This is a genomic window from Emticicia agri, assembly GCF_004168285.1.
In the GTDB taxonomy this organism is placed as follows: domain Bacteria; phylum Bacteroidota; class Bacteroidia; order Cytophagales; family Spirosomataceae; genus Emticicia; species Emticicia agri.
The window spans coordinates 1-57,671 of sequence record NZ_SEWF01000029.1 but is presented as its reverse complement, the minus strand read 5'-3'; the positions used below and the strand labels follow the sequence as shown (position 1 = coordinate 57,671).

General features: G+C 38.9%; 55 protein-coding genes (1 of these 55 running past the window's edge). 37 read left to right on the top strand and 18 right to left on the bottom strand.

Annotated features, from left to right (window positions below; translation table 11 throughout):
• Positions 1-842 carry the beginning of an arginine--tRNA ligase gene (gene argS, locus EWM59_RS18200; RefSeq protein WP_130022683.1) on the bottom strand. Its footprint begins 934 nt before the window's first position, so the window shows 842 of its 1,776 coding nt (coding positions 1-842); its start codon is at positions 840-842; its stop codon lies beyond the left edge, outside the window.
• A 319-nt stretch (positions 843-1,161) separates the two neighbouring features.
• On the opposite strand from argS, the gene EWM59_RS18195 reads away from it, so the two are divergent.
• The 5 genes from EWM59_RS18195 (at position 1,162) to EWM59_RS18175 (ending at position 6,573) form a co-directional block, all read left to right on the top strand.
• Positions 1,162-2,691, top strand: coding sequence for an SBBP repeat-containing protein (locus EWM59_RS18195; protein ID WP_130022682.1), 1,530 nt, complete (start codon positions 1,162-1,164; stop codon positions 2,689-2,691).
• Between the two features lie 110 nt (positions 2,692-2,801).
• Positions 2,802-3,503 carry an RDD family protein gene (locus EWM59_RS18190; RefSeq protein WP_130022681.1) on the top strand — a complete coding sequence of 234 codons (702 nt, stop codon included), beginning with the start codon at positions 2,802-2,804 and terminating at the stop codon, positions 3,501-3,503.
• A 103-nt stretch (positions 3,504-3,606) separates the two neighbouring features.
• Positions 3,607-4,968, top strand: a complete 1,362-nt coding sequence (locus EWM59_RS18185) for a DNA cytosine methyltransferase (protein WP_130022680.1) — start codon at positions 3,607-3,609, stop codon at positions 4,966-4,968.
• A 3-nt stretch (positions 4,969-4,971) separates the two neighbouring features.
• Entirely contained in the window at positions 4,972-5,979 is a 1,008-nt protein-coding gene (locus EWM59_RS18180; protein ID WP_229239386.1) for a hypothetical protein, read from the top strand.
• A 174-nt stretch (positions 5,980-6,153) separates the two neighbouring features.
• The gene (locus EWM59_RS18175) at positions 6,154-6,573 is read left to right on the top strand and encodes a DUF4348 domain-containing protein (protein WP_130022679.1); all 420 of its coding nucleotides are present in this window, start codon (positions 6,154-6,156) and stop codon (positions 6,571-6,573) included.
• A 78-nt stretch (positions 6,574-6,651) separates the two neighbouring features.
• Here the strand turns inward: EWM59_RS18175 and EWM59_RS18170 are convergent, their stop codons facing one another.
• Together EWM59_RS18170 and EWM59_RS18165 are read right to left on the bottom strand one after the other, a co-directional pair.
• Complete coding sequence (locus EWM59_RS18170; RefSeq protein WP_130022678.1) at positions 6,652-7,248, bottom strand: hypothetical protein; 597 nt, start codon at positions 7,246-7,248, stop codon at positions 6,652-6,654.
• On the bottom strand, positions 7,235-7,741 hold the full coding sequence (locus EWM59_RS18165; protein ID WP_130022677.1) for an RNA polymerase sigma factor: 507 nt from the start codon (positions 7,739-7,741) through the stop codon (positions 7,235-7,237). The genes EWM59_RS18170 and EWM59_RS18165 overlap by 14 nt, the downstream gene beginning before the upstream one ends.
• Positions 7,742-7,920: 179 nt before the next feature.
• Between EWM59_RS18165 and EWM59_RS18160 the strand changes: the two genes are divergently transcribed.
• The 9 genes from EWM59_RS18160 to EWM59_RS18125 all read left to right on the top strand — a co-directional run bounded on the left by EWM59_RS18160 (position 7,921) and on the right by EWM59_RS18125 (position 16,774).
• Entirely contained in the window at positions 7,921-8,526 is a 606-nt protein-coding gene (locus tag EWM59_RS18160) for an RNA polymerase sigma factor (protein WP_130022676.1), read from the top strand.
• Positions 8,523-8,966, top strand: coding sequence for an anti-sigma factor (locus tag EWM59_RS18155; RefSeq protein ID WP_130022675.1), 444 nt, complete (start codon positions 8,523-8,525; stop codon positions 8,964-8,966). The genes EWM59_RS18160 and EWM59_RS18155 overlap by 4 nt, the downstream gene beginning before the upstream one ends.
• 66 nt (positions 8,967-9,032) lie before the next feature.
• Positions 9,033-9,461 (top strand): hypothetical protein, encoded by a 429-nt coding sequence (locus EWM59_RS27685; RefSeq protein ID WP_165372216.1) that lies wholly within the window; start codon positions 9,033-9,035, stop codon positions 9,459-9,461.
• A gap of 2 nt (positions 9,462-9,463) precedes the next feature.
• Positions 9,464-11,083 carry a S41 family peptidase gene (locus EWM59_RS18150; protein ID WP_165372215.1) on the top strand — a complete coding sequence of 540 codons (1,620 nt, stop codon included), beginning with the start codon at positions 9,464-9,466 and terminating at the stop codon, positions 11,081-11,083.
• Between the two features lie 298 nt (positions 11,084-11,381).
• Positions 11,382-12,011 carry a Crp/Fnr family transcriptional regulator gene (locus EWM59_RS18145; protein ID WP_130022673.1) on the top strand — a complete coding sequence of 210 codons (630 nt, stop codon included), beginning with the start codon at positions 11,382-11,384 and terminating at the stop codon, positions 12,009-12,011.
• 83 nt (positions 12,012-12,094) lie between these two features.
• Positions 12,095-12,532 carry a DsrE family protein gene (locus tag EWM59_RS18140; RefSeq protein WP_229239385.1) on the top strand — a complete coding sequence of 146 codons (438 nt, stop codon included), beginning with the start codon at positions 12,095-12,097 and terminating at the stop codon, positions 12,530-12,532.
• Between the two features lie 45 nt (positions 12,533-12,577).
• Positions 12,578-12,751, top strand: coding sequence for a DUF1059 domain-containing protein (locus EWM59_RS18135; RefSeq protein ID WP_130022672.1), 174 nt, complete (start codon positions 12,578-12,580; stop codon positions 12,749-12,751).
• 581 nt (positions 12,752-13,332) lie between these two features.
• Positions 13,333-13,755: a response regulator gene (locus tag EWM59_RS18130; protein ID WP_130022671.1), complete on the top strand. Its 423-nt coding sequence runs from the start codon at positions 13,333-13,335 to the stop codon at positions 13,753-13,755.
• Between the two features lie 295 nt (positions 13,756-14,050).
• A complete protein-coding gene (locus EWM59_RS18125) occupies positions 14,051-16,774 on the top strand; it encodes a PAS domain S-box protein (RefSeq protein ID WP_130022670.1) in 2,724 nt (907 codons plus the stop codon).
• 157 nt (positions 16,775-16,931) lie between these two features.
• On the opposite strand, the gene EWM59_RS18120 is transcribed toward EWM59_RS18125, so the two are convergent.
• From EWM59_RS18120 to EWM59_RS18110, 3 genes are all read right to left on the bottom strand, one after another.
• Complete coding sequence (locus EWM59_RS18120; RefSeq protein ID WP_130022669.1) at positions 16,932-17,420, bottom strand: hypothetical protein; 489 nt, start codon at positions 17,418-17,420, stop codon at positions 16,932-16,934.
• Between the two features lie 379 nt (positions 17,421-17,799).
• A complete protein-coding gene (locus tag EWM59_RS18115; protein WP_130022668.1) occupies positions 17,800-18,168 on the bottom strand; it encodes a hypothetical protein in 369 nt (122 codons plus the stop codon).
• 79 nt (positions 18,169-18,247) lie between these two features.
• Complete coding sequence (locus EWM59_RS18110; RefSeq protein ID WP_374755954.1) at positions 18,248-21,724, bottom strand: ThuA domain-containing protein; 3,477 nt, start codon at positions 21,722-21,724, stop codon at positions 18,248-18,250.
• Positions 21,725-21,909: 185 nt separating this feature from the next.
• Between EWM59_RS18110 and EWM59_RS18105 the strand changes: the two genes are divergently transcribed.
• A complete protein-coding gene (locus EWM59_RS18105; protein WP_130022667.1) occupies positions 21,910-22,656 on the top strand; it encodes an NUDIX hydrolase in 747 nt (248 codons plus the stop codon).
• A 158-nt stretch (positions 22,657-22,814) separates the two neighbouring features.
• Here the strand turns inward: EWM59_RS18105 and EWM59_RS18100 are convergent, their stop codons facing one another.
• From EWM59_RS18100 to EWM59_RS18085, 4 genes are all read right to left on the bottom strand, one after another.
• The gene (locus EWM59_RS18100) at positions 22,815-23,111 is read right to left on the bottom strand and encodes a hypothetical protein (RefSeq protein WP_130022666.1); all 297 of its coding nucleotides are present in this window, start codon (positions 23,109-23,111) and stop codon (positions 22,815-22,817) included.
• A 424-nt stretch (positions 23,112-23,535) separates the two neighbouring features.
• Positions 23,536-23,955 carry a response regulator gene (locus EWM59_RS18095; protein ID WP_130022665.1) on the bottom strand — a complete coding sequence of 140 codons (420 nt, stop codon included), beginning with the start codon at positions 23,953-23,955 and terminating at the stop codon, positions 23,536-23,538.
• Positions 23,956-24,316: 361 nt separating this feature from the next.
• On the bottom strand, positions 24,317-25,159 hold the full coding sequence (locus tag EWM59_RS18090; protein ID WP_130022664.1) for an SDR family oxidoreductase: 843 nt from the start codon (positions 25,157-25,159) through the stop codon (positions 24,317-24,319).
• A 20-nt stretch (positions 25,160-25,179) separates the two neighbouring features.
• Positions 25,180-26,685 (bottom strand): alpha-amylase, encoded by a 1,506-nt coding sequence (locus EWM59_RS18085; RefSeq protein ID WP_207220016.1) that lies wholly within the window; start codon positions 26,683-26,685, stop codon positions 25,180-25,182.
• A gap of 400 nt (positions 26,686-27,085) precedes the next feature.
• Here EWM59_RS18085 and EWM59_RS18080 point away from each other — a divergent pair, with 400 nt between their 5' ends.
• Together EWM59_RS18080 and EWM59_RS18075 are read left to right on the top strand one after the other, a co-directional pair.
• The gene (locus tag EWM59_RS18080) at positions 27,086-27,736 is read left to right on the top strand and encodes a DUF6766 family protein (RefSeq protein ID WP_130022663.1); all 651 of its coding nucleotides are present in this window, start codon (positions 27,086-27,088) and stop codon (positions 27,734-27,736) included.
• Positions 27,737-27,963: 227 nt separating this feature from the next.
• Complete coding sequence (locus EWM59_RS18075; RefSeq protein ID WP_130022662.1) at positions 27,964-28,485, top strand: YciE/YciF ferroxidase family protein; 522 nt, start codon at positions 27,964-27,966, stop codon at positions 28,483-28,485.
• Positions 28,486-28,565: 80 nt separating this feature from the next.
• On the opposite strand, the gene EWM59_RS18070 is transcribed toward EWM59_RS18075, so the two are convergent.
• Positions 28,566-28,745, bottom strand: coding sequence for a hypothetical protein (locus EWM59_RS18070; protein WP_130022661.1), 180 nt, complete (start codon positions 28,743-28,745; stop codon positions 28,566-28,568).
• A gap of 317 nt (positions 28,746-29,062) precedes the next feature.
• Here EWM59_RS18070 and EWM59_RS18065 point away from each other — a divergent pair, with 317 nt between their 5' ends.
• From EWM59_RS18065 to EWM59_RS18030, 8 genes are all read left to right on the top strand, one after another.
• Positions 29,063-30,238: a glycosyltransferase family protein gene (locus EWM59_RS18065; protein WP_130022660.1), complete on the top strand. Its 1,176-nt coding sequence runs from the start codon at positions 29,063-29,065 to the stop codon at positions 30,236-30,238.
• Positions 30,239-30,673: 435 nt separating this feature from the next.
• Entirely contained in the window at positions 30,674-31,345 is a 672-nt protein-coding gene (locus EWM59_RS18060) for a response regulator transcription factor (protein ID WP_130022659.1), read from the top strand.
• Between the two features lie 273 nt (positions 31,346-31,618).
• On the top strand, positions 31,619-32,494 hold the full coding sequence (locus tag EWM59_RS18055) for a cation diffusion facilitator family transporter (RefSeq protein ID WP_130022658.1): 876 nt from the start codon (positions 31,619-31,621) through the stop codon (positions 32,492-32,494).
• Positions 32,495-32,551: 57 nt separating this feature from the next.
• A complete protein-coding gene (locus EWM59_RS18050; RefSeq protein ID WP_130022657.1) occupies positions 32,552-33,097 on the top strand; it encodes a Crp/Fnr family transcriptional regulator in 546 nt (181 codons plus the stop codon).
• 83 nt (positions 33,098-33,180) lie between these two features.
• Complete coding sequence (locus EWM59_RS18045) at positions 33,181-33,813, top strand: hypothetical protein (protein ID WP_130022656.1); 633 nt, start codon at positions 33,181-33,183, stop codon at positions 33,811-33,813.
• A gap of 107 nt (positions 33,814-33,920) precedes the next feature.
• Positions 33,921-34,316: a VOC family protein gene (locus EWM59_RS18040; protein ID WP_130022655.1), complete on the top strand. Its 396-nt coding sequence runs from the start codon at positions 33,921-33,923 to the stop codon at positions 34,314-34,316.
• Positions 34,286-35,572 carry a Na+/H+ antiporter NhaA gene (gene nhaA, locus EWM59_RS18035; protein ID WP_310587879.1) on the top strand — a complete coding sequence of 429 codons (1,287 nt, stop codon included), beginning with the start codon at positions 34,286-34,288 and terminating at the stop codon, positions 35,570-35,572. Before EWM59_RS18040 ends, nhaA begins: the two co-directional genes overlap by 31 nt.
• A gap of 158 nt (positions 35,573-35,730) precedes the next feature.
• Positions 35,731-36,783 carry an alpha-hydroxy acid oxidase gene (locus EWM59_RS18030; RefSeq protein WP_130022653.1) on the top strand — a complete coding sequence of 351 codons (1,053 nt, stop codon included), beginning with the start codon at positions 35,731-35,733 and terminating at the stop codon, positions 36,781-36,783.
• Positions 36,784-37,123: 340 nt separating this feature from the next.
• Here the strand turns inward: EWM59_RS18030 and EWM59_RS18025 are convergent, their stop codons facing one another.
• Positions 37,124-38,701 carry a DUF1593 domain-containing protein gene (locus tag EWM59_RS18025; protein WP_229239384.1) on the bottom strand — a complete coding sequence of 526 codons (1,578 nt, stop codon included), beginning with the start codon at positions 38,699-38,701 and terminating at the stop codon, positions 37,124-37,126.
• A 961-nt stretch (positions 38,702-39,662) separates the two neighbouring features.
• Between EWM59_RS18025 and EWM59_RS18020 the strand changes: the two genes are divergently transcribed.
• Both EWM59_RS18020 and EWM59_RS18015 read left to right on the top strand, forming a co-directional pair.
• Positions 39,663-39,980, top strand: coding sequence for a hypothetical protein (locus EWM59_RS18020; protein WP_130022652.1), 318 nt, complete (start codon positions 39,663-39,665; stop codon positions 39,978-39,980).
• 305 nt (positions 39,981-40,285) lie between these two features.
• Positions 40,286-40,579: a hypothetical protein gene (locus tag EWM59_RS18015; protein ID WP_130022651.1), complete on the top strand. Its 294-nt coding sequence runs from the start codon at positions 40,286-40,288 to the stop codon at positions 40,577-40,579.
• A gap of 89 nt (positions 40,580-40,668) precedes the next feature.
• On the opposite strand, the gene EWM59_RS18010 is transcribed toward EWM59_RS18015, so the two are convergent.
• The 3 genes from EWM59_RS18010 to EWM59_RS18000 form a co-directional block, all read right to left on the bottom strand.
• Positions 40,669-41,085, bottom strand: coding sequence for an SRPBCC family protein (locus EWM59_RS18010; RefSeq protein ID WP_130022650.1), 417 nt, complete (start codon positions 41,083-41,085; stop codon positions 40,669-40,671).
• Positions 41,086-41,137: 52 nt separating this feature from the next.
• Positions 41,138-41,464, bottom strand: a complete 327-nt coding sequence (locus tag EWM59_RS18005; protein ID WP_130022649.1) for a hypothetical protein — start codon at positions 41,462-41,464, stop codon at positions 41,138-41,140.
• A 150-nt stretch (positions 41,465-41,614) separates the two neighbouring features.
• Entirely contained in the window at positions 41,615-42,310 is a 696-nt protein-coding gene (locus EWM59_RS18000) for a helix-turn-helix domain-containing protein (protein WP_130022648.1), read from the bottom strand.
• A gap of 1,429 nt (positions 42,311-43,739) precedes the next feature.
• Between EWM59_RS18000 and EWM59_RS17995 the strand changes: the two genes are divergently transcribed.
• The 9 genes from EWM59_RS17995 (at position 43,740) to EWM59_RS17965 (ending at position 53,040) form a co-directional block, all read left to right on the top strand.
• The gene (locus EWM59_RS17995; RefSeq protein WP_130022647.1) at positions 43,740-44,630 is read left to right on the top strand and encodes a recombinase RecT; all 891 of its coding nucleotides are present in this window, start codon (positions 43,740-43,742) and stop codon (positions 44,628-44,630) included.
• Positions 44,631-44,821: 191 nt separating this feature from the next.
• A complete protein-coding gene (locus EWM59_RS17990; protein ID WP_130022646.1) occupies positions 44,822-45,085 on the top strand; it encodes a hypothetical protein in 264 nt (87 codons plus the stop codon).
• Between the two features lie 197 nt (positions 45,086-45,282).
• Positions 45,283-46,272: a hypothetical protein gene (locus EWM59_RS17985; RefSeq protein ID WP_165372214.1), complete on the top strand. Its 990-nt coding sequence runs from the start codon at positions 45,283-45,285 to the stop codon at positions 46,270-46,272.
• On the top strand, positions 46,205-47,131 hold the full coding sequence (locus EWM59_RS27680; protein WP_207220015.1) for a hypothetical protein: 927 nt from the start codon (positions 46,205-46,207) through the stop codon (positions 47,129-47,131). The genes EWM59_RS17985 and EWM59_RS27680 overlap by 68 nt, the downstream gene beginning before the upstream one ends.
• A gap of 166 nt (positions 47,132-47,297) precedes the next feature.
• Entirely contained in the window at positions 47,298-48,575 is a 1,278-nt protein-coding gene (locus EWM59_RS17980) for a DNA methyltransferase (protein WP_130022644.1), read from the top strand.
• A 7-nt stretch (positions 48,576-48,582) separates the two neighbouring features.
• A complete protein-coding gene (locus EWM59_RS17975; protein ID WP_130022643.1) occupies positions 48,583-50,796 on the top strand; it encodes an ATP-binding protein in 2,214 nt (737 codons plus the stop codon).
• A 16-nt stretch (positions 50,797-50,812) separates the two neighbouring features.
• On the top strand, positions 50,813-52,090 hold the full coding sequence (locus EWM59_RS17970; protein ID WP_130022642.1) for a hypothetical protein: 1,278 nt from the start codon (positions 50,813-50,815) through the stop codon (positions 52,088-52,090).
• Between the two features lie 477 nt (positions 52,091-52,567).
• Complete coding sequence (locus EWM59_RS27675; RefSeq protein ID WP_165372212.1) at positions 52,568-52,741, top strand: hypothetical protein; 174 nt, start codon at positions 52,568-52,570, stop codon at positions 52,739-52,741.
• Between the two features lie 8 nt (positions 52,742-52,749).
• Positions 52,750-53,040 (top strand): hypothetical protein, encoded by a 291-nt coding sequence (locus EWM59_RS17965; protein WP_130022641.1) that lies wholly within the window; start codon positions 52,750-52,752, stop codon positions 53,038-53,040.
• A 20-nt stretch (positions 53,041-53,060) separates the two neighbouring features.
• Here EWM59_RS17965 and EWM59_RS17960 read toward each other — a convergent pair whose 3' ends face one another.
• Entirely contained in the window at positions 53,061-54,428 is a 1,368-nt protein-coding gene (locus EWM59_RS17960) for a serine hydrolase domain-containing protein (protein WP_130022640.1), read from the bottom strand.
• Positions 54,429-54,695: 267 nt separating this feature from the next.
• Positions 54,696-55,553: a DUF2306 domain-containing protein gene (locus EWM59_RS17955; protein ID WP_130022639.1), complete on the bottom strand. Its 858-nt coding sequence runs from the start codon at positions 55,551-55,553 to the stop codon at positions 54,696-54,698.
• A gap of 197 nt (positions 55,554-55,750) precedes the next feature.
• Here EWM59_RS17955 and EWM59_RS17950 point away from each other — a divergent pair, with 197 nt between their 5' ends.
• Positions 55,751-57,124 (top strand): Fic family protein, encoded by a 1,374-nt coding sequence (locus tag EWM59_RS17950; protein WP_207220014.1) that lies wholly within the window; start codon positions 55,751-55,753, stop codon positions 57,122-57,124.
• 165 nt (positions 57,125-57,289) lie between these two features.
• Here EWM59_RS17950 and EWM59_RS17945 read toward each other — a convergent pair.
• Positions 57,290-57,671 (bottom strand): integrase core domain-containing protein (locus tag EWM59_RS17945; RefSeq protein WP_165372211.1); only part of this gene is annotated, 382 nt, incomplete at its 5' end.

Sequence of the window (57,671 nt, the reverse complement as noted above, 5' to 3'; positions counted from 1 at the left end):
AGCAGATAGGTGTTCGATTCATAATAGGTTTTATCAAAAGATACGCCTATTTTCTGATAAGTTTCGTTAAAACCTGCAAATACCCAGTCGTTCATTTTGCGCCACAGGGCTACGGTTTCTTCATCGCCTTGTTCCCATTTAATCAGCATTTCTTGTACGGCTTTTATGGCTGGCGCATTCTTTTTAGCCTCGTCTTCGCTCATGCCTCCCTGTATCAGGGTTGCCATTTCGCTCTTGTAATGCTTATCAAAAATCACGTAATATTTACCTGCCAGATGGTCGCCTTTCAGACCTGATGATTCAGGAGTTTCGCCATTGCCAAATTGCTGATAGGCCCACATAGACTTACAGATATGTACGCCACGGTCGTTTACCAGACAGGTTTTTACAACCTCATATCCGTTGGCTTCTACTATTTTAGCAACCGAAGAGCCTAAAAAGTTATTTCTTAAATGTCCTAAATGGAGAGGTTTGTTGGTATTGGGCGACGAATACTCTACCATTACCGATTGGTTATTTTTAGGCAGTACCCCAAAGTTTTTATCAGCTAAAATGCCATTCAGTACATCAAACCATACTTCATCGGCCAGCACCAGATTCAGAAAGCCCTGTACTACATTATAGCTTTTAATATAAGTTGTGTTGGTTTTCAGGTATTCTGCAATGGCATTGGCAATATCGACAGGGCTTTTTCGGAGTTGTTTTACCAAAGGGAAAACCACATAGGTATAATTCCCTTCAAAGTCACTCTTGGTGGGTTGTAAAACTACTTCTTCCTCAATCTGAAACAGGGCAGATAGTGCTTGCTTGATAGCAGATTTTAATGATAATTCGATATTCATAGATTGTGAACTGCGCTTCTGACAGAAGCCTGTTTTTTTTGCAAAAGTAAAGTTTTTTCCTCAATTAAATGGGTGTTTATGAAAAGTGTTGATGTCTGAATGGGATTTTTAATTTGAATCAGAGAAATTTTACCCGGTAGGGGTTCAAAATTTTGAACCCCTACAACCTTAATTACCAACCGATAAAATTTCTGAACTGGCCTGTTTCCAGCCATGTACCAACCGATAAAATAATGAAGCGATAATGCCACTGATTTGTAAAACGGATGAATTATGCCCGTAGTTTTGAACAGTTTTTTATAGAAGCATTACTAAAATTATGAAATCGTTATTAAGAATTTTTACCATTTCTTTATTGAGTATGGGTGCTTTTGCGCAGAGCGTAACCATTCTACCGTCGGGTATTACTCCGGCTACGGCGAGCACTATACCTACATTAACCAACGAACAGATTGAGGCTTTGCCATCGCCTGCTTTCGGCACATTGGTAAATGATATAACCTTTAAATGTTTCCGGTTTTATGATGGCAAATCGTGGGCAAAATTGCTGACTAATAAAGATGCCCATACTAACTCAATGAAGGCCTGGGAAGAAGGTGGGTCAAACATGGAAAAAGGCATGGATATAGGCGTGGATGCCAACGGAAATATCTTCGTAACAGGGGTGATTCATGGTTCATCTAAATTCGGGACTAAAGTGATATTAGGCCCCGATAATGATAATGTTTTTCTGGCCAAGTATGATAAAAATGGCACTTTTCTTTGGGCAAGAACCGGAGGAGGTAATGGCGATGATGAGGTAACGGCTTTGGCAATAGACAAAAATGGTAATGTTTATCTGACAGGTCGTTTTGAAGAAACTGCCACTTTTGGTAATTATACTGTAGAGAGTGGCGGAAATAAAGATATTTTTATAATCAAGTATAATACAAACGGGGATATTGAGTGGTTACAAAAAGCAGGTGGCACCGGAAACGAGCGGAGCAGGTGTATATTAACTAATGCTGTAGGAGATATATATGTAACAGGAAACTTTCAAGAGACTGCTTTCTTCAATGGGCAGTCGGCTGTAAGCGCAGGAGAGGATGATATTTTTCTGGCTAAATATAGCAGTGCAGGAGTTATTCAATGGGTAAAAAGAGTGGGTGGAATAGAGGACGATGATTCTAAGGGATTGGCTATTGATGGTCAGGGAAATTTATACATGACAGGTGGATTTCGTAATGTCATTAGTTTTGGTACTACATTCATGACCAGTGCAGGTCTGGCTGATGTTTTTGTCGCAAAATATGAGGTGGCAATCAATAAATGGGTCTGGGCGAAGAGAATGGGAGGCGAATTTTATGATGAAGGAACGGATGTTGCAGTGGGGAATGATGGGGGCGTGATTGTAACAGGTGCTTTTAGGGGTACGGCTAATATTCTTGGTAAAAGCAAAGGTGAAGAGGATATCTTTTTAGCCAGATTTGTTTCGACAGGAGAGATAACATGGCTAAAAAGAGAAGGAGGAGACAATAATGAAAGCGATCCAAAACTTGGTATAGATGCTAATAATAATATTTATCTCACTGGTGTTTTTTATGGTAATCATTTTACTACTATTAGCAATAGTATTTTTGCAGGCAAGCCAGCATACGATTTTTTTATTGCTAAATATAACTCAGACGGCGTGAATCAATGGGTACAACAGATAGGAGATGGGGAAGAGGAGTTTCCTGTTAATCTGAGCGTTGGTGCAAACAATAATGTTTATATAACCGGATGGTTTGAGAATGCCTTTCAAATGGGTAATAACTCACTAAAAAGTGCCGGAGATACCGATATTTTTATTACGAGAATAAAAGATTAAAAAGGGTTAATTATAGGATAAAAGTGAAACAAAGGTTTCGGAATTTCCGAAGCCTTTTTTATTGATATAAGGCACGATTGAATTATATTTGAGCAGATAGTCTCCAACTCATGCAACAAAAACGCTTATACGCCTTTCTGATAGATTTTCTGATTGCTACGGTCCCCGCAGCTTTGCTGATGGACGTAGAGATTTTTGCATGGAAACTTGATTTTGAGACAGCCATTTACCCTCCGTTGGGGTTAATCATGATTCTGCTCATTTTAAAAGATGTCAGAAAAGGACAGAGTCCGGGCAAGTATTTCATGGGCTTAGTTGTAGAGAACAAATCAGGTCAGTCAGCTAACTTTATTTTAAGAAATATCAGTCTGCTATTGTTGCCTGTTGAGGGTTTCATCTGGTTGGTTTTTGATAAACGCATGGGTGATATTTTATGCAGAACTGAGGTAATAGCCGCAGAACAGACAACCATTAAAAGAAGTACCGAATTGCTGGCAGGTATTTTTGTAATTCTGTTGGTACTATACCTATCGGTTACCAATTTATTAGGTTTATATATCCGCCAGAAACAGGAATATATCCTGACAGAAGCCTTTGTGTTTGGTAGTAAAGCCATACAGGAAAAAACAGGTGAGGTGATAAAAATGGGTAAAATACCACGCTACAATATCAGCAAACGGGACGGACAGACCCATGTGCGTATAGAAACAAAGGTCTATGGCAAAAAAGAAAACGCTGATTTGATTATATTTTTAACCAAAAAAGAAGGTGGAGAATGGGTAGTGCAGGATTATAAGTATGCTGAGAAGTAGGAAGGATTGTAATAGTTGATAAAACTGACTATCAAAATTTGTTCGATTTGGAATGATAGCTTATATTTGACAAGTGATGCCAAGCCAAGTAAAAAGCTGAATTATGTTGACAGAGACAATACAGATTTATAGTGAATTAAAAGCAAAGCTACCGTTGGAGGGATTATCTTATCATCAACTAACTGCAAAGCCAAGAAATAAAGATAAGGAAGGAGTTTTAAAGGTACTTTCATTATTTTCAGGTTGTGGAGGAATGGATTTAGGTTTTGAGGGAGGGTTTTCTGTTTTACAATCGTCAGTAAACGACATACTAACGCCACATTTTACAGATAAAAAACTGAAAGATGGTTTTGTAAAACTTAAGAAAACGCAATTTACTACTGTTTTTGCTAATGATATTTTACCAGATGCAAGAAATGCCTGGTTAAATTATTTTTCAAAAAGAGGGCATAAACCTGAAGATTTTCATAAAGAAAGTATAGTTGACTTAGTGAAAACGCATTATAGTAACATAAGTGTTTTTCCAGAAGAGGTAGATGTAGTTACGGGTGGTTTCCCTTGTCAGGACTTTAGCGTAGCGGGAAAAAGAAAGGGTTTTCATTCACATAAAAATCATAAAGGAGACTTCATTGACGACAAAACCGCATCGGTAGAAACCCGCGGACAGCTATATATGTGGATGAAGGAAGTAATTGAAATTACCCAACCTAAAATTTTTATTGCAGAAAATGTGAAGGGGCTGGTAAATCTTGATAATGTAAAAGAAATTATTCAGAACGACTTTTCTTCTACAAATGGCAACGGGTATATTGTATTAGAGCCTCAGGTTTTACACTCGGCAAACTATGGAGTTCCTCAATCAAGAGAAAGGGTGATTTTTATTGGTATCAGAAAATCAGCACTTAATGCAATAGCTCTTGCCGAACTTTCAAAAAAAGAATTGCCGGAAAAATTCAATCCTTATCCAAAACCAACGCATGCTTATACAATTAAAGGAAATGATTTAAAGGAGTTTGTTCCGCTAAAGGATGTGTTTGAGCATTTGGACGAGCCTGAAATTACAAATGATTTATCTCAGAAATTTTACTCAAAAGCAAAGTTTATGGGTAAACACTGTCAGGGTCAGACAGAAATAAAACTAACAGGAATTGCGCCAACCATTCGTTCAGAGCATCATGGAAATATTGAATTCAGAAGGCTTTCAAAAGAAAATGGAGGAAAAATAGATAACGAACTCAATCAAGGCTTAATAGAGAGAAGATTAACTCCAAGAGAATGTGCATTAATTCAGACATTTCCACCAGATTATGATTTTGTGCTTGAAAGTACCTCCGGAAAAAAAGGTTCTTTTTTGGTTAGCCCTTCACAAGCATATAAGATTATAGGTAATGCAGTTCCACCACTTTTGGCTTACCATTTGGCTAAAAGAATCGAAGATATCTGGGACTTATATTTTGCAAAATAAACAATGATAGTTTCATTAAACCCGGATATAAATAGAAGTGAATTTGATTTATTGCTTCAATTAACCATAACCGAACTCAATAACCAAGCAAAAAAAAAACCTGATGCTATTGCTACTCTTTCAGGTAGAAATCTTGAACCTTATGTAAAGGATATAATGACTTCGTTAGCGGTTGGAACTGTTTTTGAGGGTTCTATTGAGCTAATTGGAGGACAAAAATTTCCGGATATAGTAGTTAAAAAATATTATGGTGTAGAAGTAAAAACAACCACCCAAAACCATTGGAAAACAACTGGAAACAGCGTTTTAGAAACAACAAGAGTTGAGCATGTAGAACGGATTTATATGTTATTTGCAAAATTGGCAAGCCCTGTTGAATTTCGCTGTCGTCCATACGAAGAGGTTTTATCTGACGTTGTAGTAACACATTCGCCTCGTTATTTGATTGATATGAATTTGGCGAAAGGTAAGTCAATATTTGATAAAATGGCTCTCTCATATGATTCTTTACGCAAAAAAGAGAATCCTATCAGACAAATTGTTGACTACTACAAAAGCAAACTAAAACCGGGTGAAGAACTATGGTGGATTGATACAGAAAATATCAATAGACCAAGCAATATTATTATAAGAATCTGGAGTAATCTATCGGTAAAGGAAAAACAAGCGTTAAAAAATAAATCGATGGTGTATTTTCCTGAACTATTTGGAAATAGCAATGATAAGTTCGGACGGCTATCTATCTGGTTAGTTACTCGTGAAGCAGTGGTTTGTCCAAATGTTCGTGATTTATTTACTGCAGGTGGAAAAGGGGAGTGGTTTGTCAGAGAAAAGGTTTATAGAAATGTTCCAAGAATATTTCTGACATTGTTTGAAAACATGCCAGATATTGTCGAAACTATCACACAAACACCTGCTTCTGAACTTTCTGATTATTGGGAAATGAAAACAACAGACCAAAATAAACTTTTTGATTGGATAGATTTAGTAGCTTTACATGCAAAAAAATAACTGATGCAAAACACCTGGATTTTAAGCGAATATTGAATGAACTATTAATAGATTAGTCTTGTATCAGATTATTTCAGTAAATCAGTAATTGTTACGATTGGTCTAATTAAGCTATTGAAATTAAAGATAATCGAATTATTGTTTTATAGATTACCCAGCCCAAAAACTTAACGTATGAAATTGATAACCCTTTTGTTATTGCTAACTACATTTTTTGCACAGAGCCATCGTGTGAGAGAGATTGCTTTTGTCGGGAAGATTGAGAATAACGAAGAAAATTTTGACAAGTTTTTCAAGGAGTTTTGTAAAGACCCTAAATTTCAGCTTGATAGAATTAAATTTCCCCTGAAAGTAGTAGTAGTTGATGATGAGAAAAGAAACGAAAAAGTGATTCAGCAAAACGACTGGCGACATACCAATTTGCTGAAACTGAAAAAAGAACATTCAAAAAATAAACTGGAAACTGTTGATAAAACCAGTGACTCGAAAGATGTAGTTTTTACCAATAAAGACATGGGAGAAATTGTACATCATCTGTTTTCAAAAATCGATAATCAATGGTATCTGACAGGTATTGTTGATGAATCGGAATAATTGTTTAAAATGTAAGCAAAAAATAAATTATAAGCCAGAGCAAGTAATTGAGATTTTACCTGCTCTATTGCTCCTGACTCACACCTCCAACTCCTTCAATAATTCCTCTGCTTGTGTCAGGGATTTGCTATAGAAGCTGATAACCCATCTTGAGAAGAACGATAGTAAAATGTAACCTACGGCAATAGTACCCGCCCAGAAATACTTGTTTTCGTTCAGGCTTTTGCCTCCTGTAAATTGGGGCATCAGCAATATGACAAATACAATCAGAATATACGCAGCTACTACACTTAGCTGTTGAAACCGGATAAAACGCAGCTTTTGTGTGGCAAAGTTTCTTAAAGTTTCAGCATACGTGCGATTGACATCTCCGATTGAATTAAGTTGCCAGAGCAATAGAAGACTGATAATGGGAAGCACTACAAGCAGAGTGGCCGTGATAATAGCGATTGTCTGAAAAAATGGCGTAGTAAGTTTGCTGAAATGAGCAAAGATATAAGCTACAGCGCCAAAGGCAAAGAATGTACCGAGGGTTTCGTGGTAAATTACTTGGTTAAGTCTTGATTTGATTTTAATTTTTGTCATTTGTTCAATCATTTTAGGGTTTAAAACAGGTTGTTGGGTGAGGGGCTTACTGGCATCTTCCCATATATTTTTCAGTTCATCTAATTCCATGATTTTGTGCGTTTACGTGCTGTTTCTTTAATTTTTCTTTGATACGCTGTATTTTTGTGCCTACATTGCTGACAGATATACCTACTATTTCGGCAATTTCTTCATGGCTTTTCTGGTCTAAATAGAGCATAACAATGGCTTTATCGAGTAGGTTAAGGCTTTCTATCTGTTGCCGGAATAATTCCCATTTCTGTTCAATGGCGCTATGGTCTTCGTTTGCGTAATTCAGTATCTGTTCGTCTATTTCAACTGTTATCACTCTTCTTTTAGCAATTTTGAGTTGATAAATAGCTACATTTAAAGCCACCCGATAGAGCCAGGTACTTAAACCGGATTGCTGATTGAAGGAGTCGAAAGATTTCCAGAGCTGGTAAATGATTTCCTGAATCAGGTCAGCTTTATCGTCGGCGGTATTGGTATAAACCGACGCAATCTTTACAATCAGTCTTTCATTGTCTTTGATGGCTCTGATAAATGTTTCTTTTTTGTCCACGAACGATAACGCAATTTTTGTTTCTGTACTCTATTAGTGTACAGAATTTAATAAAAATCACACACAAGCGAAAAAATATTTCATTTTTTAGTCAGGTTCAGAGGCATAATGGACGAACTAAAAGATTTATCAGGTAAATTAACTGCAACATTTTTCCGGCTTATCTGTCTCATGTCTTAGTGAACACTATCAGAGAAAATAATGTGTCAGACCGTGCTTTGGTCGATAGAGTATTAGGCGGAGATACTAATGCTTTCAGGCTTATTATGAAAAATACCGAAGGACTGGTGGGGCAGATAGTTTATAAAATGATACGAAACCCCTCTGATAGAAAAGACATTGCCCAGGATATTTATCTGAAGACCTTTCAGAAACTGGATAGTTTTCAGTTTCAGGCTAAACTATCGACCTGGATAGGGCAGATAGCTTATCATACTTGTCTGGGGTATCTTGAAAAAAAGAAACTGGTTTTGCTTGATAGTGTAACTGATGAAGAAGAAAATGAAGTATTGGAGAAACTGAACCATACCGTTAACCCATTTGTGAATGACATTGAAAGCAGCCTCTTTAAACAGGAGCTATCTGCTATTTTAAAAACAGAAATAGAGAAACTTTCACCTATATTCAGAACACTTATTACGCTTTATCATCAGGAAGAAATGAGTTATGCAGAGATAACAGTGATTACCCAATTGCCGGAAGGAACCGTGAAAAGCTATTTGTCGAGGGCAAGGAAACTATTGAAAGACAATTTATTGCTCACTTATCAAAAGGAAGCATTATGAAAAACAAACATCTGACCGATGAGGAAATTCAGCTATATGCCTTAGATGCAGATGCCTGTGCCCCTGCATTGGTAGCACATATACAGCATTGTGCGCATTGCCAGCAAGAGGTGCTTACTTATCAGCTATTAGCTGAAGGCATTAAAACCCAGGAGAAGGCTGTATTTGATTTTGATTTAGCCGATTTGGTAATGGAACAATTACCACAACCCAAACCCACAAGCGACAGACCCATTTTGTATATGATTGGGGGTATAATGGCAGTGATGATTGTGGTAATGGGTGAGTTGTTCGGTAGTAGTTTTATAGGGTTGTTTGCTTATGCACAACCTATCCTGATTGGCTTAGTGTTGACCGCTACCATTGCGCTGACGGCGTTTTTAGGTATAGATATGTATCAGAAATATAAAGCGCAGATGAAAGCTTTAAATTATTATTGAGTATTGCAACAATTATCAAAGTCAGCTATCTAATAAGACATAAAACATAAACATCAATACAGAAATATGAAAAAGTTAATCATTATTATTTCCACTATTATAAGCCCTTTTATGGCACAGGCACAAGAGGGACAAGAATTATACAAACCCGAAGTTTTCAGAACAATTTCCGTGATTTTCGTGGTAGGTTTGTGTATGTGGTTTCTGTTAGCCGTCATGAAACGAATCATGGATAACAGGCTGAAAAACAAAATTGTTGACAAGGGCGTACCAGATAGCATTATTTCATCGGTTTTAAAGACCAATCCGAAAGAAGACCTTAACAGTAATGTTAAATGGTGTGCTATTCTGATGGGCTTAGGGGTTGCACTTACAGCCATTCATTATACCCAGCCTTTGGGTATTCATTCGCTGGCTATCATGGCTTTTTGTGTTGCCGGAAGTTTTCTGGGTTATTTTTTCTTTTTGAAACAATCAGCAAACAAACCGGAATAGCTATGAAATACCTCGCATTTCTGGCCATGAATCTGCTGTTTGTTCAGTGTGATTATGCCCAGTCTTTGCCTGTTGTTCAGGCAAATTCAAAGAACGTAAGTGTACGTGACGGACAGGTTTTTCAGAAAGGTGTCTGGAATCTTTCACCCGAAGTGAAACCTGATGTGTATCAGGCTTTAGAACCAATGGTTGAAAAGCGCATTACTTTTTATACCGATATAGACTCTGTTTCGTTCGATGTGACTCCCGGCAAAACCTATGATTTTTTGATTGTACTCAACAAGAAAGATACCTGTTATACCCGCATTTCAACCATCAGAACTGCCAGTCAGACGGCTCTTGATTCAAAAGCAGATAAACTGATGGAACCAACCTTGTTACAGCAGGACTTTAAGGTTTTTCGGGAGTCTTTGGAGAAACACCATGCAGGAATCTACACTTATAGAAGCAAGCAGGTACTGGACAGATTTATGGATAGTTGTTATTTGGCACTGAACCGCCCTATGACTACTTTGGAATTTGGTAAGCCCATTCTACAAGTAATAAGTGCTTTACAAGATGGACACACACGCAGTAATTTGCCTGCATTGTTGATGAAACACTATACTGATAATGAAAAGGTTTTTCCCATACACCCTTATTTTATGAAAAATAAAGCCTATGTGCTTTGTGGGGAGGGTTTGCCTGCCGGAACTGAAATAATACAAATTGATGGCAGAACTATTCCCGAAATCAGAGATAAGATATATACCTATCTGCCCTCCGACGGTTCTATTACGGCTAATAAGCGTCAGCGGCTAAATGATGGTGCCTTTCCGATTTTTTACCATTGGGTTTATGGTAACCAAGAGCGTTTTGAGGTACAATATAAGGGTCAGAATGGAACGATAGAAACCATAAAAATAGGGGCTGTTGGTACAAAAAATATAGTCTGTGCTTACGAGAAGCAACGGAATAACACAAAGGCTTTACAATTGATATGGTTGAATGCTTCTACTGCTCTTCTGCAAGTAAGAACATTTGACGAAAGCCGGATAGAGCGTGAAAAAATAGATTTTGGTGGTTTTTTAGATAGTGCCTTTACAGCCATCAATAAACGGAAGATTAAAAACCTGATTATAGACGTGCGTGATAACGGAGGCGGAGCCGATGATTATGGAGCTTTACTTTACAGCTACCTGAGCCAGAAACCTTTCAGGTATTTTCTCTCAAAGGCTTCTAATACCCATACAGTAAAATTAGATGAAAATCCTTTGTTAGGGCCGCAGAAACCACAGCCTAATAGTTTTAAAGGACAAGTTTCTATTCTGACTAATGGTTACAGCTTTTCAACTACGGCAGATTTCTGTGCTACTGCCCGCCATAACAAGAGAGCCACATTTATTGGCGAAGAAACAGGCGGAGGATATTATGGCAATACTTCCGGCGGAAGAACGGAAGTAGTATTGCCTAACAGCCAGATTGTAGTGCAAATACCTCTTTATAAATACCTGAATGCCGTAAGAAAAGCAGAGCATTCTGACAGAGGCATTATCCCGGATTATGAGGTTTTTGCAAGCATTGAAGACATACTTCAACAAAAAGATGTTGAGCTGGCATTGGCTTTGGGATTGATGAGATGATGGGTTTAGGGGGGGAAATGTTGGGCTTTTAGTTTTTACCCCCAAATAGCATTTACTGAATTGCAAAGGCTCCTGGAGACGCAAGGATTGCGGTGGGTCGCCACCCCGGCTCTACGAAAAAACGGTTATTTCTTGAAACCTAATAAATTTGCTGAAATTGAAGAGTATAAGAAATATTCTCAGCACCTCTTTCAAACGCCAATAAATAAAAATAAACCACATTCTTAGGGCTGTTTTCTATGGCATTATAGTTATTTGGTTAACTTATATGCACATTGAACACTAACCAGATACCCCGATGCTTACAAGCGAACTGCTCCCTAAACTTCCGTCGGTTTTTTATGAACCGGAACTCCGTAACGAAATGCTGACTCATGGTAAATTTTTGCAGGTTAATAAAGGAGATACCCTTATAAAAGAAGGGCAATACCTTGATTTTCTGCCGATTGTGATAAGTGGAGAAATACGGGTTTTTCAGCAGAAAGAAGATAAGGAGATATTGCTTTATTATGTGCGTGAGGGGCAAACCTGCATGATGTCTCTATCGGCCGCTTATTTTAATAATACCAGTACCTCGTATGGCGTAGCTACCGATAGCTCTGAGATTTTTGTGTTTCCGACCAGTATGGCGCGAGAGTGGCAGTTGAAGTACCCTTCGTGGAACGAGTTTCTGATAAAAACATTCCGTAGTCGATACGACGAGTTGTTGGGCGCCTTTGAAAGTGTCGCTTTTGATTCAATCGAAAAACGGCTGATGACCTATCTATTGAATAGAGCCACACAAGAAAACAGTAAAAAAATAATCATCTCTCACCAAGACCTCGCCTACGAACTTGGTACCAATCGGGTAGTGGTATCACGCATTCTGAAAGGCTTTGAGCAACAAGGCAAACTAAAGCTGTTCAGAGGGTCTATTCAGCTTCGGTAAATTTATTTTCGCTTATGTAACTTTTGTTACCGTTTTGTAGCGGTAGCCCGCTATAACTTTGCTGAAACAAAAGCCAAAAACACATGAAAAACTATTTTTTAGCCCTTATTATCCTGTTATTATCAGTCAATGCTGTTTCAGCACAAACCCATACCAAACCTATGAAATTCCTGATTCATGTTACGCATGGCCCTGAAGATTCTACGAGAGTAGCCTTAGCTTTTTTAGTAGCTAAAACTGCCCTTGAAGAAGGGCATACAGTCAGTCTGTTTCTGGCAGGCGATGCCGTAAAACTCCTGCAAGATGCTTCCCTGAATACAGTGGTGGGTCTTGTAACGGGCAAACTCCGTGAACACTATGAGGCTATTGTGAAAGCAAACGGACGGTTTTATCTGTCGGGCAATTCTTCAAAGGCGAGAGGAGTAGGAGAGGCCGATTTAAAAGGAAAACCCGCCGAGTTTGCACTCCCCAAGGTTTTAGTAAACCTGATAGCCGAAAGTAACCGGGTAATTACTTATTAAGCAGAAACTAAGTAAATTATATGAACCCTTTTAACAATTATTTCCATGAAAAAACTCAAATGTTGTGAGGTAGGCTTTGATTGCGAAGGTGAAATTGAAGCCGCCACAGAAGAAGAAGTCCTGCGCCTGGCAGCAGCCCACGCCTGGCAGGTGCATCAGTTACAGGTAACCCCTGAAATGGCTGAACAGATAAAGCCGCTTATTGTGGAGGTGGAATAATCAGTATAGGAGAGAATGTATAATAGTTTTTTTTGCTAAATATTATTTGGAAAATACCCTCACCCCAACCCCTCCGCGCGGCGTCCGCTCCTGAAAAAGGAGAGGGGCTAAAAGTCTCCCTCTCCCGAGGGAGAGGGAGATTTAGAGGGTGAGGCGGCCGAGCGATGGAACTCATGCCAAATATTATTTGGCGCAAAGGTTCTTTAAATGTCTTTACTTCTCAGTTCCGCAAAAATGTCACAATAATGCTTTAACCACTCCTTTATCACCCTCTTCCTATATTAACTTACCATTAATTTTTATTTTTTTTGCGCTTATGTAAACATTTCTACATTTTTTTTGTTTAATTTTGAGATAGCAGGAAAAAATATGCCCTTTTTCCTGATTTTTTATCTGGCATGGTTTTTTCTTTTGTATTGTGTATAAGCTCTTTCCCTCTGTTCTATTAGTGCTTCTCTTTATAAAACACCCATAACGCCTTGTGCTTTTCCCTGTAAATTCTCGTGCTTTAACCGTATAACATCAGTGCTTTTTTATTTTACTGGTAGCTATATTGTCAGAACTTAATATGTATTTGTTGTATGTATATTTCTCTTAATATTGTTTTAGCCGAAAAAGATACCGAATATCAGGAGATATTTCAGGAGGCGCTCGAAGAAGCAAGTATCCCTGCCACCCTCACTATTGTAAACGACGGAAAAGAGTTGATGGATAAACTCAAGTCTGCCCAATCGCCTACCTATAATGTAGTGGTGATGGACATGAATATTCCTAAAAAGAGTGGTATTCAATGTCTGAAAGAAATCAGAAAAGACCATAAATGGAACAATACCTATTCGGTGATACTCACGAGCGATAAAAATAAAAATCAGGTAGAAAAAGCCTATCGGGCAGGCGCAAACCTGTTTGTTACCAAACCTGATTCGTATAAAGATTATATCGAAACCATCAGAAAAATTCTTACCTCTGAAAGAGAAATGAGTCTGCCGATTTATTTTAGCTGATAAACGGGCTTTGAAATCATTTTAAGCTATTTTTGCCATATCTGTTGATAGATTTAGGGCAATTCTATTTTTATTTATTATGAGTAGCTACAGAAAAACCCTTAGCTTTCTGTTGTTTCCTGCTGTTTAAAATCTGCTCATTTATATCTGTTCTTCTAAGGTTTGCTAAAGGCAACCTGCTAAACCGCATTTCATACAACAAATCGTAGGCAAATTCTCAGAATTGTATATATTTGTCAGTAATATTTTTAAGGAAAAATGTTTACATTTCTGAAATTTAACCGCATTCTCTGTTATGAGTATAAAATCATCGTTAGTAATACCTGATGATTCACAACTGTCTGTTCAACTTGATTTCCAACAAGCCATCTACAACTTTTTTAAGCAGGCTTCGGGTATTTTCTGTGTACTAAAAGGTACCGACTATATCTATGAACTCGCTAACCCTTCTTATCTGCATTTTGTCGGGCAACGTGAATTAGTCGGAAAATCAATGATCGAAACCTTGCCTGAATTAGAAGAACAGGGATTTTTTGCCATTCTTGACAAAGTTTTCACCACACAGATAACCTATGTAGGTAATGAAATGTTTTTCCGGTTTATGCAGAAAGACGGAAGCAGCAGAGAAGCTTTTGGCAATTTTACGATACAACCTGTGCTGAATACAGCCAATGAGACAGTAGGGCTTATACTATCGGGGTATGACATTACCGAGCAGATAGAAACCCGTAAAAAAATGGAAGAACTGGAAGAGCGGATGCGGCTGGCGGTTGATGCAAGTAAGATAGGCATCTATGATTATCATATATCCACGGGTGAAGTGCTGTCGTCAGAGATGATGAATGAGATGTTCGGGTTGAATGGCCCGATATCGTTAGAGGAGTATTTTGAAATGCTACAACTGAATGATGAAAATAGACGCAGGCAGATTTATCAGGATGCCCTGAAGTCAGGTATGTTGAATTATCAGTTTACCATCAGGCAGCCCGGCGGTGAAAAAAAGTGGATAGAGACTACGGCCAAAGTGTATTATGATGCCGAAGGCTCACCCATCAGATTATTAGGGGCTGTAAAGGATATTACCGAAAGTAAGCATACCGAAGAAAAAATGGCTATGTTGGCGGCCATTGTGGAATCGTCGGACGATTTGATTTTAAGCAAGAATTTAGATGGAATTGTTACAAGCTGGAATAAAGCCGGACAACGCATCATGGGTTATGAGGCCGATGAAATGATAGGGCAGCCAATCTCAAAACTGATTCCTGATGATAGATTGCAGGAAGAAGAAGAGATTATCAGTCGGTTGCAAAAGGGGGAACGCATTGAACATTTTGAAACCAGACGTGTAAGAAAAGATAAACAGGTAATAGATATATCGCTCACTATTTCTCCGGTAAAGAACAAACAGGGCGAAATAATCGGGGCGTCCAAAATAGCCCGGGATATAACTACCCAGCGGAATCATGAACGGATTATTGCCGAGAATGAAGAAAGACTGAAAATATTGATTGAAGCAAGTGATTTGGGAACCTGGGACCTGAATCTGATAACCAGAGAAGTAGATTATTCGCCAAGGTACCTCGAAATATTCGGTTATGCGCCTGATGCCGTACTTACCCATGAAGAATTAGTAGCACATTTGCACCCCGACGACCTGCCAATCAGGAAACGGGCATTTGAAGAGGCTTTTCGCACGGGGGTCTTGCATTATATTTCAAGGCTGATATGGAAAGATAACAGCATTCACTGGATGGAAGGGAAAGGGAAGGTTTTATATGATGAGGAAAACCGACCGTATAAAATGGTGGGGACTCTGAGGGATATATCTAATGAAATGGCTTACCAGAAGGAATTGGAGCGAAGAGAGGCGGTATTCAGGTTACTGGCCGATTCATTGCCGCAGCATATCTGGACAAGTGATGCTGAAGGACAAATGAATTATTTTAATCAGTCGGTTTATGATTATTCGGGTCTTACAGCCCAAGAGTTAGGGACAGAAGGCTGGTTGTTACTATTGCATCCTGACGAACAGGCAACCAATAGAAAAGCCTGGTTGAAGGCGATTGAAGCAGGTGAATTTTTTAAAGCTGAACATCGTTTCAGAAGACACGACGGGCAGTATCGCTGGCAACTGAGCAGGGCCATACCACAGAAAGACGATGAAGGAAATATTATTAAATGGGTAGGTACCAGTACAGATGTGCACGACTTTAAAGTATTTACCAACGAACTGGAAGAACAGGTAAAGCAGCGAACCCGGCAGTTGGAAGAGTCGAACGAAGGATTGAGTAAACTTAACAACGAACTGGCACAGTTTGCTTATGTAGCGAGTCACGATTTGCAGGAACCGCTGCGTAAGATTCAGACTTTTTCGGCTCGTATTCTGGAAATTGAAAAAAATAATCTTTCAGAGAAAGGCAAAGATTATTTTAACCGTTTGCAGAATGCCTCCAAGCGCATGCAACAACTTATTTTAGATTTACTCGCTTATTCGCGCGCCAATACTTCTGAGCGGAATTTTGAAAAAGTAAGCCTGACTACACTTTTAGAGGGGGTTACCGAGCAACTGAAAGACTCTATTATACAAAAAAGAGCTTTGATAAAGGTCGATCCATTACCGACATTCAGGCTTGTGCACTATCAGTTTGAGCAGTTGTTCACCAATCTGTTTACCAATGCCCTGAAGTTCTCTAAGGCTGATGAGCGTCCTGTGATACAAATTACCTGTGAGGTATTGTCGGGTAATGCTATTGAGAAGCCGGGTATTGATAAAGGTTCAGACTATTATCATATCTGTTTCAGCGATAACGGGATTGGCTTTGACCCCGAATATAATGAAACCATTTTTCAGGTTTTTAAACGACTGCACGGAAAAGACGAATATCCTGGCACGGGTGTCGGCCTTGCCATTGTAAAGAAAATTGTAGAAAACCACGATGGTGTAATTGTCGCCTCGGGCGAAGTGGGCAAGGGTGCAAGATTTGATATGTATTTTCCGGTGGGGGAGCAGGGGGCGTAGGGCATGGGCATGGGGTGTGGAGCAGAGGGGGAAGGGCAGAGGGCAAGGAGTTTAGAAGATAGTATAAAAGAAAAGGGCAAGGAGTTTAGGACAAGGGTGATTTTTTACCCCATGCCCTTGGCTCCATGCCCTCTGCTTAGTACCCCTCTGCCCCATGCTAAAACAAAACCGCATAGTTCGGGTGTTTCAATTCGGTCAGGATTACATCTTTGGCAAGGTAACCGAACATAACAAAAGTACAGATGAACGCTATGAAACTTATCACTACAGAGAGTGCAAAATAGCCTGATGAAAACTGTTTCAGGCGTTTTTTAAACAGATGATTATAGGTAATAAAAGATTCTAAAATCATTAATCCGGTAAAAAACAAGGCTACTAAACCGATTGTAAAATTGTTTGCTGCCAGCGCAGAAGCACTTGATACTACCCCAAATATGGTAATCCAGATTGGAAGGGCGTAAAAAGCCAACCATACAATTACAGCAAAAATAGCCCAGCTGCCCGCTTTTTCTAAGGTACTGAAATGCTGATAACGTGGCTGTATTTGCCAGAAAAGGTAATGCACCCCGCACAAATGTGCTAAAATTACATGCGGAATAACGAGGTAAAACTCGGTAGGGAACAGGCTTGCTTGTAACAAAATCATTGGATAAGAGGAAGTTATCAGGTTAAGAATAATTATGGGGATCGTAAATATCAGCGCAATAAACGGATTTCGTTCAAATGCTTTAATACCCTGAAAATAACATTAGTAATGCGCAGTATAGAATAAGGGTGGCTGACTGACAGGAAATTACCTGTCAAATACGCCTTTCGGAGGAAGAGATTCAGATTAATCATGCAATACAGCAATGTCTTTCAAAGAAAGACCATTTATAAATGTTGTGAAATTCTATGCTAAAGTACTGTAAAAACTGATATTTCCTACTAAAAATGATGATTTTATTTGTGTTTGTGGGTTATTAATAAAAAAAGGCACTTCTGAGGCATGCCTCAGAAATGCCTTTTTTTACCTGAACCGGCAATTATTTCAGTCTTGTGCCTTCTACCTCAATCATATCCATCAAAGTACCTGCAAAATGTTCTTCGTCTTTTTTCTTGATAACCATAGTCAGATCATAACCACCAGCCGAGAAAGCTGCATGCAATTCTTCTCCTTTCATTTCAACCGAAGTCATGGTGGCTACTTCTTTGGTTTCAGGATTGGTTATTTTGCCTATAATTTTATCTTCTTTCAATTCAAAAGACATGGGCATTTTTACATCGCCTTGTGGAGTGCCTTTTACTAATACTTCCCAGTTGCCTACAAAGAAGTTCTGATTTACCTGAGCTTTTGCCATTGAAATAGTGGCAAATAATACAACTAATGTGAAAACTGATTTTAGGTTTTTCATTGATTATTGATTGTTAAATAAAAAATTATTGTTTTTTGCCTTCAAAGGTTGAACCCATGGCTTCAATCTTGATTCTGCACTATTCTGGCAGGTTGAGCTTAAATTCCAGCCCTGTTACAATCATGAGCGTTCCGTTTTCAGCTTTCGGATTCACAAATACCACATATAAATCATGTAACCCCTCAACAGTACCAACAGGCACTTTCAGGATATTAGGCGCCATGCTCATTTTTTCTGAAGGCTCTAAAAACTCAGATTCGCCAACGAGTTTGCCTTTCGGGCCATCCAGACGCAACTCTACTTTACCACCTAAAGCATTTACCTGTGGTTTGGGTGCCATAGCCTGTATCTGCAATTCGGTGATACCACTTAAATCTACCTGATTGAGTACCATATAAGCACCCGATTTGGCTGGCATAGCCAGGTTACGGCCACTGAATGACATCTTGTTTACATCTTCGTATTTGTCGAAATCATGGGCACCTAAAGTGGCATTTCTCAACGTAAAGGTCTGCTCCGATTTCAACGATGGTAAGCCATTGGCTCCTTGGTCTTCGTAAGCCGCTCTTACAATATACACCCCTTTGCCTTTGTCGTTGGCAGGTAATTTGGCGGTGTAGGTGCCTTTCAGCGGTAAAGATTTGGCCTTTGGTTTTTCGTTGGCAATGTTCAGGATATACTTCACCATTTCGGTAGCATCAGCCGTTGACACCTGTGGGTGGCCTGCCATGGCAGTTTCGCCCCATACGCCACTACCCCCGCTGATTACTTTTTTGGCCAGTCGGTCAATGGCATCTTTATCGCCTTTGTATTTCATGGCTACGTCACGGTATGACGGCCCGATAGATTTTTTCTCTACACTATGGCAGGCTTTACAATCGCTGGCTTCAATCAGTTTTTTGCCCGGCGCAAAAGCCGCACTGGCGTCAGCCGAGCGGTGTCCCTGGGCAATGGCAATTTTATCAAACCCTTCGGCCAGATAATCAATGTTTACCGCTACATTTTCAGCATCAATGCCGTTATCAAGCGTACCGTCTTCCTTGTCTTTTACTTTAACATCATACTCAAATGATTTATTGGCCACGTAAAACGATTTATTGCCTTTGGGTATATCAAAACTCAATACCGGAGGCTCGTTACCTGCCACTATCTCAAGCGACTGGGCATTGGTGCCACCTTTGCCATCATTTACGGTAAGGGTAGCTTTATAAATACCCGGTTTGGTCAGGGTAAGGCTGGCATCTGGCGTGCTGATTACTTTATTGAAACCATTTTTAGAGGTAACCTGCCAGGTGTATTTCAAGACATCACCATCGGCATCGGTTGAGCCTTTAGAGCTCAATTTTAAGGTGAATGGCACTGCACCGCCCATCTGATTGGCCGCAACGGATATCTGTGGTTTGCGGTTGCCGCCATTGTATTCAATCCGAATCAAACGGGCGTCGTCGTTGGCTGTGAACCAGCCAGAGCCGTATTCAAGCATATATAAATCGCCGTTTTCGGCAAATTCCATATCCATCGGATTGCTGAATTTGTAGCTTGGCATAAAACGCTCCATCGATACATAATTGCCTTCTTTGTCCAATGTTACGGCCATAATCCAGCCACGCATCCACTCATAAATCAAGAGTTTACCATCATAATATTTAGGGAACGCACGTTGGGCTGTTTTGAAATTGTCTGAATAGAATACAGGCCCTGCCATGGCATTTCTACCACCACTACCCACCAGCGGGAACTCTTTAGAAGCCGCATACGGATACCAGATAAAGGCTTTCTGAGCCGGAGGTAATACTTTTAAGCCCGTATTGCTTGGCGAGGTATTGGTAGGGGCGTTTACATCCCATTTCTCTAATGATTTGCTGTTGGCAAAATCATATTTATTGTAGGCTTTGTTGTCGCCTACAAAGTGTGGCCAGCCAAAGTTACCAGCCTTGCGGGCTTGACCTACTTCGTCGTGTCCTGCCGGGCCTCTGTCGTCGGCAGGTTTGGCGGCGTCCGGTCCTACCTCGCCCCAGTAAACAAATCCGGTTTTGTTATCAACCGCAATTCTGAATGGGTTTCTGTGTCCCATTGTATAAATTTCAGGGCGGGTATTTGCCGTGCCTTTCGGGAACAGGTTGCCGTCAGGAATGGTATAGCTACCGTCAGCCGTTGGTTTGATTCTGATGATTTTACCTCTTAAATCGTTGGTATTGGCTGATGATTTCTGTGCATCCCACGATTCTCTGCCCGGTCTTTCGTCGCTTGGACTATAACCATTCGAACCATGCGGATTGGTATTATCTCCGGTTGACAGGTACAGGTTTCCGGCTTTATCCCAGGCAATTGAACCCCCTGTGTGGCAACATTCTTCCCGCTGGGTCGGAATCTCTAACAAGACTTTTTTCGACGAAAGCACCAGTTCATCACCTTTTAACTCATAACGGGTCAGGATATTTTTTGGCTCCTCTGGTATCGAATAAAACAGGTATATCCAATGATTTTGTGCAAAATTCGGGTCTTTGTTTAAGCCCATCAGCCCATCTTCACCCATTGATTCTTTCCCTTCCTTGTTTTTGTATTTGGTACTTACCGGAATGGTAGCAATGGTTTTCATTTGTTTGGTTTTGGTATTGTAGAGTTTTACAGCACCTTTACGCTCAATCAACAGAATACGGCCATCGTTCAATACGCTCAGTTCCATGGGCTCGTCCAGTTTTTCTTCTAAAACCACTTTGGCAAAGCGATTTTCTTCCGGACGGGCATTGGCATAATTTAAAGGTTTAGGGTTTGGCCCACCCATGGCATAGTTGATACCTGCATAGAGGTGATTCAGGAAAAGCGGCTCAACGAAAGTTTCGTCGGTATGGCCCATTGCGGTATAAAACGAGCGGCCACCGTCAAACTCCTGGTACCAGCTCATGGGGTGGTAGTCGGGGTTTTTGCCACCTTGGTAGGTTTTTTCATCAATGGTGAGCAATACATTGATTTTTGGCGAAATATCTTTGAAACTGTAAAATTCGTCACTTCTTTCAAAGGTATCGGGCATACCCTGTGTTGCCCAGTGGTTTTTCTGTACTACACTGTATTGGCCTTTTTGTACATTGCTCGGTACCATCGGGTGGTCTAAGAAATAAGCACCCGCCAGTTTGCCGTACCACGGCCAGTCATATTCGGTGTCGGTAGCTGCATGGATACCCACATAGCCGCCACCTGCCTGAATGAAGCGCTCAAATACAGCCTGTTGTTTGTCGTTCAATACGTCTCCGGTGGTATTCAGAAACACAACGGCATTGTATTTCTTTATGTCGGTTTCGTTAAAAGCCTCGGCGTCTTCGGTAAAGGTAGCATTAAAGCCTTTTTCGGTAGCCATTTTGGAAAGGGCTTTTTTGCCTGCGTCAATAGAGGCGTGTCTGAATGCAGCAGTTTTGCTGAAAACCAAAAGATTAGGTTTTTTGACTTGTGCCTGCACCCAGGAGTAGGAAAGGAATAAAGCCAGAAAAAAGGTACTGGTCTTAAAGCGTTTCATCATGATTGAATAATTGATTTTGAGTTTCGGAGAATGTTTAGGCATACTCTTGCTGATACAAATGTGGATACTTTAAGCATAGAAAACAAGATTTATTGTCTTTTTTTTAGACAATAATGAAATTTTGACTATTTTTGTATCCATCACAGAACGAATAGTACACATTTTAGAAAAAACGGACGGAACGTAAATTTATGCGTTATTTTTACTGAATACTTACTATCAGCCACATGAAGATATTGAACAAGGAAGATTACATAGAGCAGGTTTCTATTGACTGTGTTATTTTCGGATTTCACGACAGACAACTGAGGGTTTTATTACCTAAAATCAGGGTATTGAAAGACATCTGGACATTGCCCGGAGGTTTTATTCTGCAACAGGAAAGCCTTGATGAGGCTGCGCTCAGGATTCTGGCCGAACGCACGGGCATACGTGATATATATTTAGAGCAGTTTAAGGTTTTTGGCAGCCTTGAACGTTCGTCGCCCGGATTGATGGGGGAGGTGTTAGAGACACACAAAGATACCTTTGCCGAATTGGGCATGGTGGCCGACGATGTGAAATGGCTGCAACGCCGATTTATTTCGATAGGATATTATGCGCTCGTGGATATTCATCAGGTAGTACCTGAAATTTCGGAGTTAGATGAGTCGTGTGAGTGGTATGATGTGAAAGAGTTACCCATGCTGGCTTTTGACCATGCAGATATTATCACAAAAGCCCTTGAGAGCCTGCGATTGATGCTGAATCATAAACTGATAGGGTTTAATCTGCTGCCTGAAACTTTTACCATGAAAGAAGTACAGGATTTGTACGAAACTATCCTGGATAAGCCTTTCAGACGCAATAATTTTCAGAAAATGATTTTAGACCTGGATATATTAGAGCGACTGGAAAAGAAATTTACGGGGGCAGCTAACAAGGCTCCTTATCTGTATCGGTTTAAGCAAAAAGGCGGTGAGGGCGAAAGCTGATTCTATCTAAGGTAGAAATAGTGTCAACCAGCATTAAAATAAATCAGGTATGCCCATAGGAGATTTAGCCAGAAAAACAGGTTTTTCGAGAGTTACTATTCGTTATTAACAGGAATTTTAAAATCGAATTGTAGATAAAATAAATAAAGCAGCCTTGGTTAAAAGCCAAAACAAATATCAACCTTTATTCTGTTTCTGGAGGGGCAGAAATAAAATTTGTACCTGAAACCCTGTTCGGTGATAAACTCCATAAAGCCTTCAAACAGGGCGGGGGAGTTCTTTTTGCCTAATACAATGGTTTTGCCCTCATCGGTACTACTGGCCGTGATTTCTTCGTAGTGTATCCCAAACTTCTGTAAAGCATCTTTGAGAATCTCTCTTATGTTATTGATTTGCTGCATTAGTATCATATTCAGGTAAGTATAAGTACTCAGATTAAAATCCGGTAGGTTCAATTAAGTTAAAATGTGAAGGGGAAGAAATTGTAGTTTTTTATGCAGTAGTATTTATATAACAGATAAAACAGGGGATTTGTTATAAAAATGACCCGAAAAAAAAGGAGGGGCTGTCTCAAAAGTTTTTTACGCCAAATAATCTTCGGGATTTTTCCTCACCGCGCGGCGGCCGCCCCAACCCCTCTCCCGAGGGAGAGGGGCTAAAAGTCTCCCTCCGTGCGACGTCCGCTCCTTGTTCAGGAGAGGGAGATTTAGAGCGGACGCCGCGCGGGGTGAGGCGGCCGCCGCGCGGAGAGTCTGCGCCAAATAATATCGCTACGGCGCACCGTTTTGTGCGGTTTTCTTTTGAGACGCCCTCATCCCTTTGAAATGTATGTTTTATTTGTGAAATGTCAATAAAATAGTTGAAAGAAACTATCTGTTCTTAGAAATAGATAGGCAGTTTCAGTTGCCAGTCAGAAGTCAGAATTTTTCTGACAGCCTCTACATACTCATCAAAATCTTCGGGCTTGGTCAGAAACAGATTGGCTCCGGCATCAATCGCATTGGCCTGAATAACCGGGTCAAGGCTTGAGGTCAGAATAACAGAAAAAGTATTACTCAGTTTTTTGTCCTGTCTGATTTCTCTGAGGCACTCAAGGCCATCTTTTTTAGGCATATTAATGTCTAATACCACAATATTATAGGCCGGAGAATCGGGAGATTTTAAAATATTCATTAATTCTACGCCATCGCTTACCACTGTGAGCGAGGTAGGAATATTCACCTCTGTGAGTGCATTATTAAATATTTCCTGATAGTCTTTGTCGTCTTCTGCCAGAACTACGTTCAATGATACGTGCATAGTAAGGTATTTTATAATATGTGTAAATTTTATCGTTGGGGCTAACACATGGCGTTTCTGCAAAAGCTGTTCTACTTTTCAAACGAGTTCAGTTAATGCAGCTACAGGATAGTCTGCTGAAACTATCTGTTAAGTGTTACTACAATTTTAGCAATGGATTGACCGGAGCGAAGTTTAGTTTTCATGGGCTTTAGAAACTTCATCCATCTACTTTTCTATTTATGTGTTATGTTGGGTTTCGTTATGTATCTATAAAAATAGTTTTTTTTGTTGAAAAATTGCCTTTTCGGCTAAAAAAAATCTAATTTTAACTGAAATTTAATGAAAAAATACACATTTTACTCATTTTGAACCCCGTGCGCTATCCATTTACAATGGTTCCTCCGTTTACGTGTAATACCTGACCTGTGATATAACTGGCATCATCAGAAGCTAAAAAAACATAGGCGGGAGCCACTTCTGCCGGTTGCCCTGCTCTCTGCATGGGCGTATCTTTGCCAAAAGTATCTAATGTTTCATCAGGGAAAGTAGAAGCAATCAGCGGGGTCCATATCGGACCTGGTGCTACGGCATTCACTCTTATTTTTTTGCTGTTCAGCATACCTGACAAAGAGCGTGTAAATGAGACGATAGCTCCTTTTGAGGAAGAGTAATCTAACAGGAAAGGATTGCCCGTATAAGCCGTGCTTGAAGTGGTATTGATAATAGAACTTCCTTCTTTCAGATGCGGCAAGGCTGCCTGTACCAGAAAAAGCTGCGAAAATATATTAGTCCTGAATGTTTTAAGCAGGTTCTTTTCTTCTATTTTTTCAATATCGGCAGGAAACTGAAACGCTGCATTATTGACCAGTATATCCAGTTGTTTCCATTTATCTATTACCTGGCGGATAACCTTACGGCAATTTTTTTCAATACTTATATCTGCATTTATCAGCAGAGCTTCACTCCCTTTCTCTTCTACCAGTTTCTTTGTTTCTTTTGCATCGGCATCGTCGTCAATGTAAACAATGCCTACTCTGGCTCCTTCTCTGGCAAAAGCTATACAAATAGCTCTGCCTATTCCACTATCGCCCCCGGTTACGATAGCTACTTTATCAGCCAGTTTTTTATTGAGTGTATCATATTCTCTTTCAAAGACGGGTTTTACTTTCATTGCTGCTTCAGCCGAAGTTTTCTTGTCGATTTTTTCTTTATCCGATTTCATTGTGTAGATTTTTTTAATAGTTAATGCTCTATTTTATTGGTAGGATTGTTCTTCAAAACCCAGACTGATACAGATTTTCTGTTGACGTAAAAGGTGCCTATGCCGTTTTCATCAATGATTACTTCTTTCTTGCTTTTCTGCAAAAAATCAACATAGTGTTTACCGCTATACTTTTTGCCTACCTCCATTTTTTTTTCTTCTTTTTCACTATTCGACAAAATTACTACGCAACCGGGGTATTGTTCATTTCCTTCTCTGACCCACCCAATGCAGTTTTGTTGGTCGAAATAATCTTTTTGTTGACCATAAGCATAATACTTACGAAGTGTTAATAATTGCTGAAGCTCTTTGATCTGAGGCATAACAATTTTATGGTATTTACCGTCTTTCCCTTTATCTTCATAAGTAGTGCCATAGAAGTCGCCATAGAATACACAAGGATAGCCCTCTTCTCTTAATAAAATAAGCGCATAGGCTAAAGGTTTAAACCAAGGTTCGACAGATGATTCTAAAGATTGAATAGGCTGAGTATCGTGATTTTCGACGAATGTTACTGCCAGTAAAGGCTGTACGCTTACCAAAGAATTGTCGAAGATGGTGCGGAGGTCGTAGCTGTCTGTACAAGAAGCCAAGTGTAAATTGTAATGAAGAGGAATATCAAACATATGAATTTTACCATCGGTTGCTTCGATGTATTTTTCCAGTTGGTCAAGTTTTTTGTCAGTCCAGTACTCACCCACTGCAAATAAATCAGGCTTGAGGTGCTGCCGCATAAAATCGAGCCATTCTACCGGAAAATCGGGTGTAATATGTTTGAGGGCATCGAGCCTTACTCCATCAAAATGAGCTGTTTCATAATACCACCTGCCCCATTGTTTTAAATGGTTGCGCACAGCGGGGTTGCGGTATTCAATGTCTGAAAGCATCAGAAAATCATAATTTGGTTTGTCATTGCCAATCACATTTTCCCAGGTATCGCCATACTCATTCAGAATCTTGAATACCCCTTTCTGCTGTAAATCCACCGCACAATCTATGCCTGAAAAACACTGATAGTTCCAGACGAAATCTGAATACTTACCTTCTCTTCCCGGAAAAGTAAATCTTGTTAGTGCTTCTATCTGCATAGGCTCTGACCAATTCTCTACATTATTTTCCGGGTTCATTTTTTTTACCCATACCTTCTCCGTTTCATCAGCACCCGCCAGATGATTCAATACTACATCGGCATATACCCTGATATTGTTTTTGTGTAGTGTGCTAATCATACTGATATATTCTTCTCTGGTACCGTATTTGGTTCTGATAGTACCTTTCTGGTGAAACTCGCCTAAGTCATAATGATCATAAATATCATATCCTCTTGATATAGCTCCTTCGGCACCTTTATAGGCTGGAGGAACCCAAACGGCTGTAATGCCCTTGTGTGCAAGATTTTCAGCTTCTGTCGCTAATTTATTCCATAGCGTGCCATCAGCAGGATAATACCATTCAAAGTATTGCAGAATTACTCCATTTATTTCCATGAATTAAAGTATTAAAGAGCCTGAGAACAATAGTTTATTCTTCTAGTAGGGAGGTCAGTTGTAATCGGATTTACGTTTAGTTATCAATACTCATTTTTCGGTGCCTGATGTTCAGCTAATCTGTTCTAATACCTTTCTAATACCTTACTATTATTAAATTTATCTGTTTAGTTGTAGTTTTATTTTGTTTAATTAATAGTTAGAATAACAATTTATTTGTTAAACAAAAAGCGTATGCCATATTCTCATTGAGGATATTTATACGGCAAATGGAATGAAATACAGCTATACTGATATCTGATAAGTAGTAAATGAGTAATTATCTCTACAGATTCTTAAATGGAGCAGAGTTTTAAGCAAAGAAGTATCTCTTTAAATAAAATTTTAAAATTCTGTAACTATGAAAGCGACCTCTTTTCTTAAGAAAAATGGACTCTCTATTTCATTGTTGGTATTGTTTCTTTTGTTTTGGGCAGGCCAGGCATTTACAGGCTGGAAAGTCTATAATGAAGAACTTTTAGAAGACGGAGGCTATTCTATGTCTTTTGTTGACTATCTGACAAGCGGACACTTTGTATCGGCTACCTTTGAAAACTGGGAAAGCGAGTTTTTGCAGATGTTTGTGTTTGTAGTGTTTAGTATATTTCTCTACCAAAAGGGTTCTCCGGAGTCGAACCCCTTAAAAGATAACGAAACTGAGAAACCCAATGAACGTAAAAGTCGGCATCAGATGGTACGACAGGGTGGTATATTCAAATGGATGTATGCTAATTCATTAAGTATTGTCCTTTTAATCTTTTTTATACTGTCGTTTGTCATCCATAGCTGGGGGAGTTTCAGGCATCACCAAACTGAGCAATTGTTAAAAAAAGAAAATGCTGAATCTTATGCAACTTATGTATCAGGCACTGACTTCTGGTTTGAATCGTTTCAGAACTGGCAAAGCGAGTTTTTAGCCGTATTTGTGATTGTTTATTTTACTGTTTTCCTTCGCCAGCAGGGGTCTCCACAATCCAAAAAAGTTGATTCGGAAGATGAGGAATATGAATAAATAAAATTGTCTTTCCAAACGGTTTGCAGGCGCTTGTAGCCAACAGGTGAATGGTTATTATAGAATCTATGTAAATTTTTTACCTCGTTACCTTATCAGTTGCCCGATTATCAGGTAACATAATTCCCATAAAACAGCGTTATGATAGCTTTTCTGAAGTGGTACATTTTTTTTATACTTCAAGACAATTCCTCTTTTTATTAATTAATTAATTAAATAGCAAACTCATGAAAAATTTTGTGACAACAGACCAAGATGGTGAAAAACTGAAAGAACTGTTTGTAGATGGATTAAAAGATATTTACTGGGCAGAAAAACATCTGACAAAAGCATTGCCAAAACTGGCTAAAGCGGCTACTTCTGAAGACCTGAAAAGTGCTTTTGAGGCGCATCTTGGCGAAACAGAAACACACGTAACCAAAGTAGAACAGGTGTTTGAGATGCTTGGCGAAAAAGCAAAGGCAAAGGTTTGTCCGGCTATGGAAGGGCTATTGAAAGAAGGAGACGAAATAGTGGAAATGACCGAGAAGGGAACAATAGTGAGAGACTGCGGACTGATTATGGCCGCACAAAAAGTAGAACATTATGAAATAGCTTCTTATGGCACACTAAGAACACTTGCCCGTATTTTAGGGCACTACGATGCTGCCGAAGTTTTGCAGACTATACTTGATGAAGAGGGAGCGGCAGACAAGAAACTCACAGACCTTGCAGAGGCGCATATCAACGAAGAAGCTGCACAGGAATAATGATATTCGTGAAAGAATAAGAAAGTTTGTTTAAGTCAGAATCAGCTTTGCTATAGGTGAGGCTGATTTTTTTATGTGCATTACAACTCTATATGCCCAATTACTGACAGATTTTTAAGTGCCTGAATGCGGGCCTTTAAGGCCGATGCTTTCATTTTCATTATCTGCATCTGTGCTTCTATAATCAGGGTTTTGGTTTTCAGAAGGTGCAGACGGGCTTCTTCCATTAGTTTTTTATGTTCTTTTTGTTGTGTTGACATGACTTTGGTTATTTTAATGATAACAGCAATTCTGATAGATTATTATATCTATTGACAAATCTTGTGCCATCATTTACTGAACGGTTTTATACCCTTGAAAATCCCGTAATTGTATCAAAATGAAGGTATATGGCCCCATATCTACAGAAAGTATCTGCTAAAAGCTGTTTTTTATCGGTGGGTATTTTTAACCACATATCCTGATTAATATTCCTCAACATGTGCCCGATAACTACCTGAATATGAACAATCTGCGTTAATAAACAAAGGAATGATTATTTAGAATAATTCTATGATTAAAATCAGCAGAGAAAATTATGACAAGTTTTGAAACAGATGATTATTCGTTTCCTCACGAGAAGCAGATAGTAGAGGTGCATGAGGAAGATAATATTGATACCCTACTTTGTTTTGCCCACATTCAATGGGAGTCGGTTTTTCAGCGGCCGCAGCATCTGATGAGTCATGCTGCCAAAAAATGGCGTGTATTTTATATGGAAGAACCAACGTTTGAAGAAACTGCTGAAGAACCCGAAATGAGTGTAAAAGAACTCAGCAAGCATAAAAATCTGTATGTGGTTCAGATGAAACTGCCACAGGCTTTAGCAACAAATGAGAGTAACAAGCGTATCACAGAACTGCTTGCCCGGCTCTGCCATGATTATAAAATTGAAAACTATGGTACATGGTATTATGCGCCATCCAGTATTCATTATACTTCAGCGTTGTACCCAAGGGTAGCCGTCTATGACTGTGTAAACCCGATTCGTACCCGACAGCCTGCTTTGATAGACACCGAGAATGAGTTAATTTCGCAGACCGACCTTGTGTTTGTGAATGGCCAGACACTCTACGAGGCCAAGCGAAACTGGCATCCACAGGTATATAATTTTCCGAGTAGTATAGAAAAAGCGCATTTTATGCAGGCACGCATAGAACTCCCTGAACCCGCCGACCAGGAAGAGATACTGTATCCGAGATTAGGTATGTATGGGGCTATTGATGAATGTTTTGACGTTGAAATGCTCCGGGCTTTGGCAGACCGCCGCCCCGACTGGCAGTTTATATTAATTGGGCCTATCGTAGATATTGATGAAAGGACTTTGCCAAAAGCCGAAAATATTCATTACCTCGGCGAAAAACCGTATCAGGAATTGCCCTCATACATCAGTAACTGGAATATGGCACTGATGCTTGTCTCAACAGAGAAGGCTACGAATGTTCATTCGCCCACACGGACACCTGAGTATCTGGCAGCCTTTAAGCCTATTGTGGCAACTCCGGTGGCTGATGTGCTAAGTCCTTATCAGGAAATGGGGCTGGTAAGTACAGCCGCAGATGTATATGAGTTTGAGGCCGCCATTGAAGAGGCTTTATCTTATGACAAACGAAAAGAATGGAAGAAAAAGATAGACGATTTTCTGAAAACCCATTCGTGGGATATTACCTGGCAACAGATGCGGCACCTTATCAAAACACATATTATTGCCTGACAGGAATTTTCCTGAAAGACCCATAAAATGCTTTCATGTAGTGTACTTGAAAGCATTTTACGTTTTTGATAACCAAAAACACTTTTCGTATTCAGAGATATTGAAAAACGCTGAATAATTTTAAGAGTAGTAAGGTTTTTTTCAAAGCATGTAATTAAAGCAAAAGAGTTTTAGAAAACATCCGCTAAACATTTTGGTTAAAATTCAGTTATACCTATCAAATCAGATAAAGCCACTTTTGCTGTAAAAAATAACATTTTGCTGAAAACCAGCTTCACTGATTCTTTTTGCACAACTTCACTTAACCTCAATTTACATTCTGATACAAGTCAGAGTTAATTATCTCTGTTTTGTGAGAGGCAAATTACAATGAGAAGTATTAGATTCGGCTTAATCAATTATTAGAATTTCATTAGAATCGGTAATTTCTTGTAAATGAAGATATTATTAGTCGATGATGACCCGAGTACTGTTCGACTTATCAGGCAAGAATTAGAGGATAATGGTTATGAGGTAAACTATGCCTACGATGGCCTGATAGCTAAACAACTTGTGCTGCGTAATACTTACGACGGTATTATTCTGGATATTATACTGCCCGGACTAAACGGCCTTGTATTGTTAAAAGAACTACGTGAGGCAGGGATTCAGACCCACGTGTTAATTCTGTCGGCTTTGGGGAGTGCTGACGATAAAATAGCAGGTTTTGATGCCGGAGCCGACCAGTATATGGTAAAACCTTTGCATTTGCCTGAAATACTGGCAAGGATACGTGCACTTACCAGACGCGCGTCGGAAGTGCTTATGACCGCACAGATATTACGTTTTGACGGACTCACATTAAATATGGATACTAAACAGGTAAACCGTGATTGTAAAATTCTGGACCTTACGGCAATGGAATTTAAGTTGCTTGAATATTTTCTGAGAAATCAGGGGAGGGTGTTATCGAAAGTACAGATTGCTGAAAAGGTATGGGATGTTAATTTTGACAAAGGCACCAATTATGTAGAGGTGTATATTAATTATCTTCGGAAAAAAGTCGATAAAGGCTTTGACAGAAAACTGATTCATACAGTGTTTGGCATGGGGTATGTGCTGAGGTAGGGGAATTGTCGATTTTCGATTTCGGATTGTCGAATTAATAAAATACATTCCACAATTTGCATCGCAACTGTGAACCGTTCAAAATCGACAGTTTCCAAACATTCGACAATCTGCATCGCAACGGCGACCCGTTTGAAAATCGACAATCACTTGACAATCATTCGACAATAAAAATTGACAATCTGCAATCGACATTCCACAATTCCTTACCTTTGCAGGAGTTTTTAGCAAATGGTTCAGGCAACTGAACTGTTCATCAACAAACCTGCGTACATGGCAAATACCCCCGAAGAGAAAGTAATAAAGGCTACTTATTTCAGCATTGTTGGCAATATTGCTTTAGCGTCGATCAAATGGCTGGCCGGATTCTTCGGTAATTCTTATGCACTTATTGCAGATGCCATTGAATCAACTGCTGATATTTTTTCTTCACTCCTCGTGCTTTTAGGTATCAGATATGCCAGTCGGCCTGCCGATAAAAATCACCCTTACGGGCATGGTCGTATAGAACCCCTCATTACCTTTCTGATAGTGGGTTTTCTGATTATTTCGGCAACGCTCATTGCTTACGAAAGTATTGAAAAAATCAAGACCCCCCACGCATTACCCAAACCCTGGACACTGATTGTATTGGGGGTAATTATACTCTGGAAAGAAGCTTCGTATCAGATTGTTATCAGAAGAAGCCGGGAAACCAACAGTTCATCGCTGAAAGCCGATGCCTGGCATCACAGAAGCGATGCCATTACGTCGGTAGCGGCATTTATCGGTATTTCTATTGCCCTGATTTTAGGACAAGGCTACGAAGCAGCCGACGATTGGGCGGCTTTGTTTGCAGCAGGTTTTATTTTTTATAACTGCTACCTGATTGTTCGTCCGGCTTTAGGCGAGATTATGGACGAAAATATGTATGAAGATGTGATTGAGGCTATCAGAGAAAAATCTTTAGAAGTAGAGGGGGTATTAGGCACCGAAAAATGCTTTGTCAGAAAAGCAGGGATGAAGTACCATGTGGACCTGCACATAGAAGTAGATGCCGATATGAGCGTAAGAGACAGCCACAGGGTTGCTCATAACCTGAAAGACTACCTGCAAGCCCAAATACCAGCATTAGACCTGATACTGATTCATGTAGAGCCACATGAGTAGTAGATTGACTCTTTGTTTAAAATAATTCAGCAATAAAACAGCTACCACTATTAAGCTATGCTTCAGGCCGCTTTACAAAAAATAGGAAGATTTGAAACGGCCGATATAGCATTGGCCGAAACACTGATACCCGTAAGGCAATTGAAGAAGAATGAAACATTGCTTGCCGAAGGAACGGTATGCCGCTCTGTTTTTTTGTTGGTATCGGGGGCGGTATATCAGTTTGGTATGAATGATATTAATGAAAATGTGATTGATTTATACCTTGCCAACGACTGGATAATGAACTACCCGAGTTTTGTGGGTCAGAAACCTTCTGCTACACAAATCAAGACCTATACCGATTGTGAGGTGTTAGAATTGACTATCTATACAATACATCATCTGATAGAGACTTCGCCGATATTCTTTCAGTTGGGCAAAGTAATGGAACAAGGCATGGCCCGTATGCATTATTTTGATAATGCCCTTACGCCGCTCCAGAAATATAATCACCTGATGGAAACCAAACCACAACTGCTCCAGCATTTTCCGTTAAAAATGATAGCTTCTTACCTGAAAATGACTCCCGAAACCCTGAGCAGGGTAAGAGGCATGTACTGACAGACAGGTATTTCTTGATTTGAATCAAGCAATTATTGAGAGATGATGAGTGATTTTTGTGGCTCATATTTCTCAACAATCTTATGGAACCTCAATTCAGAAAAATGGCTGCTTTATGCCTCTTCATTGGCTCTTTATTAGCCACCCTTACCATGCTACTACACCCAAGCGGAGGGAGTCTGGCGCATATTGCTCAAATAAAAAGTACGCTTGTTTTTTCGCATGCCTTAGCTATTTTTTGTTTGCCTTTTATTGGCTTTGGGGCATGGGGTTTATCAGTACTGTTGCAGACACCGGGCAGAATAGCCATGCTTCCGTTCTTTGTTTTTTGTACCGGACTCATAGCCGCCATGATAGCCGGGGCTGTCAATGGGTTGGTATTGCCTTTTTTTGTAGCAAAATATTACAATGCGGGTATTGACGAACAGGTACTGAAGGCTATTATTGGTTATGGCAGGTATCTCAATGCCTCAATGGATTATATCTTTATTTCGGCTTGTGCTTTTGCCATAGGCTTGTGGTCGGCGATGATTCTAATCACAGCCCGATTGCCTCAATGGATAGCTTATTATGGTTTTGGTTGTCTTATGGTGGGTTTGGTGGGTGTGCTGACCCATTTCAACTTTATCAGTGTTTTTGGGTTCAGAGTTTTTATTTTTGGTTTAGTAAGCTGGCTGGTACTGGTAGGGGGATTGATGTTTTGGGAGAAGGAATGAAAAATGAGTTGTTTTACCAGAGATTTACACAAAAATCAGCAAGAACCTAACTTCATCTTAAAAAAGACAATGGCCATTAGTATAAAATCACCTACAAAATTAAATACATGAAATCAGTTGAAGTAATCTACAAAAACGCCTGGCCTTATCTGCAAAATAAGATGAATCTTCCGGTAGAAAATTTAAGCAATGCCATTCCATTCTACGAAAAAATTATGGGGTTTGAGCAAACGGCACATAGCAATAGTCCTTATAAATCAGCCATATTGAAAAGAAATGAAATAGAAATTGGTCTGTCCGAGAATGGGGAAGACCCCTCGCAGGATGGTTGCTTCTTTGAGGTAAACGATGTGCAGGCGGCATTTGATGAATTAAGGGCTAATGGTTTTACCAAAGAGAACCCTGATTTCAGTTTTCAGCAACATGGCGCTACCCGATGGAAAGTATTTTTTGTGGTTGCCCCTGATGGCTTATGCTATTGCATCGGCGAAATGCAGAAGTAAGCGCAGGTAAATCAGGGTTAGACAGCAAAAACTTTTATACCCTGATTATTTGGGTCTGTTTAAAAATAAATGCCTATTTTCGTGCAGCAACAAGCAAAGAAAGTATGAAGCTGACACAATTATTCAAGGATTTTATTGAGAGTGAAAAAGCGGGTGGTATTATCCTGATTGCCTGTACTGCTGTTTCTTTACTGATAGCCAATACAGGTATGGCTGAAAATTATGCACATATCTGGCATTTTCAGATGGGCGGCCACTCGGTAGAGCATTGGATAAACGATGGGCTGATGGCTATCTTTTTTTTGCTGATTGGTCTTGAACTGGAAAGGGAAGTTTATTTAGGCGAACTGGCTCAGATAAAAGATGCACTCTTACCTATTTTCGGGGCTATTGGTGGTATGGTAGTGCCTGCGTTATTGTTTTTGGTTTTTAACTGGGGTACAGCAGGCCAAGCCGGAGCAGGGGTGCCGATGGCTACCGATATTGCCTTTGCGCTGGGTATATTATCATTATTAAACGATAGAGTTCCGGCTTCGTTAAAGGTTTTCCTGACTGCCCTGGCTGTGATAGACGACCTCGGAGCTATTTTAGTAATTGCCATTTTCTATACCAAAACATTGCTTTGGAGTAACCTGCTCATGGCACTCGGTATATTTGTTGTTTTAGTGATATTTAACCGCCTTAAAGTCAGAAATCTGATACCTTATATAATCGGAGGCATAGCCATGTGGTATTTTATGTTGCACTCGGGTGTACATGCTACTATTACCGGCGTATTATTGGCTTTTGCCGTACCTTTTGGCAATGGCGACGAGAAATCGACCTCCTATATTTTACAGCATTATCTGCATAAACCTGTGGCTTTTATCATACTTCCGGTTTTTGCACTGGCCAATACCGCTATCATGATTAGCGGAAATATAGGAGAAATACTGACACAGACTTACAGTATAGGTATAGCAATAGGACTTGTTATTGGTAAACCTTTGGGCATTTTTCTATTGGCTTTTATAGCGGTAAAGAGTAAAATCTGTAAACTTCCTGACGACCTTGACTGGAAATCGATAGGTGGTGTCGGGTTTTTAGGTGGTATCGGTTTTACGATGTCTATTTTTATTACGCTACTGGCATTTGATGATGCGGTGATTATCAATAATGCCAAATTTGTCATTCTGTTGGCATCGCTTGTTGCCGGTGCGCTGGGCTATTTTTCGCTGAACCTGGTATTGAAGAAGAATGTATCAGTTGATTCATGAGTATGGTAGCTATGTGTGAAGTTTTATGAAATAAGTACTTCTTTGGTAAACCTGATTAATGCAGTCAAATCAAAACCTGATAAAAGCAGGTTTCATCAACCTGTGTTTGTAATTCTTTCCTTATCTTTGAAATACCAATTCAACCTTTTACCTCTACAATGTCTTTGACCAATGGCTATCCTGACGATTTATCGGGTATCGTGAATTTATTTGATATTGAGCAGATGGCTGCTTCTAAAATGTCTCGCATGGCTTATGAATATGTAGCGAGTGGCGCAGCCGACGAAGTAACCCTTCGATGGAACCGTGAAGCCTTTAACAATATCAAACTGAATACAACCGTGCTGAACGATGTGTCGGTGATTGATACGAAACTATCTTTGTTTGGTCAGCAACTGGCGCACCCGATACTGATTGCCCCAACGGCTTTTCATCGGCTTATGTATGCCGAGGGAGAAATTGCCACAGCCAAAGGCGCAGGGGCAAGCCAGACAACCTATGTGGTGAGTTCGTTTACGACAACGCCGCTCGAAGCAATTGCCGCAGTAGCCACTCAACCTTTGTGGTTTCAGTTATATGTAAGAGACGACCGGGCTTATACAAAAGACCTTGTTCAGAAAGCCGAGGCGTTGGGGTATCAGGCACTTTGTGTAACTGTTGATACGCCTACACCGGGTATCCGTAACCGTCAGGTGAAGGCAGGTTTTGCGCTGCCCGAAGAGGTGATTGCTCATTATTCATTGGGTGAAATTGGAGCGCCGAAAAAACCGATTACCTGGAAAGATATTGAATGGCTGCAATCATTTGCCCGTATTCCGGTGCTGCTTAAAGGTATTATGAATCCGGAAGATGCCGCAAAGGCTGTTGATGCCGGAGTAGGAGGGATTGTTGTGTCTAATCATGGTGCCCGCAACTTAGATACGGTTCCGGCTACTATTGAAGTGTTGCCATACATTGCTGATAAAGTAAATGAGCAGATACCGATATTGTTTGACAGCGGCGTACGGCGTGGTACAGATATACTGAAAGCCCTTGCATTGGGGGCAAAAGCGGTGATGATTGGCAAACCTGTCTGCTACGGACTGGCTTGTGGTGGTGCCGCAGGTGTAGGTAAAGTAATACAGATATTGTTAGACGAGCTTCTGTTAGCCATGATACTGACAGGAAGAACCAACCTGAAAGCGATTGACCGCTCGGTGATATGGCAGTAGGATAGGGATACTGCTATGAGTGGTATTTCCATTCCTTCATTTTTAAGAATAACCCGAGAAAAGTGTCAGAAATACCTGATTTTGCCGTTGGATAAAATTTTTTGATGGTCTGAACCATTCATGATAACTTACAAGCTAATTACAGCAAAAGTTGTTTTAGAATAGGGCTACTTAATTTTAGTAGTTCCTATTTTTTTTTCGGACTTTTTGAGCCAACTCTAAGAAAACCTTCCTGTTTCCAGCACTTGAAATGTAGTAAATAAAACGGCTGACACAACTGCTGTTTGTTTCGCTACAGTCAGTGTGTCAGCCGTTTCAGTTTAGTTCTGTCTGGTGAGCCTTATTGCTTTCTTACCGTAATAATCAGTCGCTGGTATTTGGTAAGGGTGGGCGTGCCATTGTCGGTTGCTTCCAGAATCAGATGAATCGTTTGTCCGGGTTGGGCATCTTTCGGAATCTCTATTTCGGTCTGTAAGGCATCAGGCTTGGTAATACCTACTTTATTGGGGTAAGTACCTACCTGAAACTGCCACCATTTAGTGGTAACTGTATTACCGTCGGGGTCTGACACAAAGCCATTCAGGCGTATTTTTGCCCCCGGTGTAGCCATGATAGTTAAAGGGCCTTCAATTCTTACCATGGGTGCATGGTTGGCATTGGCATATTTAGGCGTTACTGCCCATTTCATTCGGGCGGCAAAATCATGTTGTGCCTTGGCAAAAAAATCGGGGAAGGCAGATGCCTGTCTGGCCTGGTCGTTCATAGTGCCGAGTGCATTGGCCATCGCATTAGCACTTGTGTCGGCAAGTCCGAAAGAGACATTCTCTCTTCTGGCGGCGGCACCACCGCCCCAGCCTCCATAAAATCCGGCTTCATAGGCACGTAAGCCGTTGCCCAGCATATTCATAAAAGTATGGTTATCGCCTTCGCCCAACCATGAGTCTTTGGGTTGCGGGGGCATCCATACCACATAACCCATTTTCTTCAGTTCGTCGGTGGTTTTTCCGGCTTCACCAAAGTAATCCATTATATCACCTTTTACCATCTGTTTGCCATCGCCCCACACACGGTATAAAGCCCCCAATGCGCCACGGGTGGTTACATGCTCTCTCATCCATTCGGGTGTCAGGTAAGGCGCATTTTCCGGCTTGGCTCTTAGCTGGGCGCCATACCCGTAGTTAGGGCCGCCACTGAACTGGCGGTATTCAATCTCAGGCCAGGTCGGTCTGATATAAGAGGCAAAGGTATCGTCCTGGTCGCCTGAGGGTAATAGCACTACTTTTTTGGCTATCTTCTTTTTAATGGCATCCCATTGGGTAGTGTACTCATATTGGTCCTGAATCGATTTCAAGGCACGGGCAATGGTACTGGCGCCTCCCCAGGCGGTAATGTAAAGCTGTCCTGGTTTATCATCCATGATGGCTGCCCTGATTAGTTCTGAGCCGGGCGAATCTTTAGAATAATCACCATCAAACTCAATATTTCCGAAGCGGATTTTCGATTTCAGTACAGCCGGAGTAGGGTATTCAGGGTTATGGATTTTCAGATTCGGGTATGATTTTTCGTAGGCTTCTACAATATCATGAATAAAGCGTTCGCCTTTAGCCCAACGCCACGACTCGCATGGACACTGATTGAGCCCAAAACGGGCATATTCTCGGTTGGGTACAAACCATTTGGTGCCTTTGCCGTCGCCTGTCCAGTGAAACTGGCTACTGGCATATACAAGCCCTTCAATGTCGAGGTCGCTGCTGTAAAGAATAAACCGTATCAGCGAGTTATTATCGTCAAGCTCGGGGTCGGCCGTGATAATGATACGGGGCTTTCGGTCTTTGGTAAGTGTCTGTGCATGGGCCTGCGCAAGGTTGAGCAGGGCCATCAGCCCGGTGAGTGTGAAAATGCGTAAATAGTGAGTCATAGGGTGAATATAAAGTAATTATGAGGTTGAATTTGCTAAAAGCAAAAATAAAAGAAAATAAACGAAATAAAAAGAAAATAAAAGAAATATTTGTTTTGTGTTTTTGGGCGGTAATTTGGGGAAAGGTTGGAGGGAAGGGTGTTTGATTAGGATTCAAGTAATAAGCAATGTTTAAAATTTGCAAATACATTTTGGCCGCATGGTGTCCGCTAAAGCCGAATATAGTGATTGATTTTCTGTTACCCCCATTTTCGTAGAGACGACATGCATGGCGTCTCCTAAGGACTATAAATGTAAGATAATTATCTACTATTTTATCTCCTTAAATGTCATTTTTGGATTGCTTAGACCTCTGAAGACGCCATGCATGTCGTCTCTACAAAAGGACGTTTATTTCTTGAAACCTAATTAACCAAAATGATTTCCAAATGCAGATTTCGTTTATTTCGTAAATCTTAATAGAGTATTTTATAACTATAGGATTTTATTCTATCTTCGCAAAAAATCTCCATGTGATGAGAAATTTAATATCCTGATTTTATTCTACATTTATTAATCAACCAATTATACAGCTCTGGTTTGCAAAAAGACCAGAATTGGTATGAGGTATATGATTAAATCTGAATCCTGTCTGACAGACCGGATTTATCATCCTGTTTTAATTATTAATTCAATAGCATAGAATCGTTTCTTTGTTGTGAGCGCAATAGGGAAGGAATATATACTTTATCGTAACCGATAAGGTTAATTTATGCTATTAAACACTTTAAATAGTATTTATATGTATTTTTATAAGCGTTTACATTGGTTAAAAATAAATTATTCACAAAAAGACCTTAGGGTACCATTCATAGATGGTAGTTCTATTTTAAAAAAGATAGAAAGCAGATTTATTTTTCAGAAAAGGTTATTCGACGACCCTAATAAAGGAAGACAATATTATAATTATTGGTTTTCGAGCATGAAAAACAAAACTTTTATAACGGAGTTTTCCTCTGCAAATATTGATAGCTGGATTGAAAAACTTGAGAATGATACTAATTATTGGCTGGTGCTTGTGTTTCAAGAGTCTTCAAAACATGATGTGTTTGACTGTAAACCAAAAGCATTGCGGAAATTATTCTATGTTTCAGGATGTGGCCGTTTTTATGTGGTGGACAAAAAGTATAATTGGCTTGTCTGTTTTGATATTGAAGGAAAAGAACAAAAATGCACACTCTATAAAAGTGGAAATGCTTTAACAGATTTTGAGACAAACCAGCGTGTATTGGTAGGTTAGAATAAGCAAGCGGGCAAAATTTATCAAAAGAGGTTATCTGAAAAGTTTTTTGTGCCAATTAATATTTTGCACCCTTTGACTTTTTAGAAAGCCTCTTTTAGTGGCTATTTTAAGAAATTAAACCTCATCTGCCTGATTAAATACCCCTTTCCCACTCATTTCAAAAGCCCATTTACCTGTTTAAGCTGATTAAATCATTATGGAGTGATTACACGCTATTTGTGGATTATTTTAAGCTTTGGCGAATAAACTAATTCTTAATAACAGCCGTTGTAAAAGATGTACTAAAAACACAAATCAATTTTATGCGCAAATTCGGGATTTTATTCATTGGCTTCATGATAGCCTTGGCCTCATGCAACAAACCTGCTACAGATTCATACACAGGTACGATAGAGAGTATCGAAAACGGAAAAGATGGCTATGTGGCTATATTGAAAGACAAACAAGGGGAAAAATTTGAGGCAATTTTCTCAATTCCGAATATGGGTACGAATTACAAACGCTGGGAAGTGGGCCAGGAATTGAGTATCAAAGGAGATACGATTCATCTTGACAATACCTATCGGGTTATTGCAAGGTCGGTAGAGGAGAGGTGAGTTTATTACAAGTTTATATTTAGCTGATTAATAAAGCAAAACACTTACAAGGCATTACATTTTAATCAGCTAAATATAAGGTTATTCTTTCAAAGCGTTGTCTCAACATACGCCTTGAAATTATTCAGAATGGCTTGCCAGCCTTGTTGCTGCATTTCGGCAGGGTTCTGGTTTTCAGGGTCAAAAACGGTTTCAACATCGGTAGAATCGCCGTTCTCTGTAAACGTTACTGATACTTTTCTGCCATCGCCCATCGTGTATGCAATCAGTTGGTTTTCTACTACATTATCGTAGATGCCGCTGAAATCAAAACTGAAACTGCCGTCTTTGGCGGCCATTGTATAACAAAACTCTCCGCCTACACGTAGGTCATTTGATGCTTTTGGCGTATGCCAGTCAGGAGAAGCATTGTTCCATTGCTGAACGCTTTCTGGCGTAGTATAGTCTTTCCATACTTTTTCAACGGGTGCGCTGATGTTGGCAGTAACCGTAATTTGGTTGCTCATTGGATTAGTTGTTTATGGAATTTATGTATTTCAAAGTAATAGCTTCATGCTGTCAGGCCGGAACGGCCACCACTGCTTTCTGCTTTACGTATTTACGGCGTTTGGGTCTTTCTATCAACTCTAACGGTTTTTTATATTTTTTACCTTTGCCTGTCAGCAGATAATCGCCTGATACCTTGTATTTTTCTATTAAAATAGAAAGCCACTCTAATTGCAGAATATCACGACTATAATCTTTTTTTAGTTGGTAGATATTGCGGCTGTTAATGTTGTTTTCAACATAAAAATCGTTCATGAAATGGATATGACCCATCTGCACAAGTTCATCAAGAATTTCAAAGAAGCGACGAGTCACCTCCTGACTTTTTTCAGATTGCATGTTAGTTTTTATAGGGAATGATACTAACAGCAAAGTTAATGATTCAGGGCAATGGTGGAAATAAAATTTCAGGTTTGTTTGCTATAGGCTGCATTTGATTTTGCGTATGAACTCAATCAGGCTTAAAGACGCTTGTTTCTGAATAAAATCTTAGAAAGTCCGCTTGATTACTTTAAATATCTTGTGTACATCGTTCAGCGAGAGTTTAAAATCGCAGTATTCGGGGCTATCGTTGCGGCTGTGGCAGGTAATGGTAGCCGTGGCACGGTCGAAAGCCACAATATCTTTAAATAATACATTGCGTTTGGTGAGGATAATCCAGCCGAATCTTGATTCTCCAAAGCCGTCCATCCACAAATCCATCGGTAATTCTTTACCTAATACAGTGGCTCTGTCGGGTGTATCATCTATTTTGCCGCCGTTCATGCTATCGCCCGAAATCCTGAAAGCAATAAAATTACCTCTATCTATTTTGTCAACCACAAAAGGTACTTTTTCTTCAAACTGAAACGTACCTGCATCGCTTAGTTCATCAAGGTAGCGGGCAAAGGCTTCTTTACTCAGCAAGGGTACTTCCACCAGTAGGTCGCCTTCGGCATTGGTGATAAATTTATTGCCGTTGGTATTGACATACGCATTCTCTAAGCCGGCTTTTTTATAATTCAGAAACACCTCTCTGATGGTCTTTTCGGCAAGGCTTGATACATTTCTGTCGCCGCTTTCCCATAGTTGTACGGCTCTCATGGAAACACCAACAAGTTCGGCGAACTCTGTTTGTGAGAGCTTGTTTTTCTTGCGGAAACCCCTGATTTCGGTTCCGCTCACCGGTGGTATGCCAATAGTCATGGTGAATGTATGATTTAAAAATAAAAATAATTTGCAAAATATGTTTGCATAATACGAACTTGTTCGTTATTTTTGTTCAATAAATTACGAACAAATGAGTTTTTCAAGACAAAAATACTAAAAATGCGTAATTGTGCAATATAAAATTTAAAGATTTGGAAAAAAAACTGAATCCACACACAAAAAATTTAGCCTGATTCGGGCCTGTATTCATATAGTTGGTACGCTGATAAATAATGCACCTGTGTTAATATACACACAACTAACCGGGGAAAATATTCTATCTGTGATAGGTCGAAACAGGAGGAAGGTTTGGGGTGCATTGGCTACGTGCTGATAGTTAAAACGGATAAGTTTTATCAATATATATGCAGTGTTTAAAATCCTCCTCTGTTTAGAGGAGGTGTTTTTGACTATTGCCAAAAACTGAGTATGCTTTTATTTCATGACTAATATTTATTCAGAAATCCTCCTTCGGTTTGGAGGAGGTATTTTTTGAATAACTGAATTGAATGCTGTGATTGTATATATACTGTTGTTGGGGGTTATGTCAGGAAGAATAAAACCTCCCCGGATAACGGGGAGGTGTTTTGAAAAGTGCGGAAGTGTCAGGTTAAGTTTAGTTAAGTTAGGAATAAATATAACGAAAATCCTCCTTGGGTATGGAGGAGGCATTTTTCTTGAATTTGTGCCTTTAATCACGTTTAGGAAAATAGATTTAAAATCCTCCTTCGGTTTGGAGGAGGAATTTTTTGAAAGTTTTGGCTGGCTGTGATTGTTAAATATTTGTCTGGATTAAATTTTGGAGCAAGCGAGGGTTTTAGAAGAGTTTTTAGTAGTTAAATAGTATTTATTGTAAGTTTTTCCGCGCGGCGACCGCCTCACCCCAACCCCTCTCCTGCTGGAGAGGGAGATTTAGAGCGGACGCCGCGCGGGGTGAGGAGAAACTCTCAATTTCACCATACTTTAAAAGATTTTATAGCTCGTCATGAGTTTTGAAATAGTTAGTTTTTAGGGAAATGTTCAAACCCTCCTCCGGTTGGAGGAGGCGTTTCTAAATCCCTGAAACAGAAAAATATACAGCGCCGAATACCCTGAAAAAAGGTACGAAAACGCTAAAACAGACGCTTCTTAGTACTATGCTTACTGACTATCAGGCCTTGGCTGCAGGCCTGAATCAGCGCAATAGTATCAGTATCCCAAAAAGTAGATAAAATAGTGGTTGGTGAATCGACCACTGCGTGCAGAAAATGACCCTTTCCCACATCTTTATGCCCCAAACAAATGTTGCGGGTTATAGAGAAAATCATTGATGGATAATTACGCTCATTCAATGGGTGAGGTTTTCCATCAGTGTAGGTGAAAAGGGTCTTTCGGCATCGCTTTTTTACAAACGAAACAATCCCAAATTATAACAAATTAAACAAAAATGTCAGAACAGTTAACAACCAAAGACTTTTTCAGTAAGGTTTCGGTGAAGCAGAAATTTGAGGAGTTGCTGGGCAAAAGGGCACCTGCTTTTATGACCTCGGTGTTACAGATTGTAGCCAGTAACGAATTGCTCAAAAGAGCCGACCCGACCAGTGTGTATCATGCAGCCGCTACGGCTGCTACTTTAGACTTGCCCCTGAGCAACAACCTCGGTTTTGCTTATCTGGTGCCATACAACGACCGCAAAAGCGGTAGACAACTGGCTCAGTTTCTGATTGGGTATAAGGGCTTTAAGCAATTGGCTATCAGGAGTGGGCAGTACCAGACCCTTGATGCCAAGATAGTGTATGAAGGACAGAAAATTGATGACGAGTCTTTTCAGGGTTTTCATTTTGAGTGGGACAAAAAAACATCAGACAAGGTGGTGGGCTATGCGAGCAATTTCAGGTTGCTTAATGGGTATGAAAGTACGTTTTTTATGGATGCCGATTCGGTACACCGACACGGGAAAAGGTACTCGCAGACCTTCAAGAACGGCAAAGGTTTATGGGCAGAAGACTTTGACAAAATGGCACTGAAAACAGTAACCAAACTGCACCTGAACAGCGGTGATGCCCCGCTATCGGTTGAAATGCAGAAAGCTGTGATTACCGACCAGTCGGTGATACATAATGTAGAGGGCACAGAGGTAGAGTATATTGATAATCAGCCCGATAATGCCGATACCGAAGAAACCGCCAAAGACAAAGAATTACAACGCATTGCCAGTTTTATCAGCAATGCCATGACGCTTGAACAACTGGAACTGGTAGATGAACACGTGTATGATTTCGGGCTGGTAGAAATGTATGAATCACGCAAGCAGGAATTATACCGTAAATCGGCTTAATAAGCTAAAGTTATTCTAAGACTGAATCTCACAACTTTTTTAAAAATATGCTGCTGTGTGGTATATACGTTGCTGTGCGTATATAGTTCATGGTTAGTAAAAGCTGCTTTTTTTCAAGAAAAAGAGGAAGAAAATCAATCCGAATGGTCGGGCGACTGACCTTAATTATCTAATGTTCTATTTTTAAACTTATGACAATACTACAAACTTCCCGATTGGAAGAATTTGAAAAACTTTTATTGCAACAGGTAGAAGTGGTTCAGAAAAACAAATTGAGAATTGTCGGGAAACTGCTTGATGTGGTTCCTGACGATACTCACGCAGGTCTGCACAAGCTCCTGATAGAGCAGGGATTTATCTCATCTGGTACTGTGGGCAAGATTGTACTTGAACCCAAATTGACGGTTGCCACAGTTTTTACCAAGAATATCCTGACGGTAAATAAAATTTCGTGATTAAACGATTGAGCCGCCACTGCGGCGATTGATTGGTTTTAAGGGTGATGAGTTTGAATTACCTGCGTGTTTTTCAATGCTTATTGCTCATCAAAACTATTGAAGTTGTAGGGCTGGGTTTCTGTAAATCCATGCAGAATAAACTTGTATTCGCTAACGCAACGGCTGCTCAATCCATCAGTAACTCAGGTATTTCAATGAATTATATTGACTTAATCAATCATTTCTGGCGATTAGATGAGGGTGCTCAATTTACGGGCTGGGAAACTAAGCTTTATTTTTATCTGATAAAAACAGCAAATAGTTTAGGCTGGGTAAATGATTTCTGGCATTCAGACAGCAGGGTGTCTGCCAATGTCGGGATGAGCGTAAATACGTTGAAGACTTCACGTAACCGTTTGAAACAGGTCGGACTGATTGAGTTTGTATCGGGTGGTAAAGGACAGAGTAACAAAACAAGGTATCAGATTCTGATACCTAATACCCGTACAAAACAGGAAAATGTAGTGGTTGAAACACCAGAAAGGTATCAGAAATTGACACCTAAACCTACTGACAAAGTAGAGGAAGAAGCCGATAGGTATCAGAATCTGACACCTATACTGATACCTAAACTGACACCTAAAGTGATACCTAAAGTAGCACCTAAACCACCACCTATAATTAAACTAAACGAAACTAAACTAAAAGAAAATAATAGTAGAAATAACTTACCGACGGTTGAAAATGATTTGCCTGAAAAAAATGAGGCAACTGATGAAACGTTGCCTGAGGTTGCTGCTCAGAAAAGTGAGGCGGCTACAGAGGTTGGTGAGTCTTTTACGAAAGAACAGCTAAAGGCAGATTTGCTTAAAAGCGAAATAGGCAGAATGGCTGCCAAAAACAGTGAGATTAAACCGGAAGAATATGCTCAGGTAGTGGAAACCTTTGTGGAAACCAAATTTGGTCTGGAAAAGCATAAAAACTGGAAGGATATCATAGCTGCCCGTGAGAATTTTTTGTACTGGATTCCGTATTATAAAAATACTATAGCCCATAAGCATGGAAAACCATTTGCCCAGAAAACCCCCGGGTCTGGACGAAAAATTGTTGAGCAAACAGCCGATGATGATTCAGTCGTTGAACCAGGAACAGACGGGGTCTTACGCCGAGTTTCGGGAAAAGGAGTTCAGACCTTTGCTGGATAAACTCTTTGCCGCCATTTACCCGATTTTGTCGGCCAGTGAACAGGCCGGGAAATTGAGTGAGCCGATAAGGCAGGAGTTTATACAGACCTTGGCCGACCGACTGACAAGCGAGTATTTTTCTAAGGCATTTGATTATGTGAAAAAGCAGCAGAAGCAAGATGCCATAGAAATTGCACAAAGGCAGGTGGCTTTCAGAGAGGCGCAGATAAGTGCCATGCGCAACGTAAGTCTGGCAGATTTTAAGGGGCGAATATTAGTGAATCTGGATAGTCTGGTAAAGGAGCGGAATCCGGTAAAAAGATTTATTCTCGACAATTACTGCGTAAAAGCCTTTGAGTTGTGTCTGAGTTATTTTCATGCGCCGTCGCCCTCTGCAATGAACAAAAACAAGGGAATTTGTCTTTTAGGCAGGGTAGGCACAGGCAAATCTACTTTGCTCACAGCTTTTAAAGATAATCCGCTATCATCGTTCAGGATTGTGAAAGCGCAAGATATTGTGGAGAGCTATATCGATAGCCCCGACCAGACCATGCGAAGGGTTTTATCAGAAAAACCCATACCCGATGAAGAAAATATGTATGGTTTTTCGAGGTATGATTTGCTGATTGAAGAGGTAGGAAGAGAGCAGTTGTCGGTAATTGTGCGGGGCGATTCATTTAAAACTACGCCTGTGAATGTGATGGAAAGGGTACTGATGGAGATTTACGACCATCCGGGCCTACGGGTTCATCTGATTTCAAATGCTGAAACACCCGAAAAACTCGCAGCCCTTTATGGAGAAGCCGCCGCCAGCCGTGTATATGATATGTTTAATGTAATAACCCTTGACCCTAAAGCGCCTAATAGGAGGTTTGGGTAAGAGAAAAAGGAACTCTATTTACAAATAATATCAAAAAATTAAATAATAAATACCGATGAATAAGATGTTTTACGCTGAAAGAATAGATTCACTTTTTTTTTTTTTGTTATGAATAAAAATAAATCTATTTTGCAGTTTTTAAAATCAATCTATCTGACCTCAACTCATGGCTGTAACACCTAATTCAATAAAAAACAGATTTGATAATCTTGAATTGGATGCGAATTGGAGCTTTGAAAAGGAAAAGTCTGTCAATAAATGGACTCATGGATATCATAGGTATCCTGCTAAATTCTTGCCTAATTTAGTCAGTAAATTAATAGATAACTATACTAATCCTCAAGATACTATTGCTGACTTATTCGCAGGTTGTGGAACAACATTAGTAGAAGCTAAAGTCCATGGGAGAAAATCAATTGGTGTGGATATTAATCCTGTGGCTGAACTTATCACAAAAGCTAAAATTCATCCAGTCTCTCCTGAAATTCTTAATGCCAACTATGATTCCATTATAGCTAAAATAGATAATTATGTAGATGGGTTAGCTTTTACTTCAAAAGTGCATGAAAGAATTGATTATTGGTTTACTGAAGATGAAAAAAATAAAATAGCTTTTTTAATAAATATAATTGATCAATTAAGTTGTGAGCAACATATTAAGGACTTTTTCTATTGTTGTCTTTCAAATATTCTCAAAAATAGTTCTCGATGGCTACAATCAAGCACAAAACCTCAAATTGATCCTGATAAAGATGGGAAAGATTCGTTTAGTGAGTTCAAACGGCATTATCGAGTAATGGAAAAGAAGAATAGAGAATTCTTTAAAGTTTTAGAAGAAAATGGTTTTTTTACAACTCAATGTGAAATAAAGTTAGAAGACGCAAGAAAAACAACAATAGAGTCAAAATCAATAGATGCTATTATAACTTCTCCTCCTTATGTCACCTCATATGAATACGCAGATATTCACCAACTGACGGGCTTTTGGTTTGGCTATATAGATGACTTACCTAAGTTTAGAAAGAACTTTATAGGCACTTTTTATTCTAATAATACAGGAATTGAAGTGCCATCTAAGATTGCAAATGAAATTATTGATGCTGTAAACGAAAGGCATAAAAAATCTGCCAGAGAGGTTGCCAACTACTTTAATGATATGTATTATGTATGCTTAGAAATGAACCGTATTATTAAAGATAATGGAACAATCTGTCTGGTTGTGGGTAACACTGAATTACGCAATATTAAGATAAAAACAGCTGAGTTCTTTGTTGAAGTATTGACAAATCTTGGATTTAAGCCTGAAGATTTAATAAAAAGAGCAATTCCTCATAAATTAATTCCTACTATCAGAGATAAAACTACAGGAAAATTTTCTAAAGTTGATAGTGTAAATAGTAGGATGGTTTACCCCGAAGAATATATTTTGATATTTAAAAAATAGCCATTTTGTGAAAAAATCAGGTCAAGAAATATTCAGACCGTATGCTCGTCTAATTAATATTTTGGGAGACCAACTTATTAGTAACAAATGGGTAGGTGTAATTGAATTGGTAAAGAATTGTTATGATGCTGATGCGGAAAATGTTTCGGTTAGATTCTTTAATTCGGATATACGTAATGGAGTTATTGAAATTGAAGATGATGGAGATGGAATGACTTTGGAAATAATTCAGAATGTCTGGATGAAGCCTGCAACACCCAATAAATTGCAGAAAAAGAAGTCAGAAAAGCGTTTGACTAAAAGAGGCAGAGCAATGCAAGGTGATAAAGGAGTTGGGCGATTTGCTATTTATAAATTAGGAAGTAAAATAGATATATATACTAAAACCAGTAATGAGAATGAGGTTGTTTTGAAACTTGATTTTAAATTGTATACTCAAGATGATGAGTTTAGTGATGAAAACTCTGAAGTTAATGAGAAATTTTTAGATCAAATACAAAATGAATGGTATATTAATGATGAACCAGAGAAAATTCTTAACACAAAGAGACAAGGCACTCTGATTCGAATATATAATCTAAGAAATACTTGGCAAGAAGATGATTTAGATAAGTTACAAAAGGCTTTTTATAAAATGACTCCGCCTATCCTTCCAGGATTAAGAGATAAAATTGATAAAGATTTTGAAGTAAAACTGTTTTGGAATAAAAATGAATATAGAAGCAGAAATCATATAACTTTTGAGAAAATCACAGATTTAGCTACAAGTTATTTTGAAGCTTCTGTTGAAGATAATGGTAAACTAACCTATATATATAAATATGATGGTAAAAAAGATGATATTGGTGAAATAAATCTTTTTGAGGACTCAAAATATGATGTCTCGAAATTAAAATTATTTAAGCAACAATTCTATAAAGAAAATATAATCATAGATTCTAAAGGCAAACAGAGGAAAGAGCTTTTTAAATATAGAAACCCAAAGGTTGGTGAATTTTATTTTTTTGTTTATTATTTTAGTTTAACAGAAAAAGCAAAATTTGGTAAAGATGAAATAGAGTACATAAAGGAAAACTCTGTTTATCTTTATCGAGATAACACTAGAGTTTATCCTTATGGAGAGAGTGGGGACGATTGGCTAAAATTAAGCCAATTTAGGTCAGAAGATAGAGCAGGTAATTATTTTAGTTACAATGATTTAATTGGTTTTGTATTCATTACTCAACGTGAAAATAGCAATTTAAGAGATTCGGCAGATAGAGAAGGATTAATGAATCTGGATAGTACTTATGACGATTTTGTTGCATTAATTCAAGCTGCACTGAAAGTAATGAAAGACTTAGTAACCATAGACAAAAAGAAAATAGACTTATCAAGGCAAAAACCATTCATTACATTTCAAAATATATTTGAACAGGCATTTAACGATTTTCAGAAAGTAGCAATAGAGTCTGAAAATGTAGAAGTTTTAGATAAATCGAAAAAACTTTTTGATTCAGCTAATAATTTAATAAAACATTATAAGGAGAACTTATCTATTAGTCAGGAGTTGGCAGGATTAGGAATGGCTGTTGAGAAATCTACTCATGATATGGGAGTTATGTTGCGACAACTAAGAGAAAATGCAGATTATTTTAATAGAAAGTTAGATAATAATAGCTTAGATAAAAACGAACTTAAGCAATTTTTGAAAGATTTAAGAGAAAATATAGAATTGTTGTATCAAGAAATTCAAGTTCTTACTCCGTTGATGAGGGTGTCAAGAAGAATTAATAGAGACATAAGTGTAAAAGAAGTAACAGAAAGAGTTGTAAGATACTTTAGAAGAGAACTTGAACAAAGGAGTATTAATGTAAATCTAATTGTAAAGAAGGATATAGTTGTTAAAACAAATACAGGTCTTATTTTGCAAGTACTGATTAATTTAATGGACAATTCAATCTATTGGTTAGGAAATGCTAAAAAGAACCAAATTTCTATTAAAATAGATGGAGAAAATAATCAGTTAATTTTTGCAGATGATGGGATAGGAATAGAAGAAGAGATAAGAGAAATTGTGTTTTTAGAGTTTTTCTCTCGCAAAACAGAGGGGAGAGGTTTAGGGTTATATATTGCGAAAGAATTATTGGATAGAATTGATGCCGAAATATCAGTCATAGCACAAGATAGGTTTAAAATATTATCTGGTGCTAACTTCTTAATACAATTTAATAACTTATAACCTAAATAACCTTACTATGGATGGAGTAATACTTTTTGCTGATGATAAAATTCATAAAAGTAAAGCAAATGAAAGAAAACTATATGATGCTTTAAAACAAGAACTGCCAATTGTCGCTGTACATTCACTTGAGTTAGCTCAGAAATCTATCTTATCAATAGGAACCTTTAGCGCTTTAATCCTTGATTGGCAATTTACTGATGCAGAAGAGGACGAAATAGTTTTAGAGGATTTGGAAGGTATAAAAATTCAAAAACCTTCAACTAAAACTGATGATCCTACCTATAATTTTTTAGTTCAAAATGATTTCTTTTCTTTAGTCTATATCTATTCAGACAAGGACATTGAAAGCGAGGAGTATGGAAACCAATTACGGGCGAAGTACGGAGATAGAATTAAATTTTCTAAAAAAGATAATATCTCTCAGACAAAAAAAGAAAAAATTAGAATATTAAAGGAAATACAAGAATGGAAAGAGGCAAATAAGCATTTGGTAATTGCTCAATCTTGGTCTTCTACTATCAATAAATATACTCAAAAAATATTTAGAGAATTGTCATCCACTGATAAGAATTGGATAAAATATATTTATGATTCAGCCAAAGCAGATGGCGTAAGTCCAGAAATATTTGTTTTGGATATTTTTCAATATCTTTTAAGCGAAAATTTAATTAAAGATGAAACACTTTTAGCAGAAATAAGAAATTATGCATCGCAAGAAATAGTAGGAGAACAAAATCATAAATCAGTATCAAGATTATTTCAAAAACTTTTTTATACTGAAGTTTTAGATACTACACCAATAATGACTGGGGATATTGTTAAATTAGATGAGAATAGTTTTGGAATTATTATCACTCCTGAATGTGATGTAAAAAAACTACTTGATATTTCAGGAAGTTTTGACCTTTTACGTTTTAGTAACGAAAGGTTTAATGCGACTTTAACACGATTAGAAGCAACTGATAGTAAAAGAACAACTTTAACTATCGAAAGTAAAAATTTCAAAAATTGGAAGAAAATTTTTAATCAAGATGAGCAAAGAGAACATATTCTACCCTCTTTTCCATATTTTGAAAATACTAACGGTACAATTTTAACTGATTTTAGTATTGATAAAATTAAAATTTCTGCGGAAGAATTAACTGCATTAGAAAGACGGTTTAAATTAAATTCACCATTTATTCAGCAACTTCGTCAAAGATACGTTGCCTATTTTGGTAGAGTTGGCGTACCTGCTTTGCCTGATATTGTTAAATATTATAATTTGAAATTAGAAAATTCATCAAGTTAAATAGTATATTTTCAGATATTTGACTTAAAAAAGACTTATCAACTTAAAAGAATGTTTTCATTTTATTAGAGTCTTATTGTACCTGTATGAATATTAATAATTAAATTATCATCTGAATTACAGTTCATGGATATTCCAACCTTTTCCACTATTTCAAAGTCAATGGGTTAGTTGGTTAAGTTTGTCAGGAATATTTTTGTTGTGATTGTATGGCTTGCTTTGGGTAGGGATATTGCTGAGTTTGACGATTGTTTTGTTGTTCATCATTGCTTTTTCAGTCAGGTAATAAAGTAGGTGAGTTGTAAGAGTTAAATATACGTAATTGAATGAATCAAAGCATGAATGATTTGTATTTTGTTTTTTGGGGTTATTAAAGGCATATAGAAGAAATAGTTTACTTATTACTTGTTTGGTAACCAAACAAAAAGTATATTTACTTTCTCAGATTCGGCGTATCTGAAAAATAGAATAACTTTAATGAAGGAGAAAATTAAGCAAATGATTGCCAGCCTTTTGATGGAAAGGGCGCATATTAAACAAATCTTAAAGTATTTTTCGGACAGACTAAGTGAAGAAGAAGTTGACGCCTATCTGGACAGGCTGGGTAAAATAAATGAACTAATTGATATACTTGAAAAGGAGCTAAAATAGCCTATATTATGATAGCAGATAAAGAAATGTTCCTGATTAATGGAAAGGCGGTTGAACAAGACCTTGAAAGAATAAGTCAATCTATTCAGGAAGCAAAAGAACTATTAGCTTCAACTGGAACAGGGGTTTCGTTGAATGATTGGCTGACAATAAAAAAATATTGTGAGCGGTTTGGTATAAAAAATACAGAAACTGTAATAAACTGGATAAGAAGAGGTATTATTCCACCCGAAAATGTACAGGTAATTGAAGAACTGAACGGAATTCGTCTGATTAAGGCGGTTCCCTATAAAGATTAAATTTTCTGTTCATCAAACATTCACTCTACTCTTTTTCCCGAAGAAGCTGAATGGCTTGTGCGCCATAAAATCTGCTGAAATGCGTCTCCCTGCCTTTTCTGGAACGAGAGCCAGGTATCTAAACCGGGTACATAAAAGGTTCTGCCATCTACCTGTAAGATTCGGTATTCCATTTCACTCTGTAATTTCAGATAAGGAAGAGATTCTTTAAGATATATTTCAACGTTTCCGGCTTTGTCTGTTTTGTATTTACCTGCAATGGCCTTTAGCTGTTTCTCATCTACTTTGTCGGCCTGTGGCTCTGTAATAGCCTGTTCTTTGCGTCCCTCCATCAGGTCTATCAAAGATGCCGTCAATTGTGGTCTGACCCACTGAGGAATATTGGTATTGCTCACCAGTGCAATGGTAAACTGATGCTCAGCATCCCAGTAAACGAAACTATAAAATCCGGCTACGCTGCCCCAATAATAATAAGCATTAGGATTTCTGCCCTGATACCAGGCCCCTAAGCGCAACATCGAAAGTTTGCCCTGAATAGTTACCCACGAAGTAATAATGCTGATTAGCGATTCGCTCAGAATCGGTTGGTGATAAAAAGACCTGCCCCATCTGTAAAGGTCATGGGCCGAAAACCACAGGTTGCTTCCGCCATAAAAACCCTCACGGTCGCCAATGTCGGCCAGTTCTAAAACATCATTGTCGTAGGTATAACCTTTTATTCTTTCGCCCGGCCATTCGTTAAGCAAAGGAGGGCGTATATAAGATTGCTGCATCTGAAGCGGCTCAAAAAAATAAGTACTCAGAAACCGCTGATAAGAATCTCCGCTGACACGTGCCACAATGGCGGCGGCTACATCAAAACCCGGACTATCATAACTGAAATTGGTATAAAGTGGGTACAACAAAGCAGGTTTTTGCTGATTCAGGATACTTACCATTTCCTCGGTTGTCAGTACCCGGTTATCAGTCAGTTTGCCGAAGTAATAAGAATAATCGGGTAATCCTCCGGTGCTATGGGTCAGCAAATTCCAGATTTGTGTATGGGGATAAGGATATTCGGGTAGATATTGTTGTACCGAATCGAGCAGGCTGAGTTTCTGTTGTTCGGCTAATAATAAAACAGAGGCGGCCGTGAGTGTTTCGGCAATTGACCCACCGTCGGCAGGTGTATCAGGTGTAAAAGCCGTGGCATTTGAAAAATTAGCGTAGCCATACCCTTTACTCAATAAAATACTATCCCGTTGCCCTACAACCACCGCCCCATTGAAAAGGTTTTTCTGATTCAGTCGGTTAAGCAATGTATCAATGGCTATGGCTTTGTGCTGGGCACTTAGCTGATGATGCGAACATAGTAAAGAAAAGAGTATAAACAGGGCAGATTGTTTCATTGACAAAAATAGGGTGAATGCGGACGCCGCGCGGGTGAATGGAATAGAATTGAGGTAATGCTATTCCTTTTGCCTGGCAGACCCATGCAATTAAACGCTGAATATACACTTATTTTTTTATTCTGACCAAAGTCGGCAGCTTTTGTTGCCGGAATGGCAACCTTATAGTAAGAAAGGAATAACCATGCTGGTACGCTTCTTATAAGGCTGATAGGGTGATAAGAAGCGTATTGAGCATAGCCTCAGAAAATCAGTCGGAATGCACTCTCACAACAGCCACTCAATAATAGCAGGCCCCCAGTAGAGTTTGGTGAAATAATAAGTGCCTAAGAGCAGAAAACCGATCATGCTCAATAAGATGAGTGTAAAACCTATGTTAAGCCACGGAGAGGTTTTACGTTTGCCTTGCGAACGGATAAATATTTCGGCCACCAACAAATTGGGGATATAGAAGAAAAACGCCATTACGTAGTCGAAAGCGCCTGTAAAAGTGTTATTATGCCCAGCTTTATCGGCCAGTAAAAACCAAAAACCATAATCCATACGATACAACCATGAGCCAATGGCTAAAGCATACAACCGCAATGCCCAGGCACGGTGCGTATCAATATTTCCGGCTCTGGCGTGTCTGTACGTTTCTACGGCAGCTACGAGCATTAAAATACCATAAAGCCCGAAACCAATATTCATGACAGTACCGCCGATAGTGCCTTTGGCTATAATAAATATAAGTCCGCCGATAGCAACAAGTATTGAAGCTGTTACATAAATACGACCCACCCACCGATGGAAAGTAAGGTATTTAATACGGATAGCATCAATCAATTGGATACTCCCTAAAATAAGAATAATGCCTCCCATAGCAAAGTGCAGACCAATGCCCATAGTGGCTCGCTGAGTGGTTTTATCATACAAACCCGGTAATATTTCATTCCATCGTTCCAGGTTTCCCTCATACAAGGCTGCGGCATAAAAAGCTAAGATATACAACCCGAAAAGCCCGGCACTTACCCATACGGTAGTCATGAGTAAAAGGCGTGTCCAGTAAAAGATTTTTGTAGTAATTTTTTCAATTGCGGAATCATTCGTCGCCTGAGCTACATTGATGGTGTGTAGGTCTGCCATGAGGTAATAAGCTAAGATAGTGTTTAAAAAGAGGTTGTGTAAAAATACAGATTTTGCCCGAAAAATACCTACAAAAACTTTGTGGTGGTGTTGTAGATGATTGTAAAAGCATAGATTTCGCCAGGAATCAAGAGAATCTACATATTCTTACTTATTTTTGTAAAACTACATTCCATAAGCTATTCAATGGATAAGCAATGAGTATGAATGAAAATGAGAAAATAGATTCTTTAATAAAAGAATTGTCGTTATTGCCAGGCATAAGCAATGAAAATGCACGAAAACTGGAAGCTAAATTCAGGTTAGAATTTAACTTTAACAGTAATCATATCGAAGGTAATACGCTTACTTATGGAGAAACCAAGCTATTGCTGATTTTTGATAAGACCGAGGGCGCACACGATATGCGTGAATTTGAAGAAATGAAAGCGCATGACGTTGCCTATCGATGGATTAAGGAATTAGCTGAGGATAAATCATATATGCTTATTGAAAGAGATATTAAACAACTTAATCAGATTATACTGGTAAGACCTTTCTGGAAAGAAGCTGAGACACCTGATGGACAAGCCACACGCCGACAAATTCAGGTAGGAGAATACAAGCAACACCCAAACTCTGTTCGCTTACAAAATGGAGAGATATTTCATTATGCGTCTCCTATAGACACACCAATGGCTATGCACGAGTTGATGGATTGGTATTATTCAGAAGTAGACAAAAAAGAACTTCGTCCTGTTGAACTCGCTGCTATACTTCATTACAAATTTGTTTTAATTCATCCTTTTGATGATGGGAATGGTAGAATATCCCGTTTGCTGATGAATTATGTTCTGCTGAGCAATGATTTGCCACCTGTAATCATTAAATCGGCTGATAAAAAGAATTACCTGAATGCTTTGAATCAGGCAGATACGGGTAACCTTAATGCCTTTGTGAAGTATATAGCTCAGCAACTCATCTGGTCGTTAAACCTTCAGCTAAAAGCAACGAAAGGCGAAAGCATTGAAGACGATGATGATGTATATAAACAAGTGGCCTTGTTTAAAAAGGAGCAGTTGAATATTTATAATAACAAACCTATTAAAACCTTTGAATTAGTTACAAAAGTTTACCGAAATCTTATTAGTAAAGTAATAATTGATTTAGAACACAAAGTGACAGTATTTGATGATTTATTTGAGGAAGTGCAAACAAAATATTACTTGAAATTTACTCAAGGTAAAACCAAGGAAGAACTATTTGATAATCTTTACAGCTTAGATACTTTTATTAATACCGAAATAGATAATTTTTACAACTTAGACGTGCTTAATAGTACCGAAATTAATTTGAATGCTATTTCATGGGAGAAAGAATTTAAGTCTTCCATAAATGAGAAAATTGCAAACACGAGATTTAAAGTACAAATTATTTTTGAAAAAAGAAGCTTTATAATTGAGCTATATAATACGAGCGAAGTATTTCAATTTCCCTATGTACAAAATTTTACAGAATCCGAAATTACCTCAATCGTTAATAACCTCTATAAAGGTGTATTTGAAAAGATTCAGGCTAATACTCAAAAATAGTGAAACATTACAGATGCAAAGTACATGAGAGACTGTAAATCAGCGGATAATAACTGTAATAGACAAGACTTAATCTGACAGAAGGGTGCTAAAATTAACTGTCAGATAGCATATTAATAGCATTCCAGTTAAACTCTGGATTAGATGACTGAACTGGCACTTCAGTCATTTTTTATTGTCTTCTAAGATGTTTATTTTAAAGACCTCTTCCAAGAGCTTGTCTTTAGCTAACTGTAAACTATCCATAAAAGTTTGCATTGGTGTTTTACCATAGCAATATTTACCAGTATGAGTTCTCTGAGTATTATAATGATTCAGCCACGAATCTAAGTCTTTTTGTAGTTCTGATAAAGAATGATACAGTTTTTTACGAAAGGCAACCGCATAAAATTCATCCTGAATAGTACGATGGAAACGCTCGCATATACCATTAGTTTGAGGACTTTTGGCCTTAGTTTTAGTATGGTCAATATCTTCTATAGCCAAATATAATTGATATTCGTGTTGCTCCCTATTACCACAATATTCTGTACCCCTATCAGTTAAA

Excerpts from the sequence above, each read along its gene's own strand:
- EWM59_RS18195 (WP_130022682.1), top strand. The coding sequence starts at position 1,162 with ATGAAATCGTTATTAAGAATTTTTACCATTTCTTTATTGAGTATGGGT.
- EWM59_RS18055 (WP_130022658.1), top strand. The coding sequence starts at position 31,619 with ATGGCAAATACCCCCGAAGAGAAAGTAATAAAGGCTACTTATTTCAGC.
- EWM59_RS18070 (WP_130022661.1), bottom strand. The coding sequence starts at position 28,745 with ATGTCAACACAACAAAAAGAACATAAAAAACTAATGGAAGAAGCCCGT.
- EWM59_RS18020 (WP_130022652.1), top strand. The coding sequence starts at position 39,663 with ATGAAAAACAAAACTTTTATAACGGAGTTTTCCTCTGCAAATATTGAT.
- EWM59_RS18065 (WP_130022660.1), top strand. The coding sequence starts at position 29,063 with ATGACAAGTTTTGAAACAGATGATTATTCGTTTCCTCACGAGAAGCAG.
- EWM59_RS17990 (WP_130022646.1), top strand. The coding sequence starts at position 44,822 with ATGACAATACTACAAACTTCCCGATTGGAAGAATTTGAAAAACTTTTA.
- nhaA (WP_310587879.1), top strand. The coding sequence starts at position 34,286 with ATGCTATTGCATCGGCGAAATGCAGAAGTAAGCGCAGGTAAATCAGGG.
- EWM59_RS17965 (WP_130022641.1), top strand. The coding sequence starts at position 52,750 with ATGATAGCAGATAAAGAAATGTTCCTGATTAATGGAAAGGCGGTTGAA.
- EWM59_RS18050 (WP_130022657.1), top strand. The coding sequence starts at position 32,552 with ATGCTTCAGGCCGCTTTACAAAAAATAGGAAGATTTGAAACGGCCGAT.
- EWM59_RS18170 (WP_130022678.1), bottom strand. The coding sequence starts at position 7,248 with ATGGAATTAGATGAACTGAAAAATATATGGGAAGATGCCAGTAAGCCC.
- EWM59_RS18110 (WP_374755954.1), bottom strand. The coding sequence starts at position 21,724 with ATGCCTAAACATTCTCCGAAACTCAAAATCAATTATTCAATCATGATG.
- EWM59_RS18140 (WP_229239385.1), top strand. The coding sequence starts at position 12,095 with ATGAAAAACTATTTTTTAGCCCTTATTATCCTGTTATTATCAGTCAAT.
- EWM59_RS18040 (WP_130022655.1), top strand. The coding sequence starts at position 33,921 with ATGAAATCAGTTGAAGTAATCTACAAAAACGCCTGGCCTTATCTGCAA.
- EWM59_RS18175 (WP_130022679.1), top strand. The coding sequence starts at position 6,154 with ATGAAATTGATAACCCTTTTGTTATTGCTAACTACATTTTTTGCACAG.
- EWM59_RS18075 (WP_130022662.1), top strand. The coding sequence starts at position 27,964 with ATGAAAAATTTTGTGACAACAGACCAAGATGGTGAAAAACTGAAAGAA.
- EWM59_RS17970 (WP_130022642.1), top strand. The coding sequence starts at position 50,813 with ATGGATGGAGTAATACTTTTTGCTGATGATAAAATTCATAAAAGTAAA.
- EWM59_RS18105 (WP_130022667.1), top strand. The coding sequence starts at position 21,910 with ATGAAGATATTGAACAAGGAAGATTACATAGAGCAGGTTTCTATTGAC.
- EWM59_RS18000 (WP_130022648.1), bottom strand. The coding sequence starts at position 42,310 with ATGACTATTGGCATACCACCGGTGAGCGGAACCGAAATCAGGGGTTTC.
- EWM59_RS17960 (WP_130022640.1), bottom strand. The coding sequence starts at position 54,428 with ATGAAACAATCTGCCCTGTTTATACTCTTTTCTTTACTATGTTCGCAT.
- EWM59_RS18080 (WP_130022663.1), top strand. The coding sequence starts at position 27,086 with ATGAAAGCGACCTCTTTTCTTAAGAAAAATGGACTCTCTATTTCATTG.
- EWM59_RS18185 (WP_130022680.1), top strand. The coding sequence starts at position 3,607 with ATGTTGACAGAGACAATACAGATTTATAGTGAATTAAAAGCAAAGCTA.
- EWM59_RS18135 (WP_130022672.1), top strand. The coding sequence starts at position 12,578 with ATGAAAAAACTCAAATGTTGTGAGGTAGGCTTTGATTGCGAAGGTGAA.
- EWM59_RS18120 (WP_130022669.1), bottom strand. The coding sequence starts at position 17,420 with ATGATTTTGTTACAAGCAAGCCTGTTCCCTACCGAGTTTTACCTCGTT.
- EWM59_RS18115 (WP_130022668.1), bottom strand. The coding sequence starts at position 18,168 with ATGAAAAACCTAAAATCAGTTTTCACATTAGTTGTATTATTTGCCACT.
- EWM59_RS18150 (WP_165372215.1), top strand. The coding sequence starts at position 9,464 with ATGAAATACCTCGCATTTCTGGCCATGAATCTGCTGTTTGTTCAGTGT.
- EWM59_RS17995 (WP_130022647.1), top strand. The coding sequence starts at position 43,740 with ATGTCAGAACAGTTAACAACCAAAGACTTTTTCAGTAAGGTTTCGGTG.
- EWM59_RS18025 (WP_229239384.1), bottom strand. The coding sequence starts at position 38,701 with ATGACTCACTATTTACGCATTTTCACACTCACCGGGCTGATGGCCCTG.
- EWM59_RS17955 (WP_130022639.1), bottom strand. The coding sequence starts at position 55,553 with ATGGCAGACCTACACACCATCAATGTAGCTCAGGCGACGAATGATTCC.
- EWM59_RS18130 (WP_130022671.1), top strand. The coding sequence starts at position 13,333 with ATGTATATTTCTCTTAATATTGTTTTAGCCGAAAAAGATACCGAATAT.
- EWM59_RS18085 (WP_207220016.1), bottom strand. The coding sequence starts at position 26,685 with ATGGAAATAAATGGAGTAATTCTGCAATACTTTGAATGGTATTATCCT.
- EWM59_RS18005 (WP_130022649.1), bottom strand. The coding sequence starts at position 41,464 with ATGCAATCTGAAAAAAGTCAGGAGGTGACTCGTCGCTTCTTTGAAATT.
- EWM59_RS18145 (WP_130022673.1), top strand. The coding sequence starts at position 11,382 with ATGCTTACAAGCGAACTGCTCCCTAAACTTCCGTCGGTTTTTTATGAA.
- EWM59_RS18190 (WP_130022681.1), top strand. The coding sequence starts at position 2,802 with ATGCAACAAAAACGCTTATACGCCTTTCTGATAGATTTTCTGATTGCT.
- EWM59_RS17950 (WP_207220014.1), top strand. The coding sequence starts at position 55,751 with ATGAGTATGAATGAAAATGAGAAAATAGATTCTTTAATAAAAGAATTG.
- EWM59_RS17980 (WP_130022644.1), top strand. The coding sequence starts at position 47,298 with ATGGCTGTAACACCTAATTCAATAAAAAACAGATTTGATAATCTTGAA.
- EWM59_RS18095 (WP_130022665.1), bottom strand. The coding sequence starts at position 23,955 with ATGCACGTATCATTGAACGTAGTTCTGGCAGAAGACGACAAAGACTAT.
- EWM59_RS18155 (WP_130022675.1), top strand. The coding sequence starts at position 8,523 with ATGAAAAACAAACATCTGACCGATGAGGAAATTCAGCTATATGCCTTA.
- EWM59_RS27675 (WP_165372212.1), top strand. The coding sequence starts at position 52,568 with ATGAAGGAGAAAATTAAGCAAATGATTGCCAGCCTTTTGATGGAAAGG.
- EWM59_RS18180 (WP_229239386.1), top strand. The coding sequence starts at position 4,972 with ATGATAGTTTCATTAAACCCGGATATAAATAGAAGTGAATTTGATTTA.
- EWM59_RS27685 (WP_165372216.1), top strand. The coding sequence starts at position 9,033 with ATGAAAAAGTTAATCATTATTATTTCCACTATTATAAGCCCTTTTATG.
- EWM59_RS18015 (WP_130022651.1), top strand. The coding sequence starts at position 40,286 with ATGCGCAAATTCGGGATTTTATTCATTGGCTTCATGATAGCCTTGGCC.
- EWM59_RS18060 (WP_130022659.1), top strand. The coding sequence starts at position 30,674 with ATGAAGATATTATTAGTCGATGATGACCCGAGTACTGTTCGACTTATC.
- EWM59_RS18045 (WP_130022656.1), top strand. The coding sequence starts at position 33,181 with ATGGAACCTCAATTCAGAAAAATGGCTGCTTTATGCCTCTTCATTGGC.
- EWM59_RS18030 (WP_130022653.1), top strand. The coding sequence starts at position 35,731 with ATGTCTTTGACCAATGGCTATCCTGACGATTTATCGGGTATCGTGAAT.
- EWM59_RS18125 (WP_130022670.1), top strand. The coding sequence starts at position 14,051 with ATGAGTATAAAATCATCGTTAGTAATACCTGATGATTCACAACTGTCT.
- EWM59_RS18090 (WP_130022664.1), bottom strand. The coding sequence starts at position 25,159 with ATGAAATCGGATAAAGAAAAAATCGACAAGAAAACTTCGGCTGAAGCA.
- EWM59_RS17985 (WP_165372214.1), top strand. The coding sequence starts at position 45,283 with ATGAATTATATTGACTTAATCAATCATTTCTGGCGATTAGATGAGGGT.
- EWM59_RS18010 (WP_130022650.1), bottom strand. The coding sequence starts at position 41,085 with ATGAGCAACCAAATTACGGTTACTGCCAACATCAGCGCACCCGTTGAA.